Below are 57671 nucleotides of genomic sequence, written 5' to 3' on the forward strand. Positions count from 1 at the left end.
ATAAGCCAGCTACAGCAGAAGGCCGATAGCATAACTACCACCGTCAGCAAGCACAGCGACAGCATAAGCCAGCTACAGCAAAACGCCGACAGCATAACCCTAACCGTCCAATCAAACAAAAACAATCAAGACAAGATCAATGAGCAAATTACGTCCAGTGTCAAACAAAACGCCGATAGCATTACGAGCATAGTTACAAAGCTTAACGGAAAAGCTGAAGATTGCTCTTATTCGGCAATTACTCAGCTAAGAGACTCCATCAATCTACGAGTAAAATCAGAAGACATCATAAATCAAATAAATTTGTCCAAAGAAGGCGTAAAGATTGACGGCAAATACATCCACATTACCGGCGAAACCGTCTTTGATAACAATATCATTTCCAAAGCCATGCTGCAGGCCAATTCTGTAAGCGCCGACAAGCTGGCGGCAGAAACGATTAGCTTAGGCGGCGCTCTAAAGGTTGTTGGCGGCGCTGTAACTCTTTCAGGAGACGGCTTAAAAGTGGCCGAAACGGATGGAAGTTATACGATGTTTGATTATAGCGGCATATCGTTTTTTGACGAATACGGCAAAAAATACGCAATGGTTAAAAAGCAGATAATAGGCACCGCGCAAGATGGGCAATATGTAAAATTTACAAACCCATGGAAATATGTTCCCAAAGTAATCTGTACTCCTATCGATCTTGCTTCCTATGTTGATGCATATGATGGCTTCAACACAGTAGTACAATGTTTTGCTTATGACATCACTAACAAAGGATTTTATGTAAGATGCAGAAGTATTTTAACGGCCGGCACAAGTGGCGGTGATATATTAATAAACAAAACTATAAATGGCGGATATATCGAAAATGAAAAGCTAGTGCCAAACAACTCTTACAATATACCTATAAAGCTACCTAAGAATATAGATATAACTATCAATATGACGGCTATGGCTTACGGCACATATGAACATGTCAAAAAATTCGATGCATATCTAAACAAGTGGATAGAATATGATATTAAAGCAAAGACAGGAATTCGTGTCAAATTATTGGTAAACAATCAACTTGTTGCAACATCACAAGATGTAGAAACAACTGAATATCAATCTAAAACAGTTGAATTATCGCTAAATGCATCGAATATACCTGATGGAGCGCTAATAACCTTATATACAGAAGTATGGCTAATAACAGGAAATAGTACCTTTGGCCCATCTTACTGCACACTAAACATAAAAACCATAACATCAAACATGGCAATCGAAACAATTGCTTCTACCGGTCGCGCGTCATTTATTGCTCTGGAAAACAGCGACGAAGGTTATACCGTCATGGATCAATCGGAGGTGACAACGTGAAAAAACAATCTTTTCAGCACGGAGAAATAAGGGACCAAGACGACAACATCCTGCAAATTGGCAGTTACGGCAAAAAAACGCCATTGACAAATGCAACCAATACAGGAATTCTTGATTATATCATGAACAATTTTGAGGTACTGTATTCTCAATCGTCTAATGGAAATGGTGGAACTGGCAGCGGTGGCGGGACCGGTGGAAATATCACCGTTGACTCTGCGTTATCATCGACCAGTACCAACCCTGTGCAAAATAAGGTGCTCTATGCAGCCTTAAACAATAAGCTGGAGAAGAATGGTACTGCAACCTATGCTGAGCGGGACAGCTCCGGTAATATCATCAGCGGCACATATGCCCGAAAAACGGACCTCAACAGCTATGTGAAGTCAATCAATAATATGAAGCCTGACAGTGCCGGCAACGTCAACATCAGTAGCAGTGGTGGCGGATCTAACATTACTGTTGATGCTACATTATCCGGTACATCAAACAACGCTATTGCTAATAAAGCTGTTTACGCTGCATTGAATAATAAGCTGGATAAGACAGGGACGGCAGCAGCTGCTACAAAAGCTACGCAGGACAGTTACGGAAATGTAATTGTTAATACTTATGCCCGCAAGTCGGACCTCAGCGGCTATGTTAAAACAATTAATAACCAAGAGCCTGATACCAACGGTAATATCAATATCAGCACCGGTGGCGGCGGGACCGGCACAAATATTACTGTCGATACCACATTATCAAGTACATCAAATAACCCGATTGCTAACAAGGCTGTTTACGCTGCACTAAATAATAAGCTGGAGAAGACAGGTACGGCTGCCTATGCGACAAGAGACAGCTCTGGCAATGTGATAATCAACACTTATGCTACTAAAAGCGAGCTGAGCGGTTGCGTAAAAAGTATCAACAATTTAACTCCGGACAGCTCCGGTAACGTCAACATCAGCACCAGCGGTGGCTCAAACGTCACTGTAGATACTACGTTGTCCGCTACATCCAATAATGCTATTGCGAATAAGGCTGTCCATTCTGCTCTGAGTGGCAAATTGGATAAGACAGGCACAGCAGAATATGCCAGAAAAGACGCAGCAGGTAATGTTATTACAGATACTTACGCTAAGAAAACTGATATTAGCGAAGTGGTTAAGAGCGTAAATGGCACAAAACCTGACAGTAATGGTAATGTAAATATCACTACTTCCGGTGGCGGTGTAAGCACGTCTACGCAGAACACATGGACAGCTCAGCAAAACTTTCAACGCTTAAAATTTGACTTTGAAAAGTATGTAACACCACGTAGCAGCGGAGCTTATGATTCACCTTCTAAAACAATGGCATGCTATAATGCAACAGGTGCATTTACTTTGAGTATGTCGAGCTTGATAGCAGCCTTGGATGCAGGAGAATCTACGCTGTTTACTGCTTATATTACTTCTTCCGCTTCTTACTCTTTAAGCATCACTGATGCTGGCACGTTGAAATATGTGGGCAGTGCTTCTGATTTGGCGATAACAGCTAGCGGGTTACTGTTAAATATTTTAATTATGAAAGAGTCAAGCGGTACTATTACTAGCATTGCACAGGCTACTAAATTAGCATGAGGTGATTGAATGAGCATTAATCGTATCTTAATGAAACCTCAAAGTAGTGATGTAGGTAACGCCCTTATAATGACAATGGGACAAGCAGGCTATCAATATGGCTATTCTCGTTACAACGCAACCATAGGCGAGGTCGAAGGCAGCGTGCAGCATGAAGGCAAAGCTGTTACTCTTGTGATGCTATGCTATTATAGTGGCTACTTAGATTTTGCATTTAATATTGAGGGGGTTAGTGGCGGAAAATATAATGTTACTGTTAAAGTAACATCGGTGGAAACAAACACAAGTGTCACTATTCAATTCCCAAACATTCAGTATCAAAGTTATGTGCCCGGTTTTTATGAATATACCCAAGATATAACTTCTGATGCTGTGCGTATGTTTTCGAAAGCCAACGTCGGTAAACAATTCAAAGTTGAATTAATCTTTATTTCTATAAATTAGGAGGGTATTTATGAACTACCGACTCTTTACTGACTCAGCACTAGCTGCAGCACAAACTCTTTATTATGGCTGGAGCTATAAGGTAACATTAGCAGCAATCTTAGCTCTATTGTTACACAAACATGCTATTCTTTTTTACGCATTCAGCGTTCTTGTGTTTTTGGACTGTTTAACTAAGTGGATTGCTATCGCCCATGACTATCTCATAAGCCAAGGACAAAATCCTACTGTGCTGCAATCGCTTATCGGTATAAAAGTAGCTCGCAGCAAAGGATTGATTTCCTCCGAAGTAATGAAGCACAGATTTTTAGGTAAAATTTGCGTCTATCTTTTGTGCGTCATGGCAGCTGCCAGTGCAGATCTGATTATGGTTGAGCTGTATAAACCAACATGGGCAGTAGGAACCATTATTGGTTACTTAACGGCAACGGAATTACTAAGTATAGTAGAAAACCTCAACGCTGCTGGCGTTGAGGCTGTACAAGGATTAGTTGATGTTATCAAAAAAAAGAAGGTATAAATATGCTAAGAGGAATTGACGTATCGGAAAATAACGGTCGTGTAAATTGGCAGGAAGTAGCTCACAGCGGTGTACAATTCGCTATTATCCGTATCGGTTATGGTAACGGACATCTTGATAGAGAATTATACAGAAATGTTAACAATGCTCTGCTGCACGGCCTCAAAATCGGCGTATACTTTTACAGCTACGCTCTCAACACCAGAAGCGCTCGTAAGGAAGCTGAATTTGTTATCCAAACATTGATTGACTGCGGCTTGACTCCGGAAAAGCTCCACATGGGCGTTTGGTATGATATGGAGGACGCAGATGGCTATAAGCAACGCCACGGAATGCCGAGCACGGCAGAGCTGACAGCTATGTGCTCTGCCTTCGTCTCAGCTCTTAACGCGGCAGGCTACAGCTGCGGCATCTACGCATCTCTTGACTGGCTGGAAAATAAAATCGCCACGAAACAATTGGCCGACTACGTGCCATATTGGTGCGCGCAATGGGGTGGCAGCTGCGATTGGCCTAACGCTAAGATGTGGCAATACACTGACCGCTTTTTAATCAACGGTTGTGAGTTTGACGGAAATTATTGCTTCTGATTGGAGGAATCCATGAATGACAATCAAAACAAAAGGCTTGCTTGTATGGTTATTTTTTTGGTGCTGTTTTTCGGCGCCCTACTCTGGATATGCAGAAGCCGTCCCCCAGAAGATGTACCAGATCAGCGAGACCGAGCTAACACAATTAGAGCTGAACTTGGCGACGCTCAAAAATCACAACAAGACCTACAACGAGGAATTGAAAAAGCAGCAGATGAAGTTAAATCTGCTGCACAAAGAGCTGGAGACCTGGCAAGCCAAATCGAAGACGACGGAGCTATTATTGAAGAATGCGAATGCATCCTTCGAACTGTACGCCAAAGAGGAAAAAAGTAAAATTGAAAAAGCCAAACGGCAAAGAAATTTATATATATTTCTCTCTACCTGTCTGGCTTATTCTCTCGTTAAACAATTAAATTGATTCTTTCTTGTTTTTCTTTTTATAAAACGCAAAAATCGCATCAAAATGCGTTGCATATATTTTGAACTTAATGTTCGCAGGAACTCTTGATAGGTTCACCATTTTGAAACTTACATCGCAAGAAATTGCGGTGTTTTTTGTTTTTCTGATTAAAATAATCTTTTCTAAAAAAAAGAACCGGCCATAAAACCGGTTCTGCACAAAAGAATATAAAGCATTGACGCCGAAAGCTGCCCCTGATACTGCTCACGCATTGTCAGGGGTATTTTCATGCGTTATATATAAATTTGAGTATAAGTAAAAATTACAGGCTGCGGATTTTTTTGCGCAGCGGCAGAATGCTTGCCGGGCTTACGGAAAGCTCATCCATGCCCATGCGTACAAATTCCTTCGTCAGGCTCAAATCAGCGCCCAGCTCGCCACAGACGCCGCACCAGATGCCTGCTGCATGCGCTCCCTGCACCGTCATCTCAATCAGGCGCAAAATTGCGGGATGGTGTGCATCAAAGAACGGCTCTAACCGCTGGTTCTGGCGGTCGATTGCCAAGGTATACTGACTTAAATCGTTCGTACCGATGCTGAAGAAATCAACCTCTTTCGCCAGCTCTGCACTAATTAGCGCTGCCGCCGGCGTCTCAATCATAATGCCGACTTCCATCTTCGAGTCAAAGGGTACGCCTGCATGTTTCAGCTCCGCCTGCACCTCGCGCAGAATTTTGCGCGCCTTGCGCACCTCTTCTACGCTGATAATCATCGGGAACATCACTGCCGGCTTGCCATAAGCGGAAGCGCGGCAGATAGCACGCAGCTGCGTAGCAAACAGCTCCGGTCTTTCCAGGCAGATACGGATTGCGCGATAACCCAGCGCCGGATTTTCCTCCTGCGGCAGTTCAAAATAATCAGCCTGCTTATCGGCACCGATATCAAGCGTACGGATAATAACACGCTTGCCGGCCATTGCTTCCGCTGCCAGCTTATACTTTTCAAACTGCTGCTCCTCCGTCGGATAATCCTTGCTTTCCAGGTAAATGAATTCGCTGCGGAAAAGGCCAATGCCCTCTGCATCGTTCGCCAGCACGCTGGCTAAATCGCCCGTGCCGCCGATGTTGGCATATACATGCACCTGCTGGCCGCCGCCGGTGATGCTCTTTTTACCCTTGAGCTCCTCCAGCAGCTTTTTATGCTGTGCATCCTGCTCCATCTTCGCCTTGATGCGCTCCAGCGTAGCTGCATCAGGATCAACGAAAACCTCACCGGTATAGCCGTCAACCGCTACCAGCTTGCCGTCATATTCCTCACCGATGTTGCTGCCTGTGTTGACAACCGCAGGAATGCCAATCGTGCGCGCCAGAATTGCCGTATGGGAATTTACACTGCCTGCTGCCGTCACAAAGCCCTGCACACGCGATTTATCAAGCTGCACGGTTTCGCTGGGTGCCAGGTCATCCGCTGCCAGAATGTAACTGCCGCTGCCGCTTTCCCAACTGCTGCCTGCATCACCCAGGCAGCCAAGCACCTTGTTGGAAATATCCTTGACGTCGGCAGCACGCGCACGCATATAATCATCTTCCATCGAAGAAAAAATTTCTGCAAAATTAGCTGCGGTAGTCTGCACTGCATATTCCGCATTAACCTGCTGTGTGCGGATAATGCCTTCAACGGACTCAATATAATCAAGATCCTCCAGCATCATCTGATGGATTTCAAAAATAGCGGCATTATCCTTGCCTACATCTGCAACAGCCTTTTCATAAAGCTCTGCCAGCTTATCTATAGCATCCTGACGCGCTGTCTGAAAGCGTGCAACCTCAGCCTCGGCATTCTGCACCTTACAGCGTTTAACTGCTGCTGTATTACGGCGCAGTACAGCTAAGGTTCCCAGCGTTACGCCGCCGCAAACGCCCTTACCCTTTAATGAAAGCATCTTATCACCTCGCGAAAAATCACTCTTACTGCGAACTTACAGGTTAGCTTGGAAGAAAGCCTCTAAAGCTGCTGCCGCTGCATCCTCATCAGCACCGTCGCAGGTAACAGTAATCTCTTCGCCCTTTTTTACGCCCAGGGCCATAACACCGAAGATACGCTTCAAATCACCTTTTTTAGCACCCTTGGCAATGGTGGTACTGCTGGCAAATTTTGCAGCCTCCTTCACGAGCAGTCCTGCCGGACGTGCATGGATACCTGCTTCATCAGTAATAACATAAGTAAATTGTTTCATTTTTATTTCCTCCGTTTCGCTAATAACAATATTCTGCCGCTAAATCCTTAAAATCCTATTTTTGTTTTTATCTTTTTTCTCTCTATATTATTCGTTCACGTTCTTTTTAACAAACCCCATAAGCACAGCTGCCAGCACACTGCCTGCTGCCAGAGCTGCAAAATACATCGGCCAGTTCTGCACTACGCCGAAAACAAATACACCGCCATGCGGTGCCGGAACGCTACAGCCAAAGGCCATGGACAAAGCACCGGCTACACCGCTGCCCAAAGCGCAGGTCGGAATTACACGCAACGGGTCACTTGCTGCAAAGGGAATAGCGCCTTCGGTAATAAAAGACAGGCCCATGATAAAGTTGGTCACACCGGACTGACGCTCCTTAGAAGTAAATTTACTCTTAAACAGCATAGTACACAGTGCAATCGCCAGCGGCGGTACCATACCACCAATCATAACAGAAGCCATAATCTCACTGCTTACAGCGCTGCCGTCAGCAGCTGCCAAGGAAGCAGTACCGAATACATAAGCTGCCTTGTTCAGAGGACCGCCGAAATCGATGGACATCATAGCTCCCAATACAAAGCCCATCAGTACCTTACTGGTTGTGCTCATGCTTGCCAGCGCACCTGCCAGCCATTGGTTGAAGGCTGCAGTCGGCGGGTTGATAACGTAGGTCATCAAGATGCCCATAAGCAGCAGGCCGATAACAGGGTACAGCAGAATCGGCTTCAGGCCTTCCAGACTGTCGGGCAGTACGCTAAATACCTTACGCAATGCCAAAATCAGATAACCGCCGATAAAGCCTGCAAACAGCGCGCCGAAGAAGCCGCTGCCGCCGGAGGCTGCCAAAAAGCCGCCCACGATACCAAGCATCAGTGCCGGACGTTCGCCAATACTCATTGCGATATAGCCTGCCAGAATCGGCATCATCATGCTGAATGCCAGACCGCCGATATTCTTGAAGAAGGCTGCCAGCGGCGTACCGCTGCCAAACTTAGCCGTGCCGGCAAATTCCATATCGAACAGGAAAGCCAGTGCGATAAGAATACCACCGCCGATTACAAACGGCAGCATATGCGAAACGCCATTCATCAGATGCTTATAAATTTGTCTCCCCAGACTTTCCTCAGCATCTGCCACGTCACTAGTCGTCTCGCTGCCGCCCTTGCCTGCGTAAGCAGGAACATTACCGCTTAGAATCTCCTCGATAAGCTCCTTCGGCTTGTTGATACCGTCAGCAACCTTGACGAAGATAACAGGCTTGCCGGCAAAGCGCTCCACAGGCACGTTCTTGTCAGCAGCCACGATAATGCCTTCGGCTTCTTCTATCTCTGCTGCCGTCAGCTTATTTTTTACGCCGCCGCTGCCATTGGTTTCAACCTTCATTGCAACGCCCATCTTACCGGCCATCTCCTGCAAAGCCTCTGCTGCCATATAGGTATGTGCAATACCTGTCGGGCAGGCAGTAACAGCCAGCACCTTGCGCTGCTGCGCAGGCTCTGCTGCCGGTGCTTCTGCTTCCTCGTCTTCAAATTTTTCGTTTTCGTATTTTTCGATAACTGCCAAAAAGTCCTTGGCGCTACCGGCATTCAGCAGCTCGCTGCGGAAATCATCGTTCATCAGCAGCATGCTCAGATGGCTCAGCACATCAAGATGCACATTATCCTTCGTATCAGGTGCAGCAATCAGGAAGAACAGCTTCGCAGGCTCGCCGTCCAGACTGTCGAAGTCAACGCCGTCCTTTACCAGCATAGCTGCCAGTCCCGGTGCCTTTACAGCACTTGTCTTGGCATGCGGAATGGCAATGCCTTCACCGATACCCGTGCTGCCCTCCTCTTCACGACGCAACACGCAGGCTCTGTATTCGTCCTTATCAAGCAGATTACCGCCGCTCTCCATCAGCGTAATCAAATGCTCCAGCGCTGCTGCCTTATCCTTAGGCTGCGCTTTAAGATCAATGCTTTCTACCTTCAGCAAATCAACTATTTTCATCTTATTTTTGCCCCTTCTTTTTTATTTATTAGTCACGCCCTGTAAAATAATTTTATCAATATCATCACTTGTTGCCAGCCAATCCTTAAACGCGCTTGCGCTGCCTGCGGCTACGCCCAGGCGCAGCGCCTCCTCATAATCCTGCGTTTTAAGATAGCCAGCCAAAAAGCCGGCCACCATACTGTCACCAGCACCAACAGAGTTTACCAGTTTACCCTTCGGTGAAGCCATCATATGCTGCCTGCCATTTTCGTCCAACAGTACAGCTCCGTCCGCTCCACGCGAAACCAGCACATTACGTGCTCCCTGCTGCTGCAGCTTCAGTACAGCAGCAAGAATATCCTCCTCATTCAGCAACGGTCCCCGGCCAAAGAACTCTCCTAATTCCTCATGGTTTGGTTTGATTAAAAACGGCTTATATTTCAGCACCTTGAGCAGCAAATCACCAGTAGCATCTACCACAACCCGTGTGCAAGCAGGCTGCAGCAGCTCCAGAATCTGCTCATAAATATCATCCGGCAGCGAAGCAGGTATGCTTCCTGCCAGCACTAAAATATCATCCTGCGTCAGTCCCTGCAGCTTAGCAAAAAGCTTTTGCAGCTCTTCCTTGCTCAGCTGCGGTCCCTGACCGTTCAGCGCCGTTTCCGAGTCCGAAATAATCTTCGTATTAATCCGCGAGTAGCCTGCAGCAGCCCGAATAAAATCGCAGCGGCAGCCTGCCTCCTGCAGCAGGCGTTCTATTTCTGTACCGCTAAAGCCGGCTGTAAAGCCCAAGGCTACCGATTGCAGCCCCAGATTTTGCAGCACCAGCGAAACATTGATTCCTTTACCACCCGGATATATATTTTCTACTTGGGTGCGATTAATCTCGCCTACTGCAAAATTATCAACCTTAACCACATAATCCAAGGAAGGGTTAAAGGTCACAGTGTAAATCAAAGCACAATCACCTCCGTATGCTGCTTATAGGAGTTAACATTCAGAGCCTCCTGCGCAGCCGTAATAATCACGCCCTTAGACAACGGGGCGAAGGACACGCTCGACAGTGCCTCGAACTTGCTGGCATCCGCCAGCACATAGCATTTATGGCAATGCTCCATTGCCACACGCTTATTCATGGCCTCCTCGATATCAGGAGTTGTGAAGCCCTCTTCCACAGTAATGCCGTTCGTTCCGAAAAAGCCCTTGCTGAAATTGTAATGCTGCAGGGAAGCAACCGCCTCCGTGCCGATTACCGCATCAGTTGTTGCCTTCACGCGCCCTGCTATAAGCAGTGTTTTCAGGCCGCGCTGCGCCAGCTTCTGCGCCAACGTAATACCATTCGTCACGTAAACAGCATCCTTTTCCGTCAGGTAGGTTGCCAGCTGCTCGGTTGTCGAGCCTGCATCAAGAAAAATAAAATCGTTGGGACGCACCAGCGTTGCCGCATACGCAGCAATCGTGCGCTTGTCTTCAATATTACGACTGTATTTTTCCTGCATGTTGCGCTCCTGCACAGGCTCCGCCTCGCGCACAGCAGTCGCACCGCCATGCACCTTGCGTACCTTGCCCAAGCTGTCCAGCTGTACCAAATCTCGGCGGATAGTGGACTCCGAGGTTTCCAGAAGCCTTGCCAGCTCCGGTACGGTCGCCGCACCGTCACGCTTGACAATGCGGATGATTTCTTCAAATCTTTCTTGCGTTAACATGAGCATCTCTCCTCTTGCAGATATTATATAACCATTTTCACGCAAAATCAATCATTTTTGAGCAAAAACTGCATTTTTTTGAATTTTTTTTGCAAATTATCTCTCATAACTTTCAAGGCAAAGAAAAATGGATGCCTCTCCCACAGCAGAGAAGCATCCATAATAAAGTATCATTTATATAGTTTTAAAGACAACACATAAAAGTATCAGCTTATTTGACCAAAGCACGCATTTCATCCGCAGTCAGAGTAAAGTATTCCTTTACAGTGTAAAGCTCACGGCGACCGCGGCAATCAGCAAACAAAGCAACATCAACATCAGGAATATTTTCCATTGCTTCCTCTAAGCTCTTGCCGTTTTTGGCATAAGCCTCAAAGCGCAGGACAAATTTTTCGCCGGTGCCAGCAGGAACCAGCATTGCTTCAAAATAATCGTCATCACGCAGGTAACCTTCGCGGTTAACCTTGCCACGCAGCAGCACGTCGCCATACTGCTCCTGCGGCAGATAAATACGCATATAAGCATCCAGAATCGTACCCTCCTGCTTGCCTACGTTATCAAAAGGTACCTCTAAGGAAAAATCAATTCTATCGGCATATACCTTATCCAAAACAGCCTTGGTGCGCTGCTTTACCAGCAGACGCATTACAGCATCACCCTGAATAGAAATATATACACCTACAATTATAACGCCTAAAATCAACAGTCCTACAAGGACTCCCACAATCGTCATCAGCATCTTGCTTCCCCCTTACGCCTTATGATAATCCTTGATAATGCAGATTGGTGTTTTTTCACTGCCGTTGCCAAAAGGATTATCAATGAGGATTTCCGCAACCTTATCCGGATCAACGCCCTTAGACCAGCCAAGCACTGCAGAGCGCTTCAAATCGTTAACGTCGGCAATGGCAGCGCCATAGCAGCCACAAGCCTTGGTAATAGCTTCGGCAACCTTTTCCGGTTCTGCCGGACCGTAAACAATATGCTTGTCATACGGAGGCATTGTGCCGGTAACATCGTCAATCAGGCGAGCCTGTTTACCTGCCATGCGGTAGAAAGTGCCGCTAACGCCTACGCATTTAGCCGCAAAGCCGCAGATTACTGCCCACAGAACACGCGCACCGCCTTCTGCGTCAATCAGGGATTGCATACTGTACCAGCTGCTGATACTGCCCTTAGCAGGGAACAGATGCGACAGCACCTTAGCCAGCGGTCCCGGATGGAACTCCTCGCAGCGCATTGCTCTGCCTTGGGTAATAGCAACTACGCTTTCGGCAGTGCAGACAACATCATTGGGGCCGATTTTATCCTTGGCATATTCCAGAATAGCATCACAGATATCATCGTGATGAGTCAAAATTCTTGTCGGCACAGGAACAATCTTATATTTTTCCATACTCTCACATCTCCTCCGCAGCCTTATCCGCTGCATATACCTTCTGAATTTTATCATACCATTCAGGCTTCAGACGAACAATGTGGCCTTCGTTATCGGTAAATACATTGCGCGTATGACCTTCTACCGCTACAGCGCCGTCGCGCAGGCGGATAACAGTATAATCAAATTCCATTTTTGCTTTATTAAAGGCACTCATTTTTACCTGTACTTCAAAATCATCATCAAAGGTACAGGAATTTTTATACTTGGCGCGTACCTCGGTAATCGGGAAAATAACGCCGTCAGCCATCAGCTCGCCCAGGGAAATACCGCAAGCACGCAGATATGCTACACGTCCCATTTCAAACCAGCGCAGATAATTGGCATGATGCACAACACCCATCATATCAGTTTCAACAAAACGCACCTTATCTCGTATTGTAATCATAAAATCTCCTTTGCATCTTCAAGGCTGCCTGCATATAACAGGCTTACAATCAATTTATTATTATAGCACTTTTAACGCCAAGTGCCTAACAAATCTTATAAATTAGATAAATTTTTCTCTGCCAGCAGGCGCTTAACCTTTTCAGCCAGCAAAGCATAAATTACGGAAAACAGCGGTACGCAGACAATCATACCGGCAACACCGCCAAGGCTTGCTCCAATCGTCACCGCTGCCAACACCCACAGCTCCGAAAGACCTACAGCCTTACCCACAATCTTAGGATAAAGCAAATCAGCTTCGATGCGCTGCAGCACAATGTATAATATGATAAAATACCAGATTTTTTCCGGCGCGGCCACCAGTATTAAAAAGCAGCCGATAAGAGCACTGATTAAGGTACCGAGAATCGGTATCAGGCTCAGCACAGCCACCAGCAGCGAAATGACCGTCGCATATGGGAAGCCGCAAAGCGTCATACCGACGAAATACATCACGCCCAAAAGCAGCGCCACTACCAGCTGTCCGCCCACAAAACCGCGGAAAATCTGCTCTGATGTCTGCAATACATGCAGAATATAAGCAGCGCGCTCCTTCGAGCAAAAGGCAAAAATTACGCATTTAAAGTTGCGCGCAAGACGATGCTTTTCCAGCAGACAATAGATTGCTACGACAAAACCGATAACACAGCTTGCAAGCACCTCCAGAACGGAGGCCGTTGCCAAAAACGTCTGCTCCAGCAAAAGACGCTTGTTGTTCTGCAGATAATTAAGCATCGTCTGATAAACTTCCTTAGCCTGCGCCTGTACAACAGCCAGCTCGTCTGCCGAGAAGGAAAGCTCCTGCGCCTTCTGCTGCAGATAAATATTCAGCTTAGCCAACGCCGGCGGCAGCATCTTGACGAGCATTTTCATGCTAGCATGCAGCTCGGGCACAATCGTCAGCACAAAGAAGGCCAAAAAGCCGATAATGATTGCAAGGCTCAAAAGCAAACATACTGGACGCTCGAAACGCGATACCACGCTCTGCTTAAAAATTCTGCGCCAATATTGCTCCAGCTTCTTCATCAGCACGTTGACGATAAAAGCCATACAACCGCCAATGACAAACGGCAACAAAACATCATATATACCAGCCAGCAGTTTTAGGCTAACATTGTAATTCCACATCGCCCAGATAAGCACAATTGCAAAGGCCAGCAGACAATAAGGATTTCTTTCTTTCATAAGCAACCTCTATTCAAAGCGCATGTCCAAGGTAATACATGCTCATTAAATTAATAATATTATTGTAACATATACGCGCGCACAAGACAAAAAAGAAGGCTTTTCTTTGCATAAGTTTCACATCTGTGGTATAATTCCATTGTAGTTTTTGCGCCTGTAGCTCAGTGGATAGAGCAATGGTCTCCGGAACCGTGTGCGGAGGTTCGATTCCTCTCAGGCGCACCAAAAAGAAAAGTACCCTTTCCATTTGTTTGGGAAGGGATTTTTTATTCACTAATATTATCGACCGGTTTTATATTCCTCTATATTCACTTTTCTGCAAACGTATGTTAAAATTAATTAGTGCTACCACAGCGGTAGGCTGTTGCTCTCCTCGGGGGGGCTTTGCGGCTCTCCTATTGCAAGAATCCATATCCTTATGGAAATCTACAAGAAAGAGGGTGGCGCCGATGAATATTCTTGAAGTCCTCGCTTTATTAGGCTTCGGTTTGGCTTGTGTCAAATTTGGCTATGAACTCGGTAAAAACGCAAAAAAATAACCGCCCAGTCTGCAAACTTGCGGTTATTTTTTAACTACATGATTTAAAGGCAACCGTCTATCGGTAGCACTTTTTCTATGTTCATTATACTATATCCAACAACTAAAGACAAGTAGTTAGTAACTTTGGAAATCGTTACAAAACAAGCAGGCTATTTCTCTGGAACCGTGTGCGGAGGTTTGATTCTTCTCGGACGCTCCAAAAAGAAAAGTACCGCTAAGGCTTTCTGAAGGCTTTAGCGGTTTTTTGATGCTCACTTTCAGTTTAGCTTACTCAAATAATTTTTCAGGCCACGCGCACGGTTACCAACTGCTTCGCTGATACGTGTAACGCGCTCTTTATCCAAATACGGACTTGTCGACAAGGTATTCCATACTATCTCAGCGCAAGCATCAATTCCATTGATATCAATAAGGCACTCTTTAACTAAGGCAAGCTGCTTTTTCTGCATATCTTTAAATGGCATAGCAGGTAATTCTGTTCCTATTTCGCTATTTAATGATTCGCACCACAGGCTTGTACCATTATCAAACAACGGTGCAGGACCTATGAACTTCAAAGAATTAACATCACGGATAAAACCGAAATTGCCATAATGCCTGTCGCTATTCTCAATCAGATAATCCAGGCACAGCATCTGCTGTAAATAGCCTGCCACATCAGGAATTTGCAACTGCTCGCAGCATCTGAGGAAGTGACCGTAAACAGAATCGTTATTCGACTTGGGAAGAATATCCTTAACAAAATAAGCAGGAACAAATTCTGTTTCCGTAGTAATAAAATTAGGACACAGGCACAGCGGACGATTATCCTCTATAATTAGCTCATAGGGAACATGCTTAATCGTCAGAGCCTCCGCTATATTAGCGGCAGCAATTTCATTATACGGCTGCTGCAACAGCGGTACCGAGCCTGCTTTGGCAAGATACGTGATGCCGTTGATTTTCACCCACTTTTTCTTTAACCAGCCATTGCTTGAAGCATCCGGCGTGAACGGATTTATTGCAGGCCTGGAGGACTCCTTTTGGAAAAATGCTTCACCTAACTCCTTGGAAAAATCGTTAGTGAAAAAGTTAATATCCTGCCATGTAAGCTCACTGCCGACAGGCTTCAGCCAATATTGATCAGACAGGCTCAACCCCAAGCTGCGCTTACTTAAAACCGCTGGAGATTCGACATCATACAAATGCAGGATATAGCGCAATCCGTCGCGACTTGCAGGAATAATACGGCTACGCCACCACTGATTTAATTTGTCTGCGAGCTTATTAAAATCATCAGTAAAAATACCTACAGGAAAGGCTTCTGGATTGTATATCTGCAGGACTTCGGTTATATAGCCTGCAGCGGACATCGTTGTCTTAACCAAAGGAATATTTTTATTCATAATTATATACTTATCCATGCTTTTCCCTCCTTCAGTATTTTTTATATTATACCGCAAGCAGCATTTTTTTGAAAGAAAATTATAACCGCCCGCATCTCACCTTCACCTGAGATACGAGCGGTTAATGTTATTTTTGAAGATTAATTAAAGCAGCTCTGCCTTTTTATCCAGAATTGCTTTGCAGGCAGCGCAGGCCGGGCAGTCGCAATACTCCGCACCGGCAGCCTTGATTTCCTTAGCATGTGCCAGAATATTTTTAGCCAGCTCAGCGCCGAAAACGCCAACGCCTGCTTCGGAACCGGCAAAAGCAATCAGCCCGTCTATCGGCATGATATCTGCTTCCAGCTCTGCAATATAAGCCTTGGTTGCTTCTGCTTCTTCCGCAGTACCAACAGCAGCCAGCCATTTTTCCGCAGCAGTCTTTGCTTCGGCGCTGCAGCTCGGAGCAGCAATTAAAGCTTCAGTTTGTTCTTTTACATAATTCAAAGTTTCTTGTGTCATAATCTGTTAACCTCCTCGTGATGCGTTGCGCATCATCTGTACATATCATAGTACCAAATGGCAGTCCTGTAAAGTACGCACTTTCACGTGCGCTAGTTACCGCAAGGTTACTATTGTAGTATGCTGAGAATATTCTATTAATACACCAAACTTATAAAATTACCAGGCAGCCACAGTTCCGTCAGCCCGCGGTTCCGTTGCTCCCGCCAGTACGCCGTCAGGGCAGCGCCAGATGATTTCGCCCCTGCCAAAGCTGGTGTAATCGCTCATAACGCGCACATCATGCCCCTGCTTGCGCAGCTGTTCCACTACCTCCGGTGCAAAGCGATCCTCCAGCCACACCTCGCGCCCATCAATCCACTGCCAACGCGGTGCGTCCAGCGCAGCCTGCGGATTCAGCAGGAAGTCAATCGTATTCATCAACACCTGAACATGACCTTGCGGCTGCATATAGGCACCCATAACACCAAACGGACCAACAGCTTCGCCGTCCTTAGTTAAAAAGCCGGGGATAATTGTATGATAAGGCTTCTTACGCGGCAGCAGGAAACCATCCGAAGATTCGTCCAAGCTAAAGCCTGCGCCTCTGTCATTAAAGTTGATGCCATAACCAGGCAGCACAACGCCACTGCCAAAGTCTTTGTAGTTGCTTTGAATAAAGGATACCATATTTCCTTCATTATCTGCAGTACACAGATAAACAGTACCTCCGCAGAACGGTTTGCCTGCTTCCGGCAGCAAGGCCTGCTCGCCAATCAGCGCACGGCGTTTGGCTGCATATTCCTCGCTCAGCATAGCTTCCACCTTAGTGCGCATATAGCGCGGGTCAGCAATATACTGCATGCCATCGGCAAAGGCCAGCTTCATAGCTTCTATCTGCTTATGCAGTGTTGCTACGCTGTCACGTCCGTCGAATTCAAAGCCCTTCAATATATTCAAAGCCATCAGCGCCGTAATTCCATGACCGTTTGGTGGCATCTCCCACACATCATAGCCACGATAATTAATATGCACAGGTTCAACAAATTCCGCATGATAATCAGCCAAATCCGCCAACGTCAGGCAACCGCCGGTCTTTTCGCTGAAATCGACTATTTTTTCGGCAAGCTCACCGCGATAATAGCTTTCGCAGTAGCTTTCCGCCAACAGGCGCAGTGTTTTGGCATGGTCCGGAAGACGTACCAGCTCGCCTGTACGCGGTGCCACGCCTTTGGGCGCAAATGTTGCAAACCAGGGCGCAACAGCAGGATTATCCTTATACGGCGTCAGTGCCTCAATGCCCTCCTGCCAAAAGCGTGCCACTATCGGTGAAACAGGATAGCCGTTTTCCGCATAATCAATAGCAGGGGCAAATAATTTCGCAAATGGCAGACGACCGAAGCGTTTGTGCAGCTCCGCCCAAGCTGAAGGTGCTCCCGGAACAGTCACAGCCTGCCAGCCTCTGAAGGGCATTTTATCAGTATGTCCTGCAGCGCGCACTGCCTCCGCCGTCAGGTTCTGCGGCGCATAACCGCTGCCGTTGATACCATAAAGCTTATCCTTTACCCAGACAATCGCAAAGCAGTCACTGCCAAGACCGTTATTCGTAGGCTCCACTACGGTCTGACAAATTGCTGTCGCGATGGCTGCATCTACAGCGTTGCCACCCTGCTGCAAAATCTGCAGGCCCGCCTGCGAGGCCAATGGCTGCGAGGTGCAGACCATACCGCGTCTGCCATAAACTACGCGACGGCGCGAAGCGTAAGGATATTGTTGTCCGTCGAATTGCATTTGCATAATTATCACTCCATATATGATGATTAGTTTATCATGTTATCATAGCCTGCTTAAAACAAAATATCTAAAATATTATTTCTTTCCATATGTAATAAGCAAACAAAAAACATATTTAGGCAGTCGCAGTTTTGGCGTACTTCCTTTTTAATCATATTATAAGCCTTATTATGCATTAAAACAAGCTACCGGAAAACTATCATTTATGCTTCAGACAATCAGATAATAAATATATTTTTTAGTACGTCGAGGAGCGGTGAAGCCGCAGATGGCGCCTTATCCGCCGCCGTCCTACTGCCAGTGCTGAGGCAGATAAACTATATTGATTCTGCCAGAGGCATCCTCATCCACTCTGCAGCGCACCTCATACATATCATAGATAAACTTTTCCGTCAGCAGCTCTCGCGGCGTTCCCATACCTACAATCTGTCCGTTTTTAATTGCTACCAGACGGTCGCAGTACATTGCTGCAATATTTAAATCATGTACCGCTGCTACAACAGTCAGATCAAGTGATTTGACTATATCCATAATCTGTAGCTGGTACTTTATATCCAGATGGTTCGTCGGCTCATCCAGCACCAGACATTCCGTCTGCTGCGTCAGTGCCCGCGCCAAAATTACACGCTGCTGCTCGCCGCCGCTCAAGGTAGCAAAGCTGCGTTCTTCGAAGTCCGCCAGACCTACAGTCGCCAGCGCTTCGCGCGCAATCTGATAATCCTTAAGATTGTCGCGCTCCAGCATTTTCTTATGCGGTGAACGGCCCATCAGCACAACCTCCAGCACCGAAAAATCAAAGCTGTAAACATTATGCTGTGCTACTACTGCCAGCTGCAGAGCTGATTCACGGTAAGAAAGCTCGTCCAACGGCGTACCGTTGAGCATAATTTTTCCTCCCGTCGGCTTCTGCACACGGTAAACGCATTTTAAAAATGTACTCTTACCGCTGCCGTTAGGACCGATAATGCCTACAAATTCCTTATTATGCAGGCTGAAATCTATTCCCTTAAGAATTTCCTTTGGTCCGAAGGCCATTTTTACTGCTTCTGCTAAAATCTCCATTATCAGTTACCTCCAAAGCCATAGGTTTTCTTAATCATCAGGTAAACGAAGCAGGGCGCGCCGATTAAGGATATCAGAATACCGATTGGCAGCTCGGTGCGCGGAATAATTACACGGCATAGGCCGTCGGCAATTACCAGAAATACCGCGCCTGTCATAGCGGAAACAGGTATTAATTTTTTGTGGTCGGTGCCTACCAGCATACGAATGACGTGCGGTACTACCAGGCCGACAAAGCCTACCATACCTGCAGCATACACTATAAAGCCTACGATAAGAGAGCTTACCAGCAGATAAATCTGTCTGTAAATATGTAAATCCGTTCCCAGTGTCAGCGCCGATTCATCACCTAAAAGCATCAGATTAAGCATGCGGCTCTGCGTCCATAAGAACAGCACTGCCAACAGCACGATTGGTCCGATGACAGCCAAGGTTTCCCACTTGGCACCGGCAAAGCTGCCCATCATCCAGTAGGCAATAGTCTGCATACCCTCTTTATTATTGGCAAAGTAAACTATAAAGCTGGAAAACGCACCGCAGACTGCGCTCAGCGCCATGCCTGCCAAAAGCAGTTTGACGGAATTGCTGCGTCCGCCCAGATTAGAGATAAACAGTACACCCAGCGACATGGCAAAGGCACCGATAAAGGCTGCAATGCCGACAAAGTTTTCACCAAGCGCAACGCCGATGCCCAACAGAATCGCTGCCGTAGCACCCAGCGAAGCACCGGAGGAAATGCCCAGTATATATGGGTCAGCCAAGGGGTTTTTTACTACAGCCTGCATGATAACGCCGCAAACCGAAAGCCCCATGCCTACTAAGGCAGCCAGCACCAGACGCGGCAGGCGCAGCAGCCAGATAATATCATGCACAGGTCCGCGGTCAGCGCCTTCGATTGGCTGTCCGCTAAACATCTGCTCTATAACCGTATTATAAATATTTACCAACGGCAGCTTTACCGTACCAATGGACAACGCCCAAAACAAGGCAATTACCAGCAAAGCAAGCAATCCCAAGCAGATGAACAAGTACCCCTGCTTCTTCAAAAAATTAACCATCATCATTTCTCCTTAAAGACATTTTTATTCATCATATAATCCTTTACGCATAATCTTTAAGCCTTCTACAATCCTTACACCCGGAGTATATATATAATCCAACCGTATCGGATAAACACGTTTATTCTTAATTGCATTTACCGAATTTAACGCCGGAATAGAATATATCTGTTTAAGTTGAATAAGTCTGTCCTTATTAAAGTAAACTAAAAAAATCACTTCTGGATTAATTTTTATCACTTCTTCATAGCTTAAGACTCGCCCTTGTGATACAATTTGACCGTTTAATCGTTCCACCATATTTCCAGCCAATGTGTCACTGTCATAATTTCTAAAATTTCTTCCCCCATTTTCTAATACTAAAACCCTTTGATTCTTGCCTTTACTACTTATTGTAGTTTTTATTGCTTTTTCAATATTATCGACTAACTTTTTGCTCTCTGCTTCTTTTTGAAAGATTTTTCCCATATCTAATATAAATTTCTCTTGATCTTCAATTGTTTCATGTTTTGTTAAGCCATTAGATGTTATATTAATGTACGTATTAACGCCACGTTTATTCCAAAAATCAGTTGTTTCTAAGCTCTTACCATTAAATGTAGATAACCAACCTATTATTAAATCAGGTTGTAAATTAATAGCTTCTTCTACTGTCAAATTATCAAATGTAATTTTACTTAAATCATCTGCCTGTTCTTTATATTGTGGTAAATACTCTTTATATCTATCCGTGTTTTGATAATTAACAGCTAAAATATTTTTTTCTGCTCCCAAAGCAATTAAAGTTTCTGCAACATAAATTCTATTAGCAATTACCCTCTGTGGTACTTTTGAAAAACCTATTTCTACCTTTTTGCGCTGGGAATTAACTGTTGATACAGTAGTGTAATGAGATTCTATTTTTTTTACAGTGTTATTCTCACTGCTATGAAGTAATAATAGTATAAACATTAGGATTACACAAACTAAGATAGTTATAATTCTATTCATTATATCCTCACATTGAAAAATTACTACGGAAACCATATGATTTCCGTAGTAATTCTCAAGCATATCAATTAAAATTTATACTGCATACCAACTAAAATTCTGCGACCTTGTTGAGGGAATGCTCCAATGCCCATATGGTACATATAACGATTTTCCCAAGCAGTATTCCATAAGTTATTAGCAATTAAATATAAAGTTGCTTTTTCATTAAGTTTATAATTCATACTCAGATCACTAATTACAAATCTATTGTTGGTAAAATAATCAGTATCATTACCGGAGTAAATTGTAGTCAGTAAGTCTACATTAAAATTACCTTTATCATAGCCAAGGTCAATTTGATAATTATTGATTGGTACCTGCTTATTTAATAAATCATCTAAACTGGTACCATCTGGAACAGTTTTAAAGTTTTTAGAATGGAAATCAGTTTTTACATAAGTATAAGAAGCACCTAAACGCCAATTATCATCAAATTGATGTTCTACAGACAAATTCAAGGCTTTTTTGCTTTGCTTAGCATTCATCGAATAACTCTTAGTACCAGTTGCTGTAGTTAAGTCTTCCACTGAATAAGATCCTATAGCATTATCCATTTTCAAATAGCTATAGTTTATATCTAAATTAGTTTTTTTGCCTAAAGATTTTTTCAAGCCTACATTGTAAACATTACCTTTTTCATCTTCCAAAGGCTCCAATACAGCGTCATAATCAGTTACTTTTTTAGCTCTAAATACTTGAGCCCAAGAACCATATAAACTGGTTGTGTCGTCAAATTTATATTGTGTAGCCATCATACCACTTACATGGTTGACTTTACTATCAGATGGTGATTTATCCGCACCATTACCTTTTTTTACCGTATAATCACTAGCATGCAAATATCTAAGACCAGGTGTTAACTCAAATTTATCACTGAAATGAATTTTATCCTGTAAATAGCCAGTCAATATATTTCTGTTTATGTTAGCTGTTGTATTGGCAGATGGATTTACTCTGTTATATGTATCATGACTTGCCGTAACACCAAACAAAATATCATTTATTCCATACCTTTTACCAAGCTGGAGTTCTACACCATTACTCTGTTCCTTATATGTGCTTACAGAATGTTCTCCTTTGTAACTATCCAAATAAGCCTTCAATTGCTCCATAGTAATATTGCCAGAAGGACTGAAATTAAAATTAGAATTTTTTACCCATCCTGCTTCATAAGTATTATGAGTAGAAAATGCTCGGATATAACTTGGCAAATTATTATCTTTATTAAATTGATAAGTTAAGTCAAGATTGCTTGTTTTACTCGTTGTAAAATTGCCTAAAACTCCATGATACCACCATTTATTTCTAAAACCTTGATTTATAGGAGCATGTGATTTTCCATCTGCAGCATCTATATTTACTTGTCCGCTAAAGAATCTATCAATGCTTGCTGCCCGATAATCTCTAGGCACAATCGGATATCCGTCCCAGTTATTCGTGTAGTTATATGACAATGATACGAAATGGTTATCATCATATTTTCTATCTATACGAACAGCAGCACTATCATCCTTATAATGAGTTCCAAAATATTTATAATTTTTACCTGTCAAACCATCTTTATAATGCGTATCTCCGCCCATGTCACGATTTAAGACCATGAAATAACGCCAATTACCATCATCAGAAGAACCATTATGTACTAATCCATAAGTATGACGTTTCCAAGAACCAGTTGCAATATCAATAGTTGTCGACGGCTTCGTTGCACCTTTTCTGGTAATAATATTAATCACACCGCCACTGGCATCACCACCATAAATAGAAGCGCCAGGTCCTTTAATAACTTCAATAGATTCTACATTTCCAATGCTTGTAATTAAATGCAAAGGAACCATTGATGTATTACCGCTTGAACTTGAAGATCCGCTAGAAGAACTTGAAGCACTATTATCAAGCCTACGTCCATCTAACAATACGACAACATGTCCATCACCATTAATTGTTACTTGCTGACTATAAGCCGAAAATCCATATTCGCCACCTCTATAACCCATATCATTGATATGAACGCCAGGCACACGCTTAACAGCATCTGTAATGTTTTGATAATGCTTACTTTCGATTTCCTGACGTGTTACTACAGTTACATCACCACCAGTCCTTGCATAAGACTGTTCAGTAATAACATTACCAAAAGAATCCTTTGGTACAGCATTCCTGCTACCTTCAATAATAATCTCATCCAAATCACCTTGCATAGTAGTATCTGCTGCACTAGCAGATGCTACGAAGCCTGCGCTGGCAACTGCGCACAGCACTGACATAACCAGTGCTTTTTTGCTTTTTAACATACTCAAACACCTCATAAAAAATTTATTTTTTAACCTCAGCTATCAAGCTGTCCTAGTTTCGCTTGCAGCTTTGGCTAAAATCATATTTTTAAGGGCGCTCTGTATTAAATAAAAACGCCCTTCTGCCTAATGACAGAAGGGCACACTTATCCCTTAGTAGTCTCCTGTCACTCGCAGCACACTTAACACTTAAAGAATTTCAGGCAATTCTTCTGGCTCAGCTTCATCGTAATCCTTGCCTTCCCAGTTTCCCAGTGACATTATTAAGGAACACTCCACTTTACAGCTGCGTGACAGCGCAGGTTTTTCACCTGCTTACTTATTAAGTCTTTCAACACCTGATACGCTAATATTCACTTGTTTTCTAATTCTTCAACTAATTTATTTTGTAACCTTTCATCTTCTTTAAAGATGAAGATACTTAAATATAAGATTACTCTAATTAAAGATTGTATATATTGATTTCTTCCTTATTTTGTAATAGCATTCATTACATAATTAGTTACTGATAGAATTATAGCACGTTGTCCCCCCCCGTCAAGCAAAAGTACATCGAGTACTTTTGGCTTGCAGGTGCCTACGGCACCTGATAAATCAAAAAGGACTCCGTAATATTAGAACGAAGCCCTTAATATTCAAAGCATTATTATATTGTAATTATATGTCAACCAACTGACAACTATATTCTCATTCTGACGTAAATTGCAAAGAAAATTTAAATATGAATATAAAAACTCCGCTCTAAGATAACCTATGAAATTAATATCTTTCAGATATCGGTTAACATTCTTAGAGCGAAGTTATGTTTTTTGCAACATGAAATATTTCTTTTTAGCGAAAATAATTACCCTATCACCCGTAGCACAAGGCTAATTAACTGTAATGCTTAATCATAATCATCATGAAATATGTTGCCGATATTTAATTCTCTTATAAAATCTTGGACAGGAAGTTTTTGGTACGCTCCTCTTTCGGATTACCAAAAATTTCTTCCGGAGTCCCCTCTTCCAGAATTTTGCCGCCGTCTACGAAGCATACACGGTCGCCAACCTCACGGGCAAAGCCCATTTCGTGAGTAACAACAGCCATGGTCATGCCTTCGTTAGCCAGCTGTTTCATAACGTCCAGAACCTCGTTAACCATTTCCGGGTCAAGAGCACTGGTAGGCTCGTCAAACAGCAAAGCCTTCGGCTTCATGCACAGGGCACGCGCAATAGCAACACGCTGTTGCTGACCACCGCTGAGCTGATCAGGATAATTGTTGGCTTTATCTTCCATGCCAACCTTTTTCAGGTACATATGCGCAGTCTTTTCTGCTTCATCCTTAGAAACGCCGCGCACCTTCATCGGTGCCAGCATAAGATTCTGCATAACAGTCATATGCGGGAACAGATTAAAGCGCTGGAATACCATGCCGACTTCCTTACGGATTTCGTTGATATTAGCCTCACCGTTCAGAGGAATACCGTCGATAACAATGCTGCCGCCGGTAGGCTCCTCCAAAAAGTTGATGCAGCGCAGCAGAGTACTCTTACCGCTGCCGCTGGGGCCGATAATAACAACAACCTCTTTTTCCGCAATAGTCAGGTTTACACCCTTGAGTACGTGCAGATCACCAAAGCTTTTCTTCAGATCTTTGATTACAATCATTTCCTTGCTCATTTCGTGTCAAACCTCCGCTCCAGATAACCGGTAAACCTTGCAACAGCAAAGGTCATAATCAGATAGATAATAGCTACAGCCATCCAGATTTCAAAGGAAGCGTAGGTACGGGCAATAATCAGCTGGCCGCGACGAGTCAGCTCTTCGAAACCGATAACGGAAACCAGAGAGGAATCCTTCAGCATCGCAATAAATTCATTGCCCAGAGGCGGAATGATACGCTTGAAGGCCTGCGGCATGATAATATAGCGCATAGTCTGCGCCCAGGTCATACCGAGGCTGCGGCCTGCTTCCATCTGGCCCTTGTCGATAGACTGAATGCCTGCACGGAAGATTTCGGCAACATACGCACCGCTGTTGATGGAGCAGGCGGAAATTGCTGCCACAAACGGATCAACACGGCTGCCGATAATATTAGGCAACGCAAAATACACGAGGAAGATTTGTACCAACAGCGGGGTGCCGCGGATAAAATCGACATAAACATTGGCAAAATAACGCAACGGCTTAATGCTGCACAAGCGCGCAATACCGATCATGCAGCCAATCAGCAGACCGAAGGTAACGCTCATCGCCGTAATCTCTACGGTAATAGCGGCACCGGCCAGCAAAAGCGGAAACGAATTTGCCATAAGCTCAAAATTCATATTCTCCCAATCCCTTCTAAATTCTTAGTTGCAGGCTGGAGAGAACCACTGCTTATTTTTTCTCTCCAAACCATTTAGTATAAAGCTTATCATATTCGCCGCTCTTTTTCAATTCAGCTAAAGCTTTATTTAAATCGCCGGCCAACTTGCTGCCTTTTTTAACAGCAATACCATAAGGCTCAGCTTCCATTCTTTCACCAACAGTTTTAGCAAAGTCCTTGCCTGCTTTGGTCATATAGTATTCAACAACCGGAGCATCACCGATTACAGCATCAGCACCGCCGTTTTTCAGCTCCAGAGAAGCCTCGTCCTGAGTATTAAATGCCTTTACTTTAGCACCTTCAACAGTTCTGGATTTATTTTCACCGGTAGTACCGATTTGGCAGGCAATAGTTTTACCCTTCAAATCATCGATAGATTTTACATTGCTGTCTTTACGTACCATGATCATCAGACCGGAGGTGTAATAGGATTCAGTAAAATCAACAACCTTTTTACGCTCGTCGGTAATGGTCATACCGGCAATAGCAACATCAATATTGTTGGAATTCAGCGCCGGAATCAGAGCATCAAAGCCCATGCTTACCATTTCAACCTTGTAGCCCATTTGCTTGCCAAGAGCTTCAATCAGTTCAATATCAAAGCCGGTCAAATCCTTGCTGCCTTCCTTAGGAAATTCAAACGGTGCGAATACAGGCTCAGTGCCGACACGCAAAACCTTAGCGCTGTCAGACGCCTTTTTTTCCTCCCCGCCGCAACCGGTCAGCAGCATGCTGCAGGCCATAATAGCCATCATTAAAAATACTAATACCTTTTTCATTTGTTGGTCCCCCTCATTTTTTCTTTTCTAATTTTTTAATATCAAACGGAGCACGTCCGGCAATTAAACCCTGTCGTGCTCCGTAGTGAACAAAATATTATTTCTTTACTTCACCAAACCAGGTTTTGTAAATCTTGTCATATTCACCATTTTTCTTCAACTCAGCCAAAGCCTTGTTGATTTCACCCGCAAGCTTATCATTGCCTTTTTTAACAGCCAGACCGTATTGCTCTGCTTCCATGATATCGCCAACAGTCTTCATGCTGGTGTTGCCGCCCTGTGCCAGGTAATAACCAACTACAGGACTATCATTGATAATCGCATCAACGCCTTTGTTTTTCAATTCCATAACAGCTTCATCATTAGTGTTGAAAGCAGTTACTTTAGCGTTAGCAACGTTTCTGGCATTCTTTTCACCGGTAGTACCGATTTGGCAGGCAATACGTTTGCCTTCCAGATCTTTAACACTCTTAACTTCATTGTTGTCCTTATTTACCATGACAATCAGGCCGGAAGTATAATAAGGCTCAGAGAAGGTAACAGCCTTTTGACGTTCTTCATTAATGCTCATGCCTGCAGCAACAACATCAATGTTACCGGAGTTCAGTGCCGGAATCAAAGCATCAAAGCCCATGCTGACAATTTCAACCTTGTAGCCCATTTGCTTGCCGATAGCACGTGCCAGATCCATATCAAAGCCATCATAGCTTTTGCTGCCCTCTTTTTGGAATTCAAAAGGTGCAAAGGTAGGCTCTGTACCAACGCGCAGTACCTTTTCCGGTTCAGCAGCTTTTTTATCGCCACCGCCGCAGCCGGCAATCATCATAGAAGCAGCAGCCAGAACTGCCATAACTAAAAACAAAATCTTCTTCATCATCAATTTCCCCTTTCGATATTGTAAGCCATTTTTGAGATACGTACATTATATACCTAAATACCCGCAAGGTAAAGTATTTTTATGAAAAAAAACAGTATAAAAATAAAAATTTGCCGCATTTTTTTTCAAAATACAGCAAATTGTAATTTAGGTAACAAAAAACAACTCAGCTGACCTGGTTTTCGCCCCCACACTCGCCTGCTGGAAGGTTCGCTCCTAAGCATTCCGCTCCCCACTACTACCTCTCTCGCCCATAATTTTTTTGCGGCAGGACTTACTTCTAAGCTGCACCGTGCTCACAGCAAAATTTTGCTGCTTACGTGGATCGTTTCGCCTGCAACTGGCATCGACTTGCAACCACAGACCTGAGTTGTCCTATCTATTATAATGGGAAAAAATTTTTTTTGCAAGTCAATAGCTCTGCATACTTTTATCTTTTGTCAAAAAGTGCTATACTATTGGTACTCAATATTGAACGGAAAAAAAGGAAACACGCTTTATGATTGCTATACCACAATGTCTGGACTTTGCGGATGCTCGCCTGACGAAGGATATCTGCGAGTTCTATTTAAGAATGCTGGAAATTAAAAACAGGGAAATTTATCTGCACAGTCAGCAGGTTGCCAATTATTCTGCCAGCACTGCCGCTAAGCTCGGTCTGCCTGCCAGCGAGGTTTCGCAGATAAAAACAGCAGCGCTGCTGCATGATATCGGTCAGCTTTCCGTACCCAATATTATTTTAGCTAAGCTGCCGTTTCTTTCTACGCGCGAACAGTCTATTTATAAACGTCACTGCATCGCAGGCGCCAGCATGCTGGAGAACATTCCCGGCTTTGATACCATCAGCGATATCATCCGCGCGCACCATGAAAAATGGGACGGCACCGGTTATCCCAAACGCCTGAAGGGACAGAACATCCCTATCGGCGCACGCATAGTCGCCGTAGCCAATTATTATGACCGCAACCTGAACCCCTGCACCCAGCATTGGCAAAAAACTCACGCCGACGCTATCATCGAGCTGCAGAATAAGGCCGGTCTGGATTTTGAACCGGCAATAGTCAAAGCCTTTATCGAATCTGTTATTCCGCAATCCTTGCGCACACAATTAAAATAGCATTGTCAGTCCTGCTAAGACCGACAATGCTATTTCTTTTTCCGGGCATCCCAGCTCCTACGAGCCGGGATGCTTTATTTTTATAAATTTGTAAACGCACTGCTTATCAGATGCTTAAGCCCTCGCCGTCATCCCATTGTACAATGCCGTCTGCCTTCAGCGATTCCTGCACCAAGATAACGCGTTGGTTTTCGCTGCCGCGAAAGCGCAGATTAGGATTCTTCAGCTCAAGCTTAAATTCTCCGTCCACCAATACGTCAATATAGGACAACATTTCCTCAGTGATTTCCCAAGGACCGAGATTACCGGTCAGCATATCCTTTTCGAAATTATAACCGCTGTAGCACCAGATATCCTTCTTTGGGAAGCGCTCTCTTACCTTGCGCAGGAACGGCAGCAGCGCTGCCTGATTAGCAGGCTCAAAGGGTTCACCGCCCAAAAGCGACAGGCCACGGATATGTTCGTTCTCCAACAGCTCCAGCAAATGCTCTTGCGTTGTTTCCGTAAAAGGCTGACCGTAATTAAAATTCCAAGACTCCGGGTTAAAGCAGCCCTTGCAATGATGCGTACAGCCGCTGACAAACAGCGATACACGCAAGCCCGGTCCGTTAGCAATATCCAGATTTTTTATTTCTGCGTAATTCATACGCCCTCACCTCGCAAATTACAGATGCATTACTCTGGCTTTGATTTCTTTAGTCTTACCTACATTCCAGAAGTTCTCTCCCAGATAGCCGCAGGTACGGCGGATAACCGTCATCTTGGAGTGATCCTTGTTGTGGCATGCGGGGCATTCCCACTCATTGTCATCATTAATGGTAATTTCACCGTCAAAGCCGCAAACATGGCAGTAATCGGATTTGGTATTAAACTCCGCATACTGGATGTTATCATAAATGAATTTGACAACCTCTTCCAATGCTTCGGTGTTGTGACGCATATTAGGAATTTCTACATAAGAAATCGCACCGCCGGAGGAAATATTCTGGAACTGGCTTTCAAATTTAAATTTGCTGAAAGCATCAATCTTCTCGCGTACATCAACATGATAGGAGTTAGTATAGTAGCCCTTATCGGTAACATCCTCAATCGTGCCGAAACGTTCCTTGTCGATACGTGCGAAGCGATAGCAAAGGCTTTCTGCCGGTGTACCGTACAGACCGAAGCCAAGGCCAGTCTGTGCCTTCCATTTATCGCAGGCACCGCGCAGACGGTTCATAACGCGCAGGGCAAAATCCTCGCCTGCAGGATCGGTATGGCTTACGCCCTTCATCAGCTTGGTCAGCTCATAAAGGCCGATATAGCCGAGAGAAATGGTAGAATAACCGTTTTCCAGATACTTGTCTATTGTTTCGCCCTTACCCAGACGGGCAATAGCACCGTACTGCCAATGTACAGGGCTGACATCGCTCTTAATGCCTTTCAGCGCATTGTGACGGCACATGAGCGCTTCAAAGCACAGCTCCAGACGCTCATCCAGCAGCTTCCAGAACTTCTGCTCATCGCCCTTGGCAACAATGCCAATCTGCGGCAGGTTCAGAGAAACTACGCCCTGATTGAAGCGACCTTCAAATTTATAGTTACCGTTTTCATCCTTCCAGGGAGACAGGAAGCTGCGGCAGCCCATCGGGGAGAAAACATTGCCTTCATAGTTTTCACGCATCTTCTTGGCGCTGATGTAGTCGGGATACATACGCTTAGCGCTGCATTTTACTGCCAGACGTGTAATATAATCGTACTTGCCGCCCTTCAGGCAGTTATGCTCATCCAGAACATAAACCAGTTTCGGGAAAGCCGGGGTTACATAAACGCCCTTGTCATTTTTAATGCCCTGCAGACGCTGACGCAGAATTTCTTCCACAATCATAGCGTTTTCCTTCAGATACGGATCATCCTTCTGCAGATTCAAAAACAGGGTAACAAACGGAGATTGACCATTGGTGGTCATCAATGTATTAATCTGATACTGAATGGTCTGTACGCCGCCCTTCAGCTCGTAGCGCAGGCGCTCGTTCGTCAGACGCTCCAGAGTTTCGTCATCAATGTTGCCTCCGGAGGTTTCCTTGATGCTCTTTTTAAACTTTTCATAGCTCTTACGCAGATATTTTCCCAGATGACGGATATCAACAGACTGACCGCCGTACTGGCTGGAAGCAACAGAGGCAATAATCTGTGTCATAACGGTGCAGGCAACCTGGAAGCTTTTAGGGCTTTCAATCATTTTGCCGTTCATAACCGTGCCGTTATCCAGCATATCGCCGATATTAATCAGGCAGCAGTTGAAAATAGGCTGAATAAAATAGTCTGCATCATGAAAATGCAGCACACCTTCTTCATGCGCCTTGGAAATCTTTGCCGGCAGCATAATACGCTTCGTCAAATCCTTGGAAACTTCACCGGCAATCAGGTCGCGCTGAGTAGCAGCCATCGTTGCATTTTTATTACTGTTTTCTTCCATAACGTCCTTATTGCTGTTGCGGATTAAGGACAGAATAGAATCGTCGGTAGTGTTGGCCTTACGCACCAGAGCACGTTTATAACGGTAAATAATATACTGCTTTGCCAGCTCAAATTTACCTGCATCCATCAGGCTATGCTCTACCATATCCTGAATGTCTTCTACAAGCAGGCGCATACGGTTACGAGATTGTACGCTATCCGCAATTTCCTGGATTTTATCCTCCTCAATACGAAATTCCGGTTCTACGGCAGCATTGGCTTTTTGAATAGCAACGACAATCTTTGCGGCATCAAAATCTACTGTTGTGCCATCGCGCTTAATTACTTTCATAACCTTTCAGCATCCTTTCTTGTAAAAATCAAAGTTATAAATCAATATCTTCGTATAATAACTAAGAGCAAAAATCCATAAGTTATTCTTAAAATACACCTATACGTTATTCAAGGCTCTGACCGTAACGGTCAAAGCCTTGTCTTAATCATAAAAAACAGCTACGGTTCAGCGTAGCATTTTCTGTAGCTTTATTCTACCACAATATGTCGTAGGTGTCAAAGATAAATTCATCAATATGTTGATAAAATTCTTTGTAGACGATTTTTTCGCCAATTTAGCATTTCGCCTTATTTTTCCTATTTTCAGCTATTTGCTTTACAAAAAAGTCCTGCGAGAGGAAATGTTCCGCAGAAAAACAGCTCAAAATTATCCCTTCAGCAGCGATTTTTCAAGCTGTTACCTTTGTACACGCACTGCAAAATATGGTATAATTATTTTCATCTTATTGTTTTGTTATAGGGGTGTTGTTTATGAATAATTCATCAGCAAATAATCACAGTACACGCGGCGTTCTCATGCTCACCTTGTGTGCCTTCATCTGGGGTACTGCCTTTATCGCGCAAAGCGTCGGCGGCGATTACGCCGAACCATTAACCTTCAACTGCGCGCGCAGTGTTTTAGCTACTGTCTTTTTATTTGGCTGTTGCCTATTGTTCGACAAAGCGGCAGGTAAGCGCTTTACTGTTTTAGGCAGTGATGACCCTATTTATAAAGAACGTCTGCTTAAGGGCGGCATCACCTGTGGTCTTTTCCTCTCACTCGCCTGCTTTTTCCAGCAGCTTGGCATAATGTACACCACCGTCGGCAAAAGCGGCTTTATTACAGCACTCTATATCATTCTGGTACCTGTTTTGAGCTATATCTTCTACCGTCGTTCCGTTTCCCTGCTGCAGGGCCTCAGCGTTTTTGTAGCAGCCGTAGGCATGTACTTCATCTGCATCAACGAAGGCTTCTCTATCAACAAAGGTGATTTATACACACTCATCTGTGCCTTCTGCTTCGCTGCACAGATTATCGCCATAGAAAATATCATAAAAAATCTTGACGGCGTGCGCCTGTCACTCATACAATTTATGACCTGCACCGTTGTCAACGGTGTGCTGATGTTTATTTTTGAAACACCGTCACTGGATAATATTATTGCAGGCTGGGCACCTATCGCCTACGCCGGTATCATGTCCAGCGGTGTAGCCTACACGCTGCAGATTGTCGGTCAAAAACATGTCAGCTCCCTGGTTGCCTGTATGCTGATGAGTCTGGAATCAGCCTTCGCACTGGTAAGCGGCTGGCTTATCTTGGGACAGGCTATGAGCAGCCGTGAAATCTTTGGCTGTGCTCTGGTATTTGCGGCAATTACTTTGGCGCAGCTGCCGGAAGAAATACTGGGATTAAAGAAGCGCTAATCCTTACACTTAAAATAAATTGACAAAGAAAAAATAATTTCCTATAATAAGCAAAGTAAGAGAGATTCCTGATAGCTGTATGTCAGTCCTCTCCGGATTTTGTTTTTGAGAGAGACTGCCTGCGACCTCAGGCAGTCTTTTTGTTATTCTTTTATTACCTTTTAAACAATGATAAATTATTACTGGCAAGGAGCTGATATTATGGATCATTTTCAGATTCACGCACCTACACAAATAATCTTCGGTAAAAATACCGAACATGAAGCAGGTAAATGGTGTAAATATTACGGTGCCCACAAGGTACTCGTACACTTCGGCGGCCACAGCGCCAAGAAAAGCGGTCTGCTGGACCGCGTCTGCGCCAGCCTGCAGGACGCAGGGCTGGAATACGTACTGTTGGGAGGTGTTGTGCCTAATCCGCAGCTTTCCATGGTTAAGAAGGGCGTAGAGCTTTGCCGTGAGGAAAACGTTGATTTTATTCTCGCAGTCGGCGGCGGCAGTGTTATCGACAGCGCCAAGGGCATTGGCTACGGCCTGGCTAACCCCGGAGATGTTTGGGATTATTATGCTAAGAAAAAAGAGATTACCGCCTGCGCTCCGCTCGGCGCTGTGCTGACTATCGCGGCAGCAGGCAGCGAAATGAGCAACTGCAGCGTTATCACCAACGAGGACGGCATGCTCAAGCGTGGCCTTTCTACCGATTACGGCTACTGCAAATTCGCTATTATGAACCCTGAGCTTACATATACATTGCCTGCCTACCAGACAGCCAGCGGCTGCACCGACATCATGGTACATACCTTGGAGCGTTATTTTACTGCGCCGTCAACACATCATCTGGCACTAATCGACGGTATCGCCGAAACCTTGCTGCGCAATGTTATGCGCTATGCCAAAATTGCACTCAAAGAGCCGGATAATTACGATGCCCGCGCTGAAATTATGTGGAGCGGCACCCTATCACACAACGAAACCACCGGCGACCGCACCTTCGGCGACTGGTCCTGCCACCAGCTGGAGCACGAGCTGAGCAGCATGTTCGGCGTTGCTCACGGTGCAGGCCTTGCAGCAGTATGGGGCAGCTGGGCACGCTACGTATATAAAGAAAACATCGGCCGCTTTGCCCAGCTGGCAGCTAACGTTTTCCATATTCCCTATAACTTCCGTAATCCCGAAGCCACAGCTTTGGAAGGCATTGCTGCAATGGAAAGCTTCTTCCACCATATCGGTATGCCTACAAGCATTCACGAGCTTATCGGCAAGGACCTCACAGAAGATGAAATCAAAGAGCTGGCATATAAATGCAGCTTTATGAATACGCGCACCATCGGCCAATTTAAGGTACTGACTATCGAAGATATGGAAAATATCTACCGCGCGGCAAAATAACCTGTTACTAAAATCAAAATGCTTCCTTTTGCGGGGAAGCATTTTTTCATCTAGTTCCGGAAATACAAAAAACTCCGTAACCCAAGGGTTACGGAGTAATTTTTATGAAGATTACATTGCTGCTTCTTCAACAGGATATACACTGATTTGGCGTTTGTCGCGGCCTTTGCGTTCAAATTTAACGCGACCTTCAACCTTAGCATAAATAGTGTAGTCCTTGCCCATGCCAACATTGTTGCCCGGATGGAATTTAGTACCACGTTGACGAACGATGATGCTGCCAGCGGTTACCAGCTGGGTGTCATGAGCTTTGGTACCCAGACGTTGTGCGTTAGAGTCACGACCGTTGTGGGAGCTACCAGTACCTTTTTTATGTGCATGTAATTGCAGAATAATTTCAAACATTACTTTCACCTCCTATGTTCTTGAATGCGAACATATTGCGGACACTGACGCGCTATTGATTCCACTCCATAAATCATGGTTTGCAATATAGCCTCTGTCAGGTCGGTAGGAGCACTGTTCAATGCTACCTCGAAGATTCCGTCCTCCTGATTAACGACATAGGACGGATTGAGTTTCAAATGTTTTTCCAAGCCAAGCAAGGGAGCCTGTGTTAAAGCAGAAACAGCACTGCAGACAATGTCTGAGCCCTCTTCAGCAAAACCAGCATGACCACTGACCTTATAGCCTGTAATCATACCCTGCCTGTTCCTGAATAAATCAACACTTACCATAAAAATTATGCGTTAATAGCGGTGATTTCAACAGTAGTGAACGGTTGACGATGACCTTGACGTTTACGGTAGTTGGATTTAGCTTTGTATTTGAAAACGAAAATCTTGTCTGCTTTGCCGTGTTCTACAACTTTAGCAACAACTTTAGCGCCTTCAACTACGGGCTTGCCAATCTTAACATCAGCATCATTTACAACGGTCAGAACTTCTTCAAAAACTACTTCAGCGCCAACTTCTGCGTTCAGTTTTTCAACTTGCAGAGTTTCGCCTTCGCTTACGCGGTATTGTTTGCCACCGGTTTTGATAATTGCGTACATCTATTGCACCTCCCTTAATGATAGACTCGCCAAATACGGTACCCTGACGCCAGGGATTTTCAGAACCTCTCTGCGCGGTTGGGGACGGACCAAATCAGTCCATACTGGAATATTTTACCTTAATGTCTGCTATTTGTCAACACCGCTGTTGTCTAAAATCATAAAACTTTCTACATGCAGGGAAGCATCTGCCTCAACCTTTAGGGAGCAGGCCAGTTCCCGTTCCCAGGCACGCAAATCCTTGCTCACCAGCCACTCTGCCAGCCATGGATTAGCGGTAATCAAAAGATTTTTTGAGCTGCTGCGGCGCTTCAGCAAGGTACGCAGACGACGCTTAATTTCCAAGGAAAGATTTTCCCTGCTCTGCACACGTCCGCTGCCGTTGCATACCGGGCAGGGAGTATATAATACGCTTGATAAATTCTGACGCGATTTTTTTCGGGTAATCTCCACCAAATTCAGTACCGTAATATCCTGCACCTTGGGATGCATTTTATCACCCTTCAGCGCCTGCTGCAGAGAGTTCATAATCTCTCTTTTGTGATTATCTGTATGCATATCAATAAAGTCTACTACTATAATGCCGCCAATATCACGCAAACGCAGCTGACGCGCAATCTCCAGCGCCGCCTCGCGGTTAATCTGCATAATCGTTTCTTCCAGATTTTCGCGTCCGCTGAACTTGCCGCTGTTAACATCAATAACAGTCATCGCCTCAGTATGGTCAATAACCAGATAACCGCCGCTAGGCAGCGTCACCTGTCTGTCACTGATGCCGGCAACTGCTTCACCCTGCTTGTGATATTCAAAGATATCCTCCAGCCCCTGATACAGCGTTACCCTGATATCCTGTGCCTGCGGCATCTCGGCCAGCAGCTCTTCTACACGTTTATAAATCGGCAGATTATCAATCACGATTTCCGTCAGCTCCGGACGCAGATAGTCGCGCACAATACGGATAGGCAGATCAAGCTCACGCCTCAGCAGACAGGGAGCCTTCGCTACACGCTCACGTGCCGCCAACACCTTCCAGTCAGCAGCCAGCTCCTGCACATCGCGCTCCAAAAGCTCACGCGCAACACCGGTTGCCGCCGTGCGCACCACAATTCCCATACCTGCAGGACGCACGCCCTCGCAAATCGTATTCAGACGCTCGCGCTCCTCCTTATCGGTAATCTTACGTGAAATGCCCACATAATCCGCCTGCGGCAGCAGTACAACATAGCGTCCGGGCAAGGTAATTTCGCGGGTAGCGGTAGGACCCTTGGTACCGCGTGCATCCTTAGAAATCTGCACTATCAGGCTTTGGCCTTCTGTAACATTCTTTTTATTGCCCAGATACAGAAATGCATTTTGCTCCAGGCCGATATCAACAAAGGCAGCCTGAATGCCACGGACTACATTGCAGACCTTACCTTTAAATATGCTGCCTACAAGATGCTGCTCTTCCTTGCGCTCTACCAGATATTCCATCAATATTCCGTTTTCCAGCAACCCCATACGGGTTTCGTCTTCGTTGGCGCTTATAATTATTTTAGCTATCATCGCTACTCTCCGCTCTTAAATAATCATGATATTATATTGTAGCATAAATTACGCCTGCTGGCAAAAGCAACGGCATTTCTGTATGTTAAAAAGCCGTTAAATCGCATATAAGCAAAAGCTCTTAGAAAAACACCTCATTCTTGTTTCTGACATCCTTGAATGCAGCAAGCATGTTATCGGTTTTTTGCTGCAATGGTAGCGGAAGAATTCTTGCCTGCTTCGGACATGCATGAACACAGGCCATGCAAAGAATACATTTTGCTGTATCCGTAGCCATCTTTCCGTCCTCATTTGCTATAGCATCCGTCGGGCAGATTTTTGCGCATGCACCGCACGCTGTGCAGGATGGCAGCGAAAGCGGCGCTGCCGGCACCTTCATCTCCGGCTTATACGGGTGATTGCCGGAAACCTGAACATTTTCTGCGGAAGTACTGTTCTTAACCGCCTCTGCAAATGCACGGATTTCTTTTATATCCCCCGCATCCGGTCTGCCGGCGCCAACCTCCGGCACAATAGAATGCTGCGCCACAAAGGCAGCAGCTGCTATTACCGTAAAGCCGGCTTGCTTCAGAATATCATTCATCTCCAACAGTGCATCTTCATAGGCCCTGTTCCCATAAACAGCGATGGTTACTGCCTGCTTTCCCTCACCGGCAAGCGTTTTTATTTTTTCGCGCACGACAGAAGGAATTCGTCCGGCAAATACAGGTGCTGCAACAATAATCAGCTCACCCTGCGGTTGCTCCGTCGGCGTTTGCTTATCTCCCAAATCATGCCATTCTGCATCTTTGCCTACGGCAGCGGCAAAAATATCGCTTACCTTTTTTGTTCCTCCCGTGGGACTGAAATAATAAACCTCCATTTTATCTGACATTTTTCGTCCTCCTTTGCTTTGTGCATACATATAATAAATTTAACTGCAGCCTCTTCAAAAAGTTTTTCCTCTTAAGCAATAATTATGCATCACTTGATATTATTGTAAAACAAAAAGCAGGATATGGCCAGCGCATAAATATGTACAAACGCAAAAATCCCTTAGCTATGAGTTTTCTACCCACAGCTAAGGGATTAATTTTTACTATTATAGTGTATCAGAAATTATTCGAACTCAATAGTAGCAGGCGGTTTGGTAGTATAGTCAAAGAGTACGCGGTTGATGTGCTTAACCTCATTAACGATACGATTAGCCGCAGTAGTAATAGTTGCCGGCGGCAACATAGTTACTTCTGCAGTCATGAAGTCGGTGGTAGTTACCGCACGCAGAGCGATAGCATAATCATAGGTACGTTCGTCGCCCATAACGCCAACGCTACGCATATTGGTCAGAGCTGCAAAGTACTGGCTCGGACGCTCGCTCATCGGCAGCTTGTCTACCTCTTCACGATAAATTGCATCTGCATCCTGTACGATAGCAACCTTTTCCGGAGTTACATCGCCGATGATGCGGATTGCCAGACCGGGTCCTGGGAACGGCTGACGTGCTACCAGGTTTTCAGGCAAGCCAAGCTCACGGCCGGATTGACGAACCTCATCCTTGAACAGGTCACGCAGAGGCTCAACAATTTCCTTGAAATCAACAAAATCAGGCAGACCGCCAACATTATGATGGCTCTTAATGGTTGCAGATTCGCCGCCAAGGCCGCTTTCTACAACGTCAGGATAAATGGTGCCCTGTGCCAGATAGTCAACAGCACCGATTTTCTTAGCTTCTTCTTCAAATACGCGAATAAATTCTTCGCCGATGATTTTACGTTTTCCTTCCGGAGCAGTTACGCCTGCCAGCTTGCTATAGAAGCGCTCGCGTGCGTCAACGCAGATGAAGTTGATATCGAACTGACCGCCTTCACCGAAAACAGCGCAAACCTCTTCACGCTCGTTTTTGCGCAGCAGACCGTGGTCTACAAATACGCAGGTCAGCTGCTTGCCGATAGCCTTAGCCAGCATAGCAGCACAAACGCTGGAGTCAACACCGCCGGAAAGCGCACACAGCACCTTGCCGTCACCAATTCTTTCTTTCAGCTCAGCAACAGTCTGCTCTACGAAAGAATCCATTTTCCAGGTTCCTGCACAGCCGCAAACATTGTAAACAAAATTGCTCAGCATCTTGGTGCCGTTTTCGGTATGCAGAACCTCGGGATGGAATTGTACGCAATACAATTTACGTGCTTCATCCTCAGCAGCAGCAACCGGGCAGTTCGGAGTGCTGGCAACAATTTTGAAGCCGGGAGCTGCGGTTTCGATATAATCGTTATGGCTCATCCAGCAAACATTCTTCTCGGAAAGGCCGGCGAACATCGGGCTGGTGGTGTCGAGGTCAACAACGGTTTTGCCGTATTCGCGCTCGGGAGCTACGCATACATGACCGCCGAGCATATGCATCATCAGCTGGCTGCCGTAGCAAATGCCCAGAACAGGTATACCCCAAGTATAGATTTCCGGATCAATAGTAGGAGAATCCTCCAGATAAGCACTGTTAGGACCACCGGTAAAAATAATTCCTTTAGGATTTTTAGCCTTAATTGCTTCCAGGCTATGCTTATAGGATACGATTTCGCAGTACACACCGCTTTCACGTACGCGTCTTGCGATTAACTGGTTATACTGCCCGCCGAAGTCAATTACGAGCACCATTTCTTTTGCATTATTTTGCATCAATCCTTCACTCTCCTTCAAAAATAAACATGCTGCTTATATAGCAGTTATGTAAAAAATTATACGTTTTTAATATATTATAGATTACCATAAACGGCATAAAAATGCAATGAAAATGCTATTTCAGCGTCATAACGTCTTGTTCTGACCTAAGTATACATCCTACTGCTCTTAAAACGTGCTTTGCTGCAATAAATAACAGTAAGCCTAAACACAAACATCCCATATTCAAATATCATTAATGACTGCTAAATTGAAATTTACAAATCTTTCAGAAAATGCTATAATATTTTTTAGGTATGTCGCAAGGCTACCTAGGGAGTATTAGCTGCCAGAAATTCTAAAAAATCTGACAGCACCTATTTTAGGAGGGATATAATGCAGCAAAATGCAGATGTGAAGGATTTAGCACAAAAAGTGATAAATCAAAACAAGTCACAAAACAACAAAAGTCAATTTATTCTATGGATGGGCGCACTGGTAGTCGGTGCCATTCTCGGTTATATGGGAATCAAACCCCTGAATGAATTATTCAATTTCATCGCTACCGTTTATACACGCCTCTTCCAATTTATCGCTGTACCTACCATTGCTTTAGCCGTAATTACTACATTGGCTGCTTTGGGAAGCAAAAAAGAAACCGGCCAGATTTTTGCTCACGCCGTAGTTTACACCTTTTTGACTACTGTTTGTGCAGCAGGCATCGGTCTTGCTATCTATCTTTGGGTAGCTCCCGGCAACCTGCCGGCAGAAATTGTCGGCAGCGGCATGTCCAATGTACCGCAAAATCTTGGCAAGTTAAGCTACTATGACCACATTTTAAATGTTATTCCTAACAACATGCTGCAGCCGTTCCTCGCTGGCAACGTGCTTTCCGTAATGCTGATTGCTGCTGCTATGGGTTTAGGTCTGGCATTTATGCCTAAAACCGAAAACAGAGAAGCTCTGCTGAAAGCAGTATTAGGCTTCCAGGAGCTGCTGTTCACTCTTATTAAAGCGTTGCTGTTCGTACTGCCTCTCGGTATTCTGGCATTCGCAGGTCAGCTTTCCGCACAGATTGAAGCCGGCGTAATCGTTGGCGCTCTGGGCAAATATACTCTGGTTATCATGGCCAGCAACTGTGTACAGTTCTTCATCGTTCTGCCTATCTTCCTGCTTGCAAGAGGCCTGAACCCGATTGATGTATTCAAGAAAATGTCTCCGGCAGTCGCTGTTGCACTGTTCACCAAGAGCTCCGCAGGCACCCTGCCTGTAACTATGGCGTCCGCTGAACAAAACATGAAGGTTAACAAAGCTGTTTCCCGCTTTGTACTGCCTATCTGCACCACCATCAACATGAACGGCTGCGCTGCCTTCATTTTGATCACTTCCATTTTCGTTATGCAGAATGCAGGCTTTGAGCTGTCCATGACCACCATGCTTACCTGGCTGCTGGTATCCGTACTGGCTGCTGTTGGTAACGCAGGCGTACCGATGGGCTGCTACTTCCTCACCCTGTCTCTGATGAGCGGCATTGGCGCTCCTATCGGTATCATGGGTATCATCCTGCCGATTTACACAATCATCGATATGGTTGAAACCGCAGAAAACGTTTGGTCTGACTCCTGCGTTTGCGCAATGACCGACCATGACCTCAAAGGCAAAATTGCCGAAGAAGAATAAAGCATAAAGCAAATAACTGCTAATTCGCTGTGAATTAGCAGTTATTTTTTTGCAGGAAACAGTGTTATAAGCCAACCATATTTCTTGCGCAAATTGACAAACATTTATTGATATATTACACTATCCTCAAAGCCCGCTTGCGGATAAGGCCTACTAAGGTGTCGGTTCTGGCACCATTGGTCGTCTTAGCCCAAGCGAGGCTTTTTTATTGTGTAATAATAGCCATCTCGCCGCAAGATTGCAACCACATTGCAAGCAAAGCCACTAAAAGCGCCTTACGCAGAAAAATAAAAAAGCCCGGAAACAAAGTTTCCAGGCGGTTTTTCATTGGAGCTGGCAATAGGAATCGAACCCACAACCTGCTGATTACAAATCAGCTGCTCTGCCAATTGAGCTATGCCAGCACAAAATTCTTTTATTATTATAAAGGATAAAGCCTGTTTTGTCAATACTTTCGCAAGCAAAGATTTTATAGCATGCTTACATGTAGAAATACCAGTAGGTTACACCGGCCAACAGTATTCTGTAAACAGCAAAGCTGGTCAGCTTGGAATTCTGCAAAAATTTCAGGAACCATAATACCGAAATATAAGCAACGATAAAGGATACAACGAAACCTATTGCCAATACCTGCAGATCACCGGCAGAAAGATACTGGAAGTTTCTGAGCAGATCATAAATACAGGCCACAAACATCAGCGGTACAGCAATCACAAAGGTATAATTTGCTGCAGCACTGCGAGTCAGGCCCACCAAGAGGCCACCGGCAATAGTACTGCCGCTGCGTGAAAACCCGGGCCACAGGGAAAGAAATTGATAAATGCCAACCCATACTGCCTGACGGATAGAAATTTTATCAACATCATCAACCAGTTCAGCCTCACGGCCTTTAGTTCTATATTCCGCAAACATCAGCAACAAACCGCCCAAGAAAAGGCCTATTGCTACCGTAAAAGGAGAAAACAGATACTCCTTGATATAGTGATACAGGAAGAAGGCTACCAGCATAACCGGTACGATACCGGCGGCAACATGCCAGACAGAAAGTCCCTTGTTGATATCCCAGCCATCCTTAGTAAAAAATCTGGCAAAGCGCTCTTTATAAATAAAAACAACAGATAGAATAGCACCCAGCTGTACAAAGACATCAAAAACATCTGCCAGCTGGCCTTCAAAGCCCAAAACGTGACCGACAATAATCATATGTCCGGTAGAAGAAACCGGTAAAAATTCGGTCAAACCTTCGACAATACCCACAATAACGGCAATTAAATTTAAGTCCATGATTTACTCCCTTTCGCAAACACTAAGCCTTTTTATTATACTCTGAATTACACTTAACTGCAATGAAATCTCACTATTTTTTTAAATTTTTCACAGTTCATAAAGCTGCACACAAAAACAGAGGATGGTGCAAGCACCACCCTCTGTAATATAAGTGTATAATCTTAATCTGGGGTTAAATCTAGTAATCAAGTTTAAATCAATCGCCAAAGCACAATCCCAGCTGGCGTCCTGTACGGATAATTTCGCTGTCTACAGGAACCTGACGCGGTTTTGATGCTGCCTTTTGAATAAAGACGGTAACAATCTGATCATGATACAGTGAAACCATAACATTATATTCACGTCTTAGGCAAGCCTCTGCTGCTGCCACGCCGTAACGCGTTGACAGCACACGGTCAAACGCTGTAGGCGAACCGCCACGCTGCAGATAACCTAATACGGTACAGCGTGATTCGATGCCTGTCTGCTCTTCAATGGCCTGCGCCACCTTTTCGCCTGCACCGCCAAGGCGGATCGGCTCAAAGCTGCCCTCGACCATACGTGCGATTGACATCTCGCCACCATCAGGGCGTGCGCCTTCGGCAACAACAACAATACTAAAATTCTTTCCGGCAGCCTTGCGTGCCTGAATCTTAGCAATCACCGGCTCCAGCTTGTAAGGAATTTCCGGTAGCAAAATAACGTCCGCACCGCCGGCAATGCCACTGTGCAAAGCAATCCAGCCGGCATAACGGCCCATAACCTCCAACACCATAACACGGTGATGTGATTCAGCTGTAGTATGCAGTCTGTCAAGCGCTTCGGTAGCCATAGCCATAGCAGTATCAAAGCCGAATGTCCGCTCTGTGCAGGGCAAATCATTATCAATGGTCTTAGGTACGCCGACAACCTTAATATCACATTCACGCGCCAGCTCTGCACCAATATTCAGGCTGCCGTCACCGCCGATAACAACCAATGCTTCTATATCGTATTTACGCAGGTTTTCGATAACCTTTTCGCGCATATCCTTATATACAAGCTCACCATTTTCTTCAACAGCAAAATGGAAGGGATTATCACGGTTCGTGGTTCCTAAAATTGTTCCGCCGCGCGGTAAAATACCCGATACTGCAGCATAATCCATTAATTTCAGATTATCGTTTATCAGGCCGTTAAAGCCATTGAGTACGCCATAAACCTCACAATCGTTCTGCAGGAAGGTTTTTACAACCGCACGGATTACAGCGTTTAATCCCGGGCAGTCACCTCCGCCGGTCAAAACAGCAAAGCGACGTTTTTTCTGCTCCATATCAAGCCTCCGCTTATTAACTATTAACCTTCTACGTTCCAGATCTTAAAGCCATCGGGGCTGATACGGATAGCTTCGGTACCGTCAAATTTGTCATAGCACAGGTTACCGTTATCAATGTATCCGGGCCATGCGGTTACGATGGTAAACTTTTTGCTCAGTTTACGCATCAGGCTGTCGGTATTGATGTGGAATACAGGTACAAACAAGGTCTGCAGTCTGTCAAGAATGATAACATCTGCATTGTAGCTTGCCAGAATATCAGCAAACATATCAGGAGCATACAAGCCTCTGTCAGCAGCCGGAATTGCCAAGAATTCCTCACTGATCAGCATACGGCAGTCAACGTAGGTCCATTTTTGAGATTCTGCAGCTTCACGTAAAACTTTGCTCTTGCCACTGCCCGGTTTACCGGTAACAATAACAACATTTCCTTTGTCGGCCTGAGCCTCTGCTACAACCTTCACTAATTCTTCAACTTGATTCATTTGAAAAACCTCCTCTAACACCGAAGTGTCAATTTTTCTTTACTGACTTGTTAATATATCTATTCGCTATACTTGTCAAAAATCCTCTTAATAAAAAAACACCATTCTGAAAATTTCAAAATGATGTAGATTTTTGTTACAGTTTTATCAATTATCCGCTTTTTCAGGAATTTTTATTCTTGAAACGCTCATACGGATCAATAGCCAGCAGTCCGCTGTAAACTGTACGCAGATCAGTAATATCTCCTTTGCTGATGATATATTTTTCAAGTTTACGCTTTACACGCTGCAGCGCATTATCAATAGATTTGATATGACGCCCCAGCTCAGCAGCAATTTCCTGATAGGATTTGCCATCAAGATAGCTCATCAGAACCTTCCATTCCAGGTCACTGAGAATATCATTCATCTTGCTTTCAATATCGCTGAATTCCTCACGGCTGATAATCATATCCTCCGGATTGGCAACCTTCACACCGCTGATGACATCCAGCAGCGTGCGGTCACTGTCCTCCTCATAAATTGGCTTATTAAGCGATACATAGGAGTTGAGAGGGATATGCTTCTGTCTGGTAGCAGTCTTTATCGCCGTAATAATCTGCCTTGTTACGCACAGCTCGGCAAACGCACGGAACGATGCCTGCTTATCGGCACGGAAATCACGGATAGCCTTATAAAGACCGATCATGCCTTCCTGAATAATATCTTCACGCTCGGCACCTATTAAAAAATAGCTGCGAGCCTTGGCTCTGACGAAGTTTCTGTATTTATGCAGCAGATATTCCTGTGCTAAAACATTATCATGCTGTTGTGATTCTAAAACGATTTCCTCATCAGTCATTTTTGCAAAAGCGTCATTGGGATCGTTTTGCATTACAGTATCTGTAGCCATCAATAGCATATCCTCCGTCTGTTTATCTATCTGCCACTGTCTTGCAAAACAGTTATTGCAAATATCTTCATAATAAAAGCATCAGTGTTTTTATTATATCCTGCCTGGTGTTTTCCGTCAACTTTTCTCCCGACGCAATTTTTCCAGATGAGCCAGCACATGCCCGCTCACCCTTCCGCCAAGCTCGTTTCGGTTTAAAGCCCGTCTGGGGACATGCAGACGCTCGGCAATTTCCTTCTTAGTCTTATAATACTGCTCGCGGAATTCGCGGGAGGAAATGCGGTACGCACCTGCTCCCAAAATGTTAATCTGCTCCGCATAGTCACTGGTGACAACGAAAACCTTTGCCTGTACACGTCTCAGTTCGTAGGCTCTGCGCTCAATCCAGGAATCTGCTGTTTCGCCCTCGTCGGTGAACACAACATCAATGCCATGAATTTTTTCGGAAGCAGCAGCGCCTGCCACCTCCTGAGCATCAAAAACTACGACAGCACGATAGCCCTTAAAGGCAGCATATTCTGCCACACCCGCTACCAGCAGCTCGCGTGCATGCTCCAGGTTTTCCTGGCGCAGCTGGGCAAAATCCTTCCAGGCGTTAATTACATTATACCCATCAATTATCAGATATTCGCCCATGCCTTCACCTCTTTAGAATTGATGTCGTTGACGTACTACCTCGTACATCAGGACAGCTCCCGCAGCCGATGCGTTCAAAGAATTAACGCCGCCGTTCATCGGAATGCTAACAACATCATCACATTTTTGTTTTACCAGTCGGCCTAAGCCTCTGCCTTCAGCTCCGATTACCAGTACAATCGGACCGCTCATATTGGCAGCATAAAAATCAACGCCATCCATATCAGCACCGACAACCCAGCAGCCGCGCTGCTTAAGCTCTTCGATAGTCTGGGCGATATTGCCGCTTTGCACAACAGGTACATATTCAACCGCACCTGCGGAAATCTTGGCAACAACAGCGTTCAGCGGACAGCTGCGGCGACGCGGCATCAGCACGCCATGCACTCCTGCAGCATCGGCACTGCGGATAAGCGCGCCCACGTTCTGCGGGTCCTGCAGCTCATCCAATAGCAGAATAAACGGCTCTTCATTTTTTTCTGCCGCACGGGCAAAAACATCATCCAGAGTACGGAAAGCAATCGGGGCAGCCAAAGCAGCTACGCCCTGATGACGCAAGCCCTTAGCCAGCTTATCCAACTTTTCGGCCTTTACTGTTTCTACAGGTACACCCTTTTGCTTTGCCAAAGCAATGATTTCGCCCAGACTGCCGCCATGAGCGCCTTCCTGCAAAAGTATTTTGTTTATTGAACGCTGACTGCGCAAGGCTTCACTAACCGCATTACGTCCAGCTATTAAATCATTATTCTGCTCAGCCATAGTTTCTCCTTACTGCTTTTGCTCTGCCTTGGCTTTTGCCGCCAAAATTGCCTGCAGACGTCCGCAGGACATAGCGCCCTCGTGACAAACGCCCTCAGATACACAGGTTGGACCTGCATTTTCAAAAATAACCGGTGCTACAGCCTGACATTGGCGCAGCATCTCATTAGCCAGCGCACGGATTTCCCATTGTGCACGGGTGCAGCAGCGCAGGCTGAAGAAGTTCAGCAAGGAGCGTGCATTAAACGTGCAGACAATTTTCGTTTCAGTTGCGTTAGGCAGAATATAACGGGCATCCTCAGCCGGAATATCAAGCGCGATAAACTCATCATACATTGCCTGAATCTCAGTCATCAGCTTGTCAAATTTAGCCTTAGCCTCAGGCTTAGAAGCAATGGAAGCAGGCACGATTGTTTCAAAATCATGCTCTTTCACATAGCGCTGAGATTGCTGGGAATAAGAAGCAATACGGTGGCGCACCAGCTGATGTGTCAAAACGCGGGATACACCTTCGATAGCAAAGGTAAAAGTAACATGCTCCAAGGTGGACAAGTGCCCCATGCTTACCAATTTGCGTACCAGATTTGCTGCCTGCTCATCACTGATTTTTTCTTCCAGCTGGGCAGCGCCGATCGGAGAATAGCACAAGCGTGCACTCATCGCCACAGTACGTTCCGGCTCAGGCGTATGACGTACTAATTTTACCATCATATTTATCATCTCCTCTCTTTTCAACGGACAAATAGAGGGGTATTATTTTTTGTGATTTTCCTGCATATATTTGCTGATAATATCAAAGGAAAGATCCATAACCTCTTGCAGGCGCTCCTCGCGTTCTTCAAGGAACAACCAGCCCAAAAGTGCTTCAAAAGCTGTTGCCATACGGTATTCATGCACTGAGGCGCTTTTCGGCACCATCGACTTGGCATTACGGCCGCGGCGGAAAATAACGCTTTCCTCCTCGCTCAGGCCAGCCTCCAGCTGCTGCATTGCCTGACATTGGCACACTGCAGAAACCATCTTGGAACCGATGTCATGTACAATGCGTACATGCTTGGAAGTCGGCAAAAGGCGCAGACGGACATACATAGAAAAAACTACGTCGCCGATATACGCCAACAGAATCGGATTTATTTCCTTAGTTGCAGGAAAAGGAGCACCGGCAGCCGCACAGGCTGCCAGGGCATGCTCCTTTAGCATTTTGTATTGTTCAAATTTCATTATTGCTTAGACCACTTTACGCCTTGCGGAGTATCCTGCAGCACAATGCCGATTTCATTCAGCTTGTTGCGCAGCTCATCTGCCAGTGCGTAATTTTTGTTTTTACGTGCATCCTGACGCATAGCGATAAGCATTTCCACCAGCTCAGCTTCCTTGCTGTCGCCTGCCTCTTCTGCAGCCGGAGCAGCAGTTTTTTCCAATACACCGATGATAGAGCAGGTTTCTGCAAAGACATCGTTGAACATAGCAACCAGCTTACCGTCCGGTTTAATGCCGGCATCAACAACTGCCTTATGGTAAATGTTGATTTCCTTAGCCAGAGCAAACATATGGCTGATAGCCAGCGCAGTATTGAAGTCATCGCGCATAGCTTCCATAAACGCTTCACGCAGCTCTTTAACCTTCTCGCGCAGTGCCAAGCTTTCGGCAGTCGGGCCGGCGCTCAGCATTTCGCTCAGCTCACCCAAAGTTTCCTGTGCCTGACGCAGACGTGCAAGGCTCTTTTGTGCTTCGGTAAGACGTGCATCGCTGAAGTCCAGCGGGCTGCGATAATGAGTGGAAACAATGAAGAAACGCAGAGTTTCCGGATCGTAATGCTCTAAGATATCGATAACCATAAAGAAGTTGCCCAGAGATTTGGACATTTTTTCTTCGTTAACGGTAATAAAGCCGTTATGCAGCCAGTAATGTACGAAGGGATGAATGCCGGTGCAGCCTTCGGACTGGGCAATCTCGTTTTCATGATGCGGGAAAATCAAGTCGCTGCCTCCGCCATGGAAGTCAAAGGTTTCGCCCAGATACTTCATGCTCATGGTAGAGCATTCAATATGCCAGCCGGGACGACCGGGACCCCAAGGGCTCTCCCAAGCAGGCTCGCCCGGTTTAGCTGATTTCCACAGCGCAAAATCCATCGGATTATGCTTGCGGTCATCAACGTCTACACGCGCGCCGGCCATCATATCCTCAATGTTACGGCCGGAAAGCTGACCATAGTATTTAAACTTTTCTACACTGTAGAAAACGTCGCCGTCAACAACATAACCGTAGCCATTGTCAATCAGGCATTGAACGGTTTTGATGATATCATCGATATGCTCGGATACACGCGGATAAACATGCGCACGGCGCACATTGAGTTTATCCATTACTTCAAAGTAGGAGTCAATATAGCGGTTGCAGATATCATACCATTTTACGCCCTCTTTATTGGCAGTGTTGATAATCTTGTCATCAACATCGGTAAAGTTCTGTACATGGGTTACGTCATAGCCTTCATGCTCCAGGAAGCGGCGGATAACGTCCCAGGTTACGAACGGACGCGCATTACCAACGTGCGGATGATTGTACGGAGTAACACCGCAAACATAGATGTTGGCTTTGCCGGGATGAATAGGTACGAATTCTTCTTTTTGTTTGGTTAAGGTGTTATATACTTTAATGCTCATAATAACTATTCCTTTGCAAAAATTCTCTGAGCGACGAGAAGGCCTTGGATGCAAGCAACGCCGTTACGAAGCAGTTGAAGCCTTATCGTCAGTCATCAATCAAAGAGTTACGCCTGCTTTTGCCAAGCTGGATTTAATGCGTTTTGCAGTACGCTCAACGCCCAGCAGCGGAACCATTGCTGCCAGCTCAGGACCATGCTGATTGCCGGTCAGAGCAACACGAATCGGCATGAATACATCCTTGCCCTTCAGCTTAGTTGCTTTCTGAATCTGCTTGAACAGAGCTTTAACTGCAGCATTGTCCAGGTTTTCTACCTTCGGCAGCCCTTCCAGCAGCATATTGATAACGGTCGGTACAGTTTCAGCCTTCAGGACTGCTTCTGCTTCCTCGTTTTCAAAATCGAATTCATCATTGAAGTACATTTCTACGCATTCAGGAATTTGGGCAGCATAGGAAATGTGCTCCTGTGCGGTTGCTACAACGCGTTTGAGCCAAGCCAGCTTCTCGCCTTCTTCTTCGCCGGTCATGTAGCCTGCAGCAATCATGTGCGGTTTAGCAGCTTCAAAGAATGCTTCCGCATCCAGCTGACGCATATAGTGCTGGTTAATCCAGTTCAGCTTGTCGATATCGAAAACAGCAGGGTTCTTGGCAACACGGTCCATGCTGAATTCGTGAATCAGCTCGTCCATGCTGAAGATTTCCTGCTCGCTGTTCGGAGCCCAGCCCAAAAGTGCCAGGAAGTTGTTGATAGCTTCCGGCAGGTAACCCAGCTGACGATATTGGTCAACACTGGTAGCGCCGTGACGCTTGCTCATTTTGGTGTGGTCCTTGCCCAGAATCAGGGAAATGTGACCGAAGGTCGGTTGTTTGAAGCCCAGTGCATCATAAACAAGGCATTGACGCGGAGTGTTGGACAGATGCTCTTCAGCGCGGATTACATGAGTAATGTGCATCAGCGCATCATCGATAACTACAGCATAGTTATAGGTCGGAATACCGTCGGATTTAACAATAACGAAATCACCGATATTATTGGAATCAAAAACTACATCGCCACGAACCATGTCGCGAACGAGAATCTGCTGGTCGGCAGGAACACGGAAGCGAACGGTCGGTTTGCGGCCTTCAGCTTTGAACTGAGCAATCTGCTCTTCGGTCAGATGACGGCATTTGCCCATATAACGCGGCATTTTGCCTTCTTTGATCAGGCTCTGGCGTTCTTCCTCCAGCTCCTCATCGGTGCAGTAGCAATAGTAAGCCTTGCCTTCTGCCAGCAGCTTGTCAGTATATTTTTTGTAGATATCAAGACGTTCCATCTGATGATACGGTCCGTTCGGGCCGCCAACATCAACGCCCTCATCCCAGTCCATACCCAGCCACTTCAAAGCAGCCTTGATATTTTCCTCGGATTCCGGGGTAGAACGCTCACGGTCGGTATCCTCGATACGCAGAATCAGCTTGCCGCCGGTTTTGCGGGCCAGCAGATAGTTGAACAGCGCACTGCGCGCACCACCGATATGGAACGGGCCGGTCGGGCTCGGCGCAAATCTTACTCTAACTTCATCATTACACATTGATATATCCCTCCAAATTTATCTATTAACATTAGATTTACCAAAAAAGCACAATCACTCCGGCTCCGGCTAAAATAAATTTCCTTCCGCCGGTATATCCAAACAGATTACACTTATCAGTCTAATTATTATATCACATCTTGACAATGCTCGCCACAGCTTCAGCGGCAATACCTTCGCCTCTTCCTGTAAAACCGAGCTTTTCTGTTGTTGTCGCCTTAATATTTACGACAGACTCAGCAACATCCAAGACCTTGGCAACATTAGTACGCATTGCGGCAATATAGCCTGCCAGCTTCGGGCGTTGGGCAATAATCGTCACATCCACGTTATTAACCTGCCAGCCTTCCTCCTGCAAGAGCTTTTTGACATGCAGCGTCAGCTGCATGCTGTCCGCTCCCTTAAAGCGTTCATCCGTATCAGGGAAGTGCTTGCCGATATCGCCCATGGCCGCAGCGCCCAAAAGCGCATCCATCAGCGCATGCAAAGCTACATCTGCATCACTGTGTCCCAAAAGGCCTTTTTCATAAGGCACCTCAACACCGCAGAGAATTAATTTACGGTCTTCTGCCAGCTTATGTACATCATAGCCGCAGCCGATGCGAAATTGCGGTATAACAATCTTATTTTCCATCTTCCTGCTCCTGTTGCGCCAGCAGATTTTCTGCAAAAAGCAAATCTTCCGGCGTAGTAATTTTAATATTTTCGTAGCGTCCCAGCGCTGTCGCTACCTTATGGCCCATCAGCTCTACTACCGAAGCATCGTCGGTAACAGCAGCGGGATGTGCCGCCAGCTGCGCGTAAGCCTGCTTCAGCAGTTCTGCGGTAAAAATCTGCGGTGTCTGTACTGCCATCAGCGTACTGCGCTCAGGCGTAGCAGTTACAATACCGTCGGTGCCGACAACCTTGATGGTATCCTTCACCGGAACGGCAGCAATTGCGGCGCCATGCACCTTAGCGGCAGCCAATGTGCGTTCAAAAACAGCGCGTCCCGCAAAGGGACGCGCGCCATCGTGTACAGCGATATAGCAATCTGTTTCCTCTACTGCGGCCAACGCATTAGCAACACTGTCCTGACGCTCCTTGCCGCCGGCTACTACGCAAAACGGCAGCGTCCGAAAATAATCTTTCTGATAACCGGCTAAAAGCTCACGGCCTTCAACAACCTCCTGCGGCGCCAACACGACAACGGCACGCTTAACCAGACCTGTTGCCTCCAGCATATGCAGACAGTGCACCAGAAGCGGTGCACCGTTCAGCATAGCAAAGGCCTTATTAATCCCCAGCCCCAGACGCTTACCGGCGCCTGCAGCCGGAACAATTACAATAAGTTCATCCTTGCCCATCTCAAAGCTCCTATTTTGTTTTTGCGAAAATCATTCTTCCGGCAGATGTCTGCAGCACACTGGTTACAACAACAATTGCGCTGTGGCCGATGAAGTGACGTCCGTTTTCTACAACGATCATAGTACCGTCATCAAGATAAGCAACAGCCTGTCCCTGCTCCTTGCCTTCCTTAACCAGGAATACGTTCATTTCCTCGCCTGCAACAACTACCGGTTTAATAGCGTTCGCCAGCTCATTGATATTCAACACCTTAACGCCCTGAATACCTGCAACCTTATTCAGGTTATAATCATTGGTAATAATGTCAGCGTTAGCCTGTCTTGCCAAACGTACAAGCTTAGCATCCACGCCTTCCAGATCATCGTAATCGTTATCTACGACCAGAATACGGCCCTTGTAGCTTATCTGCAAATCATGCACCAGGTCCAGACCGCGACGGCCTTTAGCACGCTTCATATTATCCGAAGAATCCGCCAGCTTCTGCAGCTCCTCCAACACAAAATTCGGCACTACCAGCTGACCGTCCAAAAAGCCTGCAGCCATAATATCCATAACACGTCCGTCAATAATGACGCTGGTATCAAGCAATTTATTGCTGCTGTAAAGACGGTCCCCCAAAGGGCCCTCCAATACGCTCTTTGTTTCATCGACAGGCTTTACGGGCTTACGCGTAGGAATGCGGTTAAAAAACTCCACAATATCATTATGCTTACGCAAAGCCAGCTTAGCACCGACAACTGAAAGTACAAGGCTTAGTACGATGGGAATAAACGGTCCGATAACCGGCAGTCTGGAAAAAGGACTGCCTATCAGATTTGCTAAAATCAGACCGATGCCGATACCGAAAATCATTACCAGAATATCACTGGTAGGTACGCCGGAGAGAGAAACCGTCAGACGTTCAGCGTAATTGAACAGCCATTTTGTAATAAACGGTGCCAATACTAAGCCAAGCCAGGAAGATATAAAAAGACCTGGTAAGGTCAGTATCATGGTAGCAAAGGTAATTCCCATTAAACCATTGCCGTGTAAATCATAGCCCAAGTAATTTGATAAAAACGGTAAAGATAAATTTGTTAGTATGAGTCCGGTTACAATAATAATTAACGATATGCTCAGGCTAATAATTTTTCTCAGCATTTCAATTCCTCCTTTCTCTGAATTTCTGATACATAGTATTTCATCCTACTATTATATCAATTATATAATACAGCTATAATCCGCAAAAAACAAGTAAATAACTTTTTTAAATATGACATTAATGAAAAAAAGGCCTAAAAATTTTGCAAAAAGACCGTTTTAAAGCAGTTTCTAACTCAACAGCCTTAAAACGGTCTTTATATTCTGCCTAATTACAGCAACGCTCTAACCAGTTGCCCGCTTTCTCTGCGTCCACATCCTTAATCAGCATTATTTCACTTTGCAAAATCTGCTTCGTACTGTGCAGCAATCTGCGCTCACCTACGGAAATTTTCTTTCTGCGTTCTAAAATAGTCAGTATTTTAAAGATTCTTGCGACCTCAGCAACACTGCCGCTTTTTATCTTCTGCATATACAACTGAAAGCGCCGATTCCAGGAAATCGCCTTCACCGTCTGTACATCCGGTACTTCATGCAGCGTATTCTGAATTATTGCCAGAGTTTCATCATCGCCAATATAACGTAAACCTAATTTTTCGGCGTTTTCTACCGGTACCGACACTGTCATATTGTCAAAAAGCATTTGTAAAATGTAATACTTCACAGTCTCGCCATCCTGTATATGTGCTTCTATATCCTTGATAATAGCTCCACCATGAAGCGGATATACCACTCTGTCACCCATCGCAAACATCTTCAACCCTCCTAAAATTATAATTCTGATAAATACATTGTAGCACGCCCCTTCTTTATTGTCAAAAATATTTTATTTTACCACTATCTTTCTAATATGTCAACCTTTAACTAGGATGTTGGTCTATCTTCAGAATTCTTTTAACATTTAGCGATAAAACTACACTTAAAAGAATAATATTTTACAAACTGTTAACTAATTACGGCTTCTGCTGCCCCGTTAAGCTCTTGCAAAAGATATTTTTTTCTTGCATAATATAAGTGTCTAAAACAGTAAAGGAAGTAAAAATTATGGACAGCAACGAAAAATATGAATTATTATTAACACAGCTTCGCGCAAAAGAAGGCTTTATCTGCGATATGGATGGTGTTATCTACCACGGAAATAACCTGTTGCCCGGAGTAAGAGAATTCGTAAACTGGCTCTATGAAGAAAAAAAGAGCTTTTTGTTTTTGACTAACGCCAGCGAACGCAGTCCCAAAGAACTGCAGCAAAAGCTTTTACGTCTGGGACTGGAGGTTGACGAAAGTCATTTCTATACCAGTGCTCTCGCCACTGCCAAATTTATCCATTCGCAGGCCCCCGGCTGCAGTGCCTACGTTATCGGCGGCCCCGGTCTTGTCAATGCGCTTTATGATGCCGGCATCACAATGAATGATGTTAATCCCGATTACGTTGTAGTCGGCGAAACAAATTCTTATAATTATAATATGATTCTCAAGGCAGTAAGCCTGATTAACCAAGGAGCACGCCTGATTGCAACAAACAGCGACCTTACCGGCCCCTCTGATTTCGGTATCATCCCCGCCTGCCGCGCACTGGTCGCACCTATTGAGCTTGCTACCGGCAAAAAGGCTTACTTTGTCGGCAAACCTAACCCCTTGATGATGCGCACAGGCTTGCGTCTGCTGGATGTTCATTCAGAGGATGCTGCTATGATTGGCGACCGTATGGATACAGATATCGTTGCCGGTATGGAAAGCGGTCTGATGACAGCTCTTGTTCTGAGCGGCGTAAGTACGTTGGAAAATATTAAGGAATTCTCCTACCGTCCGTCTATCATCTTAAACGGCGTCGGTGATATTCCGAACAAATAATGTTATACCTCACGGACTGCCGCACTCAGCAGTCCTTTTTCTTTAGCGCAGCACTTGACTTAAAGTACACTCTAACATGTATAATGTAAGCAAGAATTATATAAAGGAGCCTTAATGAATAATATGCGTATCTTTCTTTTCGTCGGTACGATTGATGCTCTCATGAGTATCATCGGTTATATGTATTATCGCCATTATCTGCCCTTCGGCCGCACACTGACCTTCGGGCTTATATATCTGCTGATGACACTCGGCACAGCTATCAGTGTCATTCTGCCGCAGGGAACGCCTCATTTTCTGCTCAAGCTCACTGCGTGGATAGAAGGACTTTGGATTGCTTTTTGCTACTACACACTTCTGTTGGCCATCATTCATCTTCTCTGCCTGCTTTTCAGTAAGCTGGGCGGTTGGCAGCTGCCTTCAACCAAAATCAGTATCATCGGCCTTGCCTTTATCTGCTGCTTCATTACCTGGGGCAGCTGGCGCGCCTTTCACCCGACAGTACGCACAGAAGCGCTGGTAACGGAAAAACTGCCGCAGAATGCTCATTATAAAATTGTCTTTCTTACCGACCTGCATATGGGAAGAATACTCGGCCATGACTACGCCGAACGTCTGGCAGCACGTGTCAATGAGCAAAAGCCAGACTTTGTTGTAGTCAGCGGCGACATGCTTGACGAGCGCATTTTTTATGTAGAAGAAGAAGATACGCTTTCTGCTCTGGCTCAAATCAAAGCGCCTGTCTACATGGCCTTCGGCAACCATGATTATCTTGATGAACCATTGCGCTGGCAACAAATGCTCACAGACAAGGGCTTCTACATCCTGCGCAATACCGATACCATTATCGACAACAAAATCAAAATAACCGGTATAGATGATTACAGCAAAAACCGTACCAACAGCCAGCTTATAAATCTTTCCTCCCAAAATAAAGACTACTACAGTATTCTGCTCGATCATCAGCCTCGCCGTATGGATGCCGCTGCAGATGCGGGCTATGATCTTTATCTGGCTGGTCATACGCATACAGGCCAGCTTTTTCCCAACCGTCTGGTAACGAAAAAAATGTACAAGTTGGATTATGGACGTACAAACTTTGGTAATCTGACCGCAATCACCAATAACGGCTACGGCTTTTGGGGACCTCCGGTTCGTACAGAGGTTGCTCCGGAAATGGTTGTATTGGAGCTGCGGGGAAAATAACTTCTTCCGGATAAAGCTTTCCAAAAAAATACACAGCAGACTAATATAATCTGTTGTGTTACAAAAAATAGGACCACTGCGTGTTTATAGCGTAGTGGTCCTTTTGATTGACATTATTCAGCTTTTTCTTCTTTAGGTGCTTCAACAATTATTTTGGCATCAACAACATTTTTCTTAATGGACTCAATGCCGCGTTTGCATCCTGCCATTGCCTTGTAGCCTTCACCGGTAGCAATAATCTGTCCGTTGGTTGCCTTCAAACGGAAGCGGAATTCTCCGGCCTTGTCTTTATAAACCTCAAATTTCGGATGCTTACAAGGGGTAAAGCCTTCTGCCGTCTGGTCCTCTATCGGAGCAACAGGAGCATTATTGATAACGCTGGCAATACCTTTACGGCAATACTTTTCGTCCTTATAAACCTGAGAGCTGGCAATGACTTCACCATTTGCAGCTTTTAAATTAAATTTAACGCCATTTTTTGCCTGAGAAATTACGAATTTACCCATTTTGCAGCCTCCTTTAAATTTAGTATGGTCTATAAGTTTATTTTATGCTATCAGCAACAAAAACACAAGTATTTTTATTAAAGCAACACCATTTAGCAATTTTTAATCGATAACATTCTCTAAAGAGCCGATTTTTTCGATAGAGCAAATGATTTTATCACCATGCTGCAAGAAAGTCGGTGGTTTCATACCCATGCCGACACCTGCCGGAGTACCTGTAGCAATAATTGTTCCCGTAGCTAGTGTCATACCCTCTGACAGCTCTGCAATGGCCCCACAGACACTCTGAATCATATAACGGGTATTACTGCTCTGGCGCAGCTCTCCGTTAACCGTACAGCTGATATCAAGAGCCTGCTCATCGCCGATTTCATCTGCCGTAACAATACACGGCCCCATAGGCGTAAAACCATCAAGGCTTTTTCCCAGATACCATTGCTTATGACGCGTCTGCAGATTACGCGCGCTGATATCATTGATAATTGTATAACCGAAAATATAAGCTCCTGCGTTTTCTTTGCTGACACCCTTGGCATCGCGTCCCAGGATTACTCCCAGCTCTGCTTCGTAATCAAGGCTGTCTACCAATCCTTCATAACGCGGAACACTCTCGCCGCTTGCGGTTGCTCTGTTAACACGCTTGGAAAAGTAAATTGTGTAGGGACGTTCACCGCCGAAGGCTTCACTGGAAAAACGTCCTGCTTCCTGAGCATGTGCATCATAATTAATACCGAGGCAGACTACATCCTGACGCGGATGAACGATAGGTGCCAATAGCTTTACTTCCGCAAGCTTTACTGCAGCGCCCTGCAGAACATCATCATTATCAGCCAGGCGCTCCAGCTTTGCCTTCACCTCAGGCGTATAACGGCATATCAATTCATTCATATCCGCAACTGCCAGCTCCGGCACAAGTCTTGCCAATAAATTCAATCTGTAA

General features: G+C 45.2%; 55 protein-coding genes, 2 tRNA genes, 1 pseudogene and 1 riboswitch (1 of these 59 running past the window's edge). Of the genes and pseudogenes, 13 read left to right on the plus strand and 45 right to left on the minus strand.

Annotated features, from left to right (window positions below):
• From Q7Q81_RS05060 to Q7Q81_RS05085, 6 genes and pseudogenes are all read left to right on the plus strand, one after another.
• A pseudogene (locus tag Q7Q81_RS05060) lies at window positions 1-1350 on the plus strand (hypothetical protein); the annotation flags it as partial.
• The gene (locus tag Q7Q81_RS05065; protein WP_304274113.1) at window positions 1347-2957 is read left to right on the plus strand and encodes a hypothetical protein; all 1611 of its coding nucleotides are present in this window, start codon (window positions 1347-1349) and stop codon (window positions 2955-2957) included. The pseudogene Q7Q81_RS05060 and the gene Q7Q81_RS05065, both read left to right, overlap by 4 nt.
• A 9-nt stretch (window positions 2958-2966) precedes the next feature.
• Window positions 2967-3401, plus strand: coding sequence for a hypothetical protein (locus tag Q7Q81_RS05070; RefSeq protein WP_304274115.1), 435 nt, complete (start codon window positions 2967-2969; stop codon window positions 3399-3401).
• 10 nt (window positions 3402-3411) lie between these two features.
• Complete coding sequence (locus Q7Q81_RS05075; RefSeq protein WP_304274117.1) at window positions 3412-3921, plus strand: phage holin family protein; 510 nt, start codon at window positions 3412-3414, stop codon at window positions 3919-3921.
• A gap of 2 nt (window positions 3922-3923) precedes the next feature.
• Window positions 3924-4511 (plus strand): GH25 family lysozyme, encoded by a 588-nt coding sequence (locus Q7Q81_RS05080; RefSeq protein ID WP_304274119.1) that lies wholly within the window; start codon window positions 3924-3926, stop codon window positions 4509-4511.
• A gap of 16 nt (window positions 4512-4527) precedes the next feature.
• The gene (locus Q7Q81_RS05085) at window positions 4528-4932 is read left to right on the plus strand and encodes a hypothetical protein (protein ID WP_304274122.1); all 405 of its coding nucleotides are present in this window, start codon (window positions 4528-4530) and stop codon (window positions 4930-4932) included.
• A gap of 304 nt (window positions 4933-5236) precedes the next feature.
• Here Q7Q81_RS05085 and ptsP read toward each other — a convergent pair whose 3' ends face one another.
• The 9 genes from ptsP to Q7Q81_RS05130 form a co-directional block, all read right to left on the minus strand.
• On the minus strand, window positions 5237-6856 hold the full coding sequence (gene ptsP, locus Q7Q81_RS05090; protein WP_304274125.1) for a phosphoenolpyruvate--protein phosphotransferase: 1620 nt from the start codon (window positions 6854-6856) through the stop codon (window positions 5237-5239).
• Window positions 6857-6892: 36 nt separating this feature from the next.
• On the minus strand, window positions 6893-7150 hold the full coding sequence (locus Q7Q81_RS05095) for an HPr family phosphocarrier protein (protein ID WP_304102682.1): 258 nt from the start codon (window positions 7148-7150) through the stop codon (window positions 6893-6895).
• An 87-nt stretch (window positions 7151-7237) separates the two neighbouring features.
• On the minus strand, window positions 7238-9142 hold the full coding sequence (locus Q7Q81_RS05100; RefSeq protein WP_304274128.1) for a PTS fructose transporter subunit IIABC: 1905 nt from the start codon (window positions 9140-9142) through the stop codon (window positions 7238-7240).
• Window positions 9143-9163: 21 nt separating this feature from the next.
• Entirely contained in the window at window positions 9164-10081 is a 918-nt protein-coding gene (pfkB, locus tag Q7Q81_RS05105) for a 1-phosphofructokinase (RefSeq protein ID WP_304274132.1), read from the minus strand.
• Window positions 10078-10830, minus strand: a complete 753-nt coding sequence (locus Q7Q81_RS05110) for a DeoR/GlpR family DNA-binding transcription regulator (RefSeq protein WP_304274134.1) — start codon at window positions 10828-10830, stop codon at window positions 10078-10080. The genes pfkB and Q7Q81_RS05110 overlap by 4 nt, the downstream gene beginning before the upstream one ends.
• Before the next feature lie 211 nt (window positions 10831-11041).
• Window positions 11042-11569 (minus strand): hypothetical protein, encoded by a 528-nt coding sequence (locus tag Q7Q81_RS05115; protein WP_304274136.1) that lies wholly within the window; start codon window positions 11567-11569, stop codon window positions 11042-11044.
• 12 nt (window positions 11570-11581) lie between these two features.
• Window positions 11582-12226, minus strand: coding sequence for a coenzyme F420-0:L-glutamate ligase (locus Q7Q81_RS05120; protein WP_210684837.1), 645 nt, complete (start codon window positions 12224-12226; stop codon window positions 11582-11584).
• Between the two features lie 4 nt (window positions 12227-12230).
• Window positions 12231-12656, minus strand: coding sequence for an acyl-CoA thioesterase (locus tag Q7Q81_RS05125; RefSeq protein WP_009146111.1), 426 nt, complete (start codon window positions 12654-12656; stop codon window positions 12231-12233).
• A 95-nt stretch (window positions 12657-12751) separates the two neighbouring features.
• Complete coding sequence (locus tag Q7Q81_RS05130; protein WP_304274137.1) at window positions 12752-13879, minus strand: AI-2E family transporter; 1128 nt, start codon at window positions 13877-13879, stop codon at window positions 12752-12754.
• Window positions 13880-14029: 150 nt separating this feature from the next.
• On the opposite strand from Q7Q81_RS05130, the gene Q7Q81_RS05135 reads away from it, so the two are divergent.
• Window positions 14030-14104 (plus strand) — tRNA-Arg (locus Q7Q81_RS05135).
• Between the two features lie 573 nt (window positions 14105-14677).
• On the opposite strand, the gene Q7Q81_RS05140 is transcribed toward Q7Q81_RS05135, so the two are convergent.
• The 11 genes from Q7Q81_RS05140 to Q7Q81_RS05190 all read right to left on the minus strand — a co-directional run bounded on the left by Q7Q81_RS05140 (window position 14678) and on the right by Q7Q81_RS05190 (window position 27531).
• A complete protein-coding gene (locus Q7Q81_RS05140; RefSeq protein WP_304274139.1) occupies window positions 14678-15823 on the minus strand; it encodes a hypothetical protein in 1146 nt (381 codons plus the stop codon).
• Window positions 15824-15949: 126 nt separating this feature from the next.
• On the minus strand, window positions 15950-16306 hold the full coding sequence (locus Q7Q81_RS05145; RefSeq protein WP_304274142.1) for a molecular chaperone Hsp90: 357 nt from the start codon (window positions 16304-16306) through the stop codon (window positions 15950-15952).
• 159 nt (window positions 16307-16465) lie between these two features.
• Window positions 16466-18076: a gamma-glutamyltransferase family protein gene (locus Q7Q81_RS05150; protein ID WP_368502110.1), complete on the minus strand. Its 1611-nt coding sequence runs from the start codon at window positions 18074-18076 to the stop codon at window positions 16466-16468.
• Window positions 18077-18370: 294 nt separating this feature from the next.
• Window positions 18371-19141: an ABC transporter ATP-binding protein gene (locus Q7Q81_RS05155; RefSeq protein ID WP_304274147.1), complete on the minus strand. Its 771-nt coding sequence runs from the start codon at window positions 19139-19141 to the stop codon at window positions 18371-18373.
• A 2-nt stretch (window positions 19142-19143) separates the two neighbouring features.
• Entirely contained in the window at window positions 19144-20199 is a 1056-nt protein-coding gene (locus Q7Q81_RS05160; RefSeq protein ID WP_368502111.1) for a FecCD family ABC transporter permease, read from the minus strand.
• A gap of 24 nt (window positions 20200-20223) precedes the next feature.
• Entirely contained in the window at window positions 20224-21189 is a 966-nt protein-coding gene (locus Q7Q81_RS05165) for an ABC transporter substrate-binding protein (RefSeq protein ID WP_277259285.1), read from the minus strand.
• Window positions 21190-21257: 68 nt separating this feature from the next.
• Window positions 21258-23525, minus strand: coding sequence for a TonB-dependent receptor plug domain-containing protein (locus Q7Q81_RS05170; RefSeq protein ID WP_304274154.1), 2268 nt, complete (start codon window positions 23523-23525; stop codon window positions 21258-21260).
• Window positions 23526-23710: 185 nt separating this feature from the next.
• Window positions 23711-23882, minus strand: a riboswitch (cobalamin riboswitch).
• A 573-nt stretch (window positions 23883-24455) separates the two neighbouring features.
• Window positions 24456-25175 carry an amino acid ABC transporter ATP-binding protein gene (locus Q7Q81_RS05175; RefSeq protein ID WP_044484609.1) on the minus strand — a complete coding sequence of 240 codons (720 nt, stop codon included), beginning with the start codon at window positions 25173-25175 and terminating at the stop codon, window positions 24456-24458.
• 8 nt (window positions 25176-25183) lie between these two features.
• Window positions 25184-25834 (minus strand): amino acid ABC transporter permease, encoded by a 651-nt coding sequence (locus Q7Q81_RS05180; RefSeq protein ID WP_009146117.1) that lies wholly within the window; start codon window positions 25832-25834, stop codon window positions 25184-25186.
• Window positions 25835-25886: 52 nt separating this feature from the next.
• A complete protein-coding gene (locus Q7Q81_RS05185; protein WP_304274156.1) occupies window positions 25887-26654 on the minus strand; it encodes a basic amino acid ABC transporter substrate-binding protein in 768 nt (255 codons plus the stop codon).
• Window positions 26655-26751: 97 nt separating this feature from the next.
• Window positions 26752-27531 carry a basic amino acid ABC transporter substrate-binding protein gene (locus Q7Q81_RS05190; RefSeq protein ID WP_363316422.1) on the minus strand — a complete coding sequence of 260 codons (780 nt, stop codon included), beginning with the start codon at window positions 27529-27531 and terminating at the stop codon, window positions 26752-26754.
• A gap of 499 nt (window positions 27532-28030) precedes the next feature.
• Between Q7Q81_RS05190 and Q7Q81_RS05195 the strand changes: the two genes are divergently transcribed.
• Window positions 28031-28648, plus strand: coding sequence for an HD-GYP domain-containing protein (locus tag Q7Q81_RS05195; protein ID WP_021720610.1), 618 nt, complete (start codon window positions 28031-28033; stop codon window positions 28646-28648).
• A gap of 106 nt (window positions 28649-28754) precedes the next feature.
• Here Q7Q81_RS05195 and nrdG read toward each other — a convergent pair whose 3' ends face one another.
• Together nrdG and nrdD are read right to left on the minus strand one after the other, a co-directional pair.
• Window positions 28755-29294 carry an anaerobic ribonucleoside-triphosphate reductase activating protein gene (gene nrdG, locus Q7Q81_RS05200; protein WP_303711938.1) on the minus strand — a complete coding sequence of 180 codons (540 nt, stop codon included), beginning with the start codon at window positions 29292-29294 and terminating at the stop codon, window positions 28755-28757.
• A gap of 18 nt (window positions 29295-29312) precedes the next feature.
• Window positions 29313-31439, minus strand: coding sequence for an anaerobic ribonucleoside-triphosphate reductase (gene nrdD, locus Q7Q81_RS05205; protein WP_021720612.1), 2127 nt, complete (start codon window positions 31437-31439; stop codon window positions 29313-29315).
• Window positions 31440-31912: 473 nt separating this feature from the next.
• Between nrdD and Q7Q81_RS05210 the strand changes: the two genes are divergently transcribed.
• Window positions 31913-32845 (plus strand): DMT family transporter, encoded by a 933-nt coding sequence (locus Q7Q81_RS05210; RefSeq protein WP_304274158.1) that lies wholly within the window; start codon window positions 31913-31915, stop codon window positions 32843-32845.
• 201 nt (window positions 32846-33046) lie between these two features.
• Entirely contained in the window at window positions 33047-34234 is a 1188-nt protein-coding gene (locus Q7Q81_RS05215; protein ID WP_304274162.1) for an iron-containing alcohol dehydrogenase, read from the plus strand.
• Between the two features lie 111 nt (window positions 34235-34345).
• Here Q7Q81_RS05215 and rpmA read toward each other — a convergent pair whose 3' ends face one another.
• The 6 genes from rpmA to guaA form a co-directional block, all read right to left on the minus strand.
• The gene (rpmA, locus tag Q7Q81_RS05220; RefSeq protein ID WP_021720615.1) at window positions 34346-34639 is read right to left on the minus strand and encodes a 50S ribosomal protein L27; all 294 of its coding nucleotides are present in this window, start codon (window positions 34637-34639) and stop codon (window positions 34346-34348) included.
• A gap of 5 nt (window positions 34640-34644) precedes the next feature.
• Entirely contained in the window at window positions 34645-34971 is a 327-nt protein-coding gene (locus Q7Q81_RS05225; RefSeq protein ID WP_304274165.1) for a ribosomal-processing cysteine protease Prp, read from the minus strand.
• Window positions 34972-34976: 5 nt separating this feature from the next.
• Entirely contained in the window at window positions 34977-35288 is a 312-nt protein-coding gene (gene rplU, locus Q7Q81_RS05230) for a 50S ribosomal protein L21 (protein ID WP_009145437.1), read from the minus strand.
• Window positions 35289-35417: 129 nt separating this feature from the next.
• Window positions 35418-36833 (minus strand): Rne/Rng family ribonuclease, encoded by a 1416-nt coding sequence (locus Q7Q81_RS05235; protein WP_304274166.1) that lies wholly within the window; start codon window positions 36831-36833, stop codon window positions 35418-35420.
• A gap of 121 nt (window positions 36834-36954) precedes the next feature.
• Window positions 36955-37707 (minus strand): EFR1 family ferrodoxin, encoded by a 753-nt coding sequence (locus tag Q7Q81_RS05240; protein ID WP_304274167.1) that lies wholly within the window; start codon window positions 37705-37707, stop codon window positions 36955-36957.
• Window positions 37708-37931: 224 nt separating this feature from the next.
• The gene (gene guaA, locus Q7Q81_RS05245; protein WP_293822908.1) at window positions 37932-39485 is read right to left on the minus strand and encodes a glutamine-hydrolyzing GMP synthase; all 1554 of its coding nucleotides are present in this window, start codon (window positions 39483-39485) and stop codon (window positions 37932-37934) included.
• Window positions 39486-39863: 378 nt separating this feature from the next.
• On the opposite strand from guaA, the gene Q7Q81_RS05250 reads away from it, so the two are divergent.
• Entirely contained in the window at window positions 39864-41147 is a 1284-nt protein-coding gene (locus Q7Q81_RS05250) for a dicarboxylate/amino acid:cation symporter (RefSeq protein ID WP_021720621.1), read from the plus strand.
• Window positions 41148-41475: 328 nt separating this feature from the next.
• On the opposite strand, the gene Q7Q81_RS05255 is transcribed toward Q7Q81_RS05250, so the two are convergent.
• The 15 genes from Q7Q81_RS05255 to Q7Q81_RS05325 form a co-directional block, all read right to left on the minus strand.
• A tRNA-Thr gene (locus tag Q7Q81_RS05255) sits at window positions 41476-41551 on the minus strand.
• 76 nt (window positions 41552-41627) lie between these two features.
• Window positions 41628-42431, minus strand: coding sequence for an undecaprenyl-diphosphate phosphatase (locus Q7Q81_RS05260; RefSeq protein WP_293695883.1), 804 nt, complete (start codon window positions 42429-42431; stop codon window positions 41628-41630).
• A 199-nt stretch (window positions 42432-42630) separates the two neighbouring features.
• A complete protein-coding gene (locus tag Q7Q81_RS05265) occupies window positions 42631-43725 on the minus strand; it encodes a 6-phosphofructokinase (protein WP_304274170.1) in 1095 nt (364 codons plus the stop codon).
• 23 nt (window positions 43726-43748) lie between these two features.
• Window positions 43749-44213: a BREX-3 system P-loop-containing protein BrxF gene (gene brxF, locus Q7Q81_RS05270; protein ID WP_021720626.1), complete on the minus strand. Its 465-nt coding sequence runs from the start codon at window positions 44211-44213 to the stop codon at window positions 43749-43751.
• A 163-nt stretch (window positions 44214-44376) separates the two neighbouring features.
• Window positions 44377-45114 (minus strand): RNA polymerase sporulation sigma factor SigH, encoded by a 738-nt coding sequence (sigH, locus tag Q7Q81_RS05275; protein ID WP_009145428.1) that lies wholly within the window; start codon window positions 45112-45114, stop codon window positions 44377-44379.
• A 108-nt stretch (window positions 45115-45222) separates the two neighbouring features.
• Window positions 45223-45741 carry an NYN domain-containing protein gene (locus Q7Q81_RS05280; RefSeq protein WP_293695880.1) on the minus strand — a complete coding sequence of 173 codons (519 nt, stop codon included), beginning with the start codon at window positions 45739-45741 and terminating at the stop codon, window positions 45223-45225.
• Between the two features lie 12 nt (window positions 45742-45753).
• Complete coding sequence (gene rlmB / locus Q7Q81_RS05285) at window positions 45754-46500, minus strand: 23S rRNA (guanosine(2251)-2'-O)-methyltransferase RlmB (protein WP_304274173.1); 747 nt, start codon at window positions 46498-46500, stop codon at window positions 45754-45756.
• 9 nt (window positions 46501-46509) lie between these two features.
• Complete coding sequence (thyX, locus tag Q7Q81_RS05290) at window positions 46510-47211, minus strand: FAD-dependent thymidylate synthase (RefSeq protein WP_040565068.1); 702 nt, start codon at window positions 47209-47211, stop codon at window positions 46510-46512.
• 42 nt (window positions 47212-47253) lie between these two features.
• Window positions 47254-47721 carry a Mini-ribonuclease 3 gene (locus Q7Q81_RS05295; RefSeq protein WP_210684851.1) on the minus strand — a complete coding sequence of 156 codons (468 nt, stop codon included), beginning with the start codon at window positions 47719-47721 and terminating at the stop codon, window positions 47254-47256.
• Complete coding sequence (cysS, locus tag Q7Q81_RS05300) at window positions 47721-49169, minus strand: cysteine--tRNA ligase (RefSeq protein WP_368502112.1); 1449 nt, start codon at window positions 49167-49169, stop codon at window positions 47721-47723. Before cysS ends, Q7Q81_RS05295 begins: the two co-directional genes overlap by 1 nt.
• 96 nt (window positions 49170-49265) lie before the next feature.
• A complete protein-coding gene (gene gltX / locus Q7Q81_RS05305; protein WP_304274179.1) occupies window positions 49266-50741 on the minus strand; it encodes a glutamate--tRNA ligase in 1476 nt (491 codons plus the stop codon).
• Window positions 50742-50874: 133 nt separating this feature from the next.
• On the minus strand, window positions 50875-51375 hold the full coding sequence (gene ispF, locus Q7Q81_RS05310) for a 2-C-methyl-D-erythritol 2,4-cyclodiphosphate synthase (RefSeq protein ID WP_304274182.1): 501 nt from the start codon (window positions 51373-51375) through the stop codon (window positions 50875-50877).
• Entirely contained in the window at window positions 51365-52087 is a 723-nt protein-coding gene (gene ispD / locus Q7Q81_RS05315) for a 2-C-methyl-D-erythritol 4-phosphate cytidylyltransferase (protein ID WP_293722822.1), read from the minus strand. Before ispD ends, ispF begins: the two co-directional genes overlap by 11 nt.
• Window positions 52088-52097: 10 nt before the next feature.
• Window positions 52098-53228 carry a PIN/TRAM domain-containing protein gene (locus Q7Q81_RS05320; RefSeq protein WP_303712717.1) on the minus strand — a complete coding sequence of 377 codons (1131 nt, stop codon included), beginning with the start codon at window positions 53226-53228 and terminating at the stop codon, window positions 52098-52100.
• A gap of 208 nt (window positions 53229-53436) precedes the next feature.
• Window positions 53437-53922 (minus strand): CarD family transcriptional regulator, encoded by a 486-nt coding sequence (locus Q7Q81_RS05325; RefSeq protein WP_009145417.1) that lies wholly within the window; start codon window positions 53920-53922, stop codon window positions 53437-53439.
• Window positions 53923-54212: 290 nt separating this feature from the next.
• Between Q7Q81_RS05325 and Q7Q81_RS05330 the strand changes: the two genes are divergently transcribed.
• Window positions 54213-55019: an HAD-IIA family hydrolase gene (locus Q7Q81_RS05330; RefSeq protein ID WP_009145416.1), complete on the plus strand. Its 807-nt coding sequence runs from the start codon at window positions 54213-54215 to the stop codon at window positions 55017-55019.
• 114 nt (window positions 55020-55133) lie between these two features.
• Entirely contained in the window at window positions 55134-56225 is a 1092-nt protein-coding gene (locus Q7Q81_RS05335; protein ID WP_304274185.1) for a metallophosphoesterase, read from the plus strand.
• Between the two features lie 113 nt (window positions 56226-56338).
• Here the strand turns inward: Q7Q81_RS05335 and Q7Q81_RS05340 are convergent, their stop codons facing one another.
• Both Q7Q81_RS05340 and Q7Q81_RS05345 read right to left on the minus strand, forming a co-directional pair.
• Window positions 56339-56731: a YegP family protein gene (locus tag Q7Q81_RS05340; RefSeq protein WP_303679998.1), complete on the minus strand. Its 393-nt coding sequence runs from the start codon at window positions 56729-56731 to the stop codon at window positions 56339-56341.
• A gap of 102 nt (window positions 56732-56833) precedes the next feature.
• Window positions 56834-57671 carry the 3' portion of a fumarylacetoacetate hydrolase family protein gene (locus Q7Q81_RS05345; RefSeq protein WP_304274188.1) on the minus strand. 71 nt of this gene lie beyond the right edge of the window, so the window shows 838 of its 909 coding nt (coding positions 72-909); its start codon lies beyond the right edge, outside the window; its stop codon occupies window positions 56834-56836.

The organism is Phascolarctobacterium succinatutens (assembly GCF_958453765.1).
In the GTDB taxonomy this organism is placed as follows: Bacteria; Bacillota; Negativicutes; order Acidaminococcales; family Acidaminococcaceae; genus Phascolarctobacterium_A; species Phascolarctobacterium_A succinatutens_B.

Coding starts and splice junctions, on each gene's coding strand:
- Q7Q81_RS05295 (WP_210684851.1), bottom strand. CDS start 47,721: ATGAAATTTGAACAATACAAAATGCTAAAGGAGCATGCCCTGGCAGCC.
- Q7Q81_RS05075 (WP_304274117.1), top strand. CDS start 3,412: ATGAACTACCGACTCTTTACTGACTCAGCACTAGCTGCAGCACAAACT.
- Q7Q81_RS05210 (WP_304274158.1), top strand. CDS start 31,913: ATGAATAATTCATCAGCAAATAATCACAGTACACGCGGCGTTCTCATG.
- guaA (WP_293822908.1), bottom strand. CDS start 39,485: ATGCAAAATAATGCAAAAGAAATGGTGCTCGTAATTGACTTCGGCGGG.
- Q7Q81_RS05120 (WP_210684837.1), bottom strand. CDS start 12,226: ATGGAAAAATATAAGATTGTTCCTGTGCCGACAAGAATTTTGACTCAT.
- Q7Q81_RS05240 (WP_304274167.1), bottom strand. CDS start 37,707: ATGTCAGATAAAATGGAGGTTTATTATTTCAGTCCCACGGGAGGAACA.
- Q7Q81_RS05125 (WP_009146111.1), bottom strand. CDS start 12,656: ATGATTACAATACGAGATAAGGTGCGTTTTGTTGAAACTGATATGATG.
- sigH (WP_009145428.1), bottom strand. CDS start 45,114: ATGCTATTGATGGCTACAGATACTGTAATGCAAAACGATCCCAATGAC.
- rlmB (WP_304274173.1), bottom strand. CDS start 46,500: ATGGCTGAGCAGAATAATGATTTAATAGCTGGACGTAATGCGGTTAGT.
- Q7Q81_RS05250 (WP_021720621.1), top strand. CDS start 39,864: ATGCAGCAAAATGCAGATGTGAAGGATTTAGCACAAAAAGTGATAAAT.
- Q7Q81_RS05185 (WP_304274156.1), bottom strand. CDS start 26,654: ATGAAAAAGGTATTAGTATTTTTAATGATGGCTATTATGGCCTGCAGC.
- Q7Q81_RS05235 (WP_304274166.1), bottom strand. CDS start 36,833: ATGATAGCTAAAATAATTATAAGCGCCAACGAAGACGAAACCCGTATG.
- Q7Q81_RS05175 (WP_044484609.1), bottom strand. CDS start 25,175: ATGATTGTAATCAAAGATCTGAAGAAAAGCTTTGGTGATCTGCACGTA.
- Q7Q81_RS05115 (WP_304274136.1), bottom strand. CDS start 11,569: ATGCTGATGACGATTGTGGGAGTCCTTGTAGGACTGTTGATTTTAGGC.
- Q7Q81_RS05150 (WP_368502110.1), bottom strand. CDS start 18,076: ATGCAATTCGACGGACAACAATATCCTTACGCTTCGCGCCGTCGCGTA.
- Q7Q81_RS05190 (WP_363316422.1), bottom strand. CDS start 27,531: ATGATGAAGAAGATTTTGTTTTTAGTTATGGCAGTTCTGGCTGCTGCT.
- Q7Q81_RS05340 (WP_303679998.1), bottom strand. CDS start 56,731: ATGGGTAAATTCGTAATTTCTCAGGCAAAAAATGGCGTTAAATTTAAT.
- thyX (WP_040565068.1), bottom strand. CDS start 47,211: ATGATGGTAAAATTAGTACGTCATACGCCTGAGCCGGAACGTACTGTG.
- rplU (WP_009145437.1), bottom strand. CDS start 35,288: ATGTACGCAATTATCAAAACCGGTGGCAAACAATACCGCGTAAGCGAA.
- gltX (WP_304274179.1), bottom strand. CDS start 50,741: ATGTGTAATGATGAAGTTAGAGTAAGATTTGCGCCGAGCCCGACCGGC.
- Q7Q81_RS05095 (WP_304102682.1), bottom strand. CDS start 7,150: ATGAAACAATTTACTTATGTTATTACTGATGAAGCAGGTATCCATGCA.
- nrdD (WP_021720612.1), bottom strand. CDS start 31,439: ATGAAAGTAATTAAGCGCGATGGCACAACAGTAGATTTTGATGCCGCA.
- Q7Q81_RS05110 (WP_304274134.1), bottom strand. CDS start 10,830: ATGTTAACGCAAGAAAGATTTGAAGAAATCATCCGCATTGTCAAGCGT.
- rpmA (WP_021720615.1), bottom strand. CDS start 34,639: ATGTTTGAAATTATTCTGCAATTACATGCACATAAAAAAGGTACTGGT.
- ispD (WP_293722822.1), bottom strand. CDS start 52,087: ATGGGCAAGGATGAACTTATTGTAATTGTTCCGGCTGCAGGCGCCGGT.
- Q7Q81_RS05165 (WP_277259285.1), bottom strand. CDS start 21,189: ATGAATAGAATTATAACTATCTTAGTTTGTGTAATCCTAATGTTTATA.
- Q7Q81_RS05070 (WP_304274115.1), top strand. CDS start 2,967: ATGAGCATTAATCGTATCTTAATGAAACCTCAAAGTAGTGATGTAGGT.
- Q7Q81_RS05330 (WP_009145416.1), top strand. CDS start 54,213: ATGGACAGCAACGAAAAATATGAATTATTATTAACACAGCTTCGCGCA.
- Q7Q81_RS05130 (WP_304274137.1), bottom strand. CDS start 13,879: ATGAAAGAAAGAAATCCTTATTGTCTGCTGGCCTTTGCAATTGTGCTT.
- Q7Q81_RS05160 (WP_368502111.1), bottom strand. CDS start 20,199: ATGGTTAATTTTTTGAAGAAGCAGGGGTACTTGTTCATCTGCTTGGGA.
- Q7Q81_RS05145 (WP_304274142.1), bottom strand. CDS start 16,306: ATGACACAAGAAACTTTGAATTATGTAAAAGAACAAACTGAAGCTTTA.
- Q7Q81_RS05325 (WP_009145417.1), bottom strand. CDS start 53,922: ATGTTTGCGATGGGTGACAGAGTGGTATATCCGCTTCATGGTGGAGCT.
- Q7Q81_RS05265 (WP_304274170.1), bottom strand. CDS start 43,725: ATGGAGCAGAAAAAACGTCGCTTTGCTGTTTTGACCGGCGGAGGTGAC.
- Q7Q81_RS05225 (WP_304274165.1), bottom strand. CDS start 34,971: ATGGTAAGTGTTGATTTATTCAGGAACAGGCAGGGTATGATTACAGGC.
- Q7Q81_RS05080 (WP_304274119.1), top strand. CDS start 3,924: ATGCTAAGAGGAATTGACGTATCGGAAAATAACGGTCGTGTAAATTGG.
- Q7Q81_RS05215 (WP_304274162.1), top strand. CDS start 33,047: ATGGATCATTTTCAGATTCACGCACCTACACAAATAATCTTCGGTAAA.
- Q7Q81_RS05180 (WP_009146117.1), bottom strand. CDS start 25,834: ATGAATTTTGAGCTTATGGCAAATTCGTTTCCGCTTTTGCTGGCCGGT.
- Q7Q81_RS05320 (WP_303712717.1), bottom strand. CDS start 53,228: ATGCTGAGAAAAATTATTAGCCTGAGCATATCGTTAATTATTATTGTA.
- Q7Q81_RS05140 (WP_304274139.1), bottom strand. CDS start 15,823: ATGGATAAGTATATAATTATGAATAAAAATATTCCTTTGGTTAAGACA.
- Q7Q81_RS05260 (WP_293695883.1), bottom strand. CDS start 42,431: ATGGACTTAAATTTAATTGCCGTTATTGTGGGTATTGTCGAAGGTTTG.
- ptsP (WP_304274125.1), bottom strand. CDS start 6,856: ATGCTTTCATTAAAGGGTAAGGGCGTTTGCGGCGGCGTAACGCTGGGA.
- Q7Q81_RS05155 (WP_304274147.1), bottom strand. CDS start 19,141: ATGGAGATTTTAGCAGAAGCAGTAAAAATGGCCTTCGGACCAAAGGAA.
- Q7Q81_RS05335 (WP_304274185.1), top strand. CDS start 55,134: ATGAATAATATGCGTATCTTTCTTTTCGTCGGTACGATTGATGCTCTC.
- Q7Q81_RS05085 (WP_304274122.1), top strand. CDS start 4,528: ATGACAATCAAAACAAAAGGCTTGCTTGTATGGTTATTTTTTTGGTGC.
- Q7Q81_RS05195 (WP_021720610.1), top strand. CDS start 28,031: ATGATTGCTATACCACAATGTCTGGACTTTGCGGATGCTCGCCTGACG.
- Q7Q81_RS05280 (WP_293695880.1), bottom strand. CDS start 45,741: ATGGGCGAATATCTGATAATTGATGGGTATAATGTAATTAACGCCTGG.
- Q7Q81_RS05100 (WP_304274128.1), bottom strand. CDS start 9,142: ATGAAAATAGTTGATTTGCTGAAGGTAGAAAGCATTGATCTTAAAGCG.
- brxF (WP_021720626.1), bottom strand. CDS start 44,213: ATGAATCAAGTTGAAGAATTAGTGAAGGTTGTAGCAGAGGCTCAGGCC.
- Q7Q81_RS05170 (WP_304274154.1), bottom strand. CDS start 23,525: ATGTTAAAAAGCAAAAAAGCACTGGTTATGTCAGTGCTGTGCGCAGTT.
- ispF (WP_304274182.1), bottom strand. CDS start 51,375: ATGGAAAATAAGATTGTTATACCGCAATTTCGCATCGGCTGCGGCTAT.
- nrdG (WP_303711938.1), bottom strand. CDS start 29,294: ATGAATTACGCAGAAATAAAAAATCTGGATATTGCTAACGGACCGGGC.